General features: G+C 68.1%; 45 protein-coding genes and 4 pseudogenes (2 of these 49 cut by a window edge). 30 read left to right on the top strand and 19 right to left on the bottom strand.

The genetic code is table 11. From position 1 onward, the window contains the following. The 4 genes in view from gap to secG are tightly spaced (at most 30 nt apart) and all read left to right on the top strand, a layout consistent with a single transcriptional unit that may run on beyond the window. Nucleotides 1-740, top strand: partial view of a type I glyceraldehyde-3-phosphate dehydrogenase gene (gene gap / locus A5744_RS17015; RefSeq protein ID WP_076062963.1) — the 3' portion only. Its footprint begins 280 nt before the window's first position; the window shows 740 of its 1,020 coding nt (coding positions 281-1,020); its start codon lies off the left edge, out of view; the stop codon is at nt 738-740. A 3-nt stretch (nt 741-743) separates the two neighbouring features. Then, nucleotides 744-1,979 carry a phosphoglycerate kinase gene (locus A5744_RS17010; protein ID WP_076062960.1) on the top strand — a complete coding sequence of 412 codons (1,236 nt, stop codon included), beginning with the start codon at nt 744-746 and terminating at the stop codon, nt 1,977-1,979. Further along, nucleotides 1,976-2,761 (top strand): triose-phosphate isomerase, encoded by a 786-nt coding sequence (gene tpiA, locus A5744_RS17005; RefSeq protein ID WP_076062958.1) that lies wholly within the window; start codon nt 1,976-1,978, stop codon nt 2,759-2,761. The genes A5744_RS17010 and tpiA overlap by 4 nt, the downstream gene beginning before the upstream one ends. 30 nt (nt 2,762-2,791) lie before the next feature. Next, nucleotides 2,792-3,025, top strand: coding sequence for a preprotein translocase subunit SecG (gene secG, locus A5744_RS17000; protein ID WP_076062956.1), 234 nt, complete (start codon nt 2,792-2,794; stop codon nt 3,023-3,025). Between the two features lie 5 nt (nt 3,026-3,030). On the opposite strand, the gene A5744_RS16995 is transcribed toward secG, so the two are convergent. Continuing rightward, nucleotides 3,031-3,345, bottom strand: coding sequence for a DUF732 domain-containing protein (locus A5744_RS16995; RefSeq protein ID WP_240563080.1), 315 nt, complete (start codon nt 3,343-3,345; stop codon nt 3,031-3,033). Between the two features lie 194 nt (nt 3,346-3,539). On the opposite strand from A5744_RS16995, the gene ppc reads away from it, so the two are divergent. Both ppc and A5744_RS16985 read left to right on the top strand, forming a co-directional pair. Further along, entirely contained in the window at nt 3,540-6,347 is a 2,808-nt protein-coding gene (gene ppc / locus A5744_RS16990; RefSeq protein WP_076062951.1) for a phosphoenolpyruvate carboxylase, read from the top strand. Between the two features lie 62 nt (nt 6,348-6,409). After that, nucleotides 6,410-7,186, top strand: a complete 777-nt coding sequence (locus A5744_RS16985; protein ID WP_076062949.1) for a DUF4239 domain-containing protein — start codon at nt 6,410-6,412, stop codon at nt 7,184-7,186. On the opposite strand, the gene A5744_RS16980 is transcribed toward A5744_RS16985, so the two are convergent. The 6 genes from A5744_RS16980 to tkt are packed head-to-tail and all read right to left on the bottom strand — an operon-like array spanning nt 7,183 to nt 14,005. Continuing rightward, a complete protein-coding gene (locus A5744_RS16980; RefSeq protein ID WP_076062946.1) occupies nt 7,183-7,581 on the bottom strand; it encodes an ATPase in 399 nt (132 codons plus the stop codon). The two genes, A5744_RS16985 and A5744_RS16980, sit on opposite strands and share 4 nt — an antisense overlap. A gap of 13 nt (nt 7,582-7,594) precedes the next feature. Beyond that, nucleotides 7,595-8,332: a 6-phosphogluconolactonase gene (gene pgl / locus A5744_RS16975; RefSeq protein WP_076062944.1), complete on the bottom strand. Its 738-nt coding sequence runs from the start codon at nt 8,330-8,332 to the stop codon at nt 7,595-7,597. Beyond that, a complete protein-coding gene (gene opcA, locus A5744_RS16970) occupies nt 8,329-9,240 on the bottom strand; it encodes a glucose-6-phosphate dehydrogenase assembly protein OpcA (RefSeq protein WP_076063046.1) in 912 nt (303 codons plus the stop codon). Before opcA ends, pgl begins: the two co-directional genes overlap by 4 nt. Next, entirely contained in the window at nt 9,237-10,781 is a 1,545-nt protein-coding gene (gene zwf / locus A5744_RS16965; RefSeq protein ID WP_076062941.1) for a glucose-6-phosphate dehydrogenase, read from the bottom strand. Before zwf ends, opcA begins: the two co-directional genes overlap by 4 nt. Then, nucleotides 10,778-11,899 carry a transaldolase gene (gene tal, locus A5744_RS16960; protein ID WP_076062939.1) on the bottom strand — a complete coding sequence of 374 codons (1,122 nt, stop codon included), beginning with the start codon at nt 11,897-11,899 and terminating at the stop codon, nt 10,778-10,780. Before tal ends, zwf begins: the two co-directional genes overlap by 4 nt. 15 nt (nt 11,900-11,914) lie before the next feature. After that, nucleotides 11,915-14,005: a transketolase gene (tkt, locus tag A5744_RS16955; protein ID WP_076062937.1), complete on the bottom strand. Its 2,091-nt coding sequence runs from the start codon at nt 14,003-14,005 to the stop codon at nt 11,915-11,917. Between the two features lie 254 nt (nt 14,006-14,259). Between tkt and A5744_RS16950 the strand changes: the two genes are divergently transcribed. Beyond that, nucleotides 14,260-15,174, top strand: a complete 915-nt coding sequence (locus tag A5744_RS16950; RefSeq protein ID WP_076062935.1) for a heme o synthase — start codon at nt 14,260-14,262, stop codon at nt 15,172-15,174. A 4-nt stretch (nt 15,175-15,178) separates the two neighbouring features. Here A5744_RS16950 and A5744_RS16945 read toward each other — a convergent pair whose 3' ends face one another. Further along, nucleotides 15,179-16,153 carry a quinone oxidoreductase gene (locus tag A5744_RS16945; protein WP_076062932.1) on the bottom strand — a complete coding sequence of 325 codons (975 nt, stop codon included), beginning with the start codon at nt 16,151-16,153 and terminating at the stop codon, nt 15,179-15,181. 19 nt (nt 16,154-16,172) lie between these two features. On the opposite strand from A5744_RS16945, the pseudogene A5744_RS25100 reads away from it, so the two are divergent. Further along, nucleotides 16,173-16,819 (top strand): annotated as a pseudogene (locus A5744_RS25100) (hypothetical protein). A 7-nt stretch (nt 16,820-16,826) separates the two neighbouring features. Here A5744_RS25100 and A5744_RS25240 read toward each other — a convergent pair. The 5 genes and pseudogenes from A5744_RS25240 to mptB all read right to left on the bottom strand — a co-directional run. Continuing rightward, nucleotides 16,827-25,172: pseudogene (locus tag A5744_RS25240) on the bottom strand (amino acid adenylation domain-containing protein); the annotation flags it as partial. A gap of 474 nt (nt 25,173-25,646) precedes the next feature. Continuing rightward, nucleotides 25,647-26,576, bottom strand: coding sequence for a heme A synthase (locus A5744_RS16925; RefSeq protein WP_240563078.1), 930 nt, complete (start codon nt 26,574-26,576; stop codon nt 25,647-25,649). An 84-nt stretch (nt 26,577-26,660) separates the two neighbouring features. Then, complete coding sequence (locus tag A5744_RS16920; RefSeq protein WP_076062926.1) at nt 26,661-27,440, bottom strand: ABC transporter permease; 780 nt, start codon at nt 27,438-27,440, stop codon at nt 26,661-26,663. Further along, entirely contained in the window at nt 27,437-28,372 is a 936-nt protein-coding gene (locus A5744_RS16915) for an ABC transporter ATP-binding protein (RefSeq protein ID WP_076062925.1), read from the bottom strand. The genes A5744_RS16920 and A5744_RS16915 overlap by 4 nt, the downstream gene beginning before the upstream one ends. Further along, entirely contained in the window at nt 28,369-30,081 is a 1,713-nt protein-coding gene (gene mptB, locus A5744_RS16910) for a polyprenol phosphomannose-dependent alpha 1,6 mannosyltransferase MptB (RefSeq protein WP_076062923.1), read from the bottom strand. The genes A5744_RS16915 and mptB overlap by 4 nt, the downstream gene beginning before the upstream one ends. On the opposite strand from mptB, the gene A5744_RS16905 reads away from it, so the two are divergent. The 7 genes from A5744_RS16905 to A5744_RS16875 are packed head-to-tail and all read left to right on the top strand — an operon-like array spanning nt 30,075 to nt 36,390. Further along, nucleotides 30,075-30,938: a metalloregulator ArsR/SmtB family transcription factor gene (locus tag A5744_RS16905; RefSeq protein ID WP_170874514.1), complete on the top strand. Its 864-nt coding sequence runs from the start codon at nt 30,075-30,077 to the stop codon at nt 30,936-30,938. The two genes, mptB and A5744_RS16905, sit on opposite strands and share 7 nt — an antisense overlap. Beyond that, a complete protein-coding gene (gene sufB, locus A5744_RS16900; protein WP_076062918.1) occupies nt 30,935-32,383 on the top strand; it encodes a Fe-S cluster assembly protein SufB in 1,449 nt (482 codons plus the stop codon). Before A5744_RS16905 ends, sufB begins: the two co-directional genes overlap by 4 nt. Next, nucleotides 32,380-33,537, top strand: coding sequence for a Fe-S cluster assembly protein SufD (gene sufD / locus A5744_RS16895; RefSeq protein ID WP_076062917.1), 1,158 nt, complete (start codon nt 32,380-32,382; stop codon nt 33,535-33,537). Before sufB ends, sufD begins: the two co-directional genes overlap by 4 nt. Further along, entirely contained in the window at nt 33,534-34,316 is a 783-nt protein-coding gene (gene sufC, locus A5744_RS16890) for a Fe-S cluster assembly ATPase SufC (RefSeq protein WP_076062915.1), read from the top strand. Before sufD ends, sufC begins: the two co-directional genes overlap by 4 nt. A gap of 13 nt (nt 34,317-34,329) precedes the next feature. Then, nucleotides 34,330-35,583 (top strand): cysteine desulfurase, encoded by a 1,254-nt coding sequence (locus tag A5744_RS16885; protein WP_076062913.1) that lies wholly within the window; start codon nt 34,330-34,332, stop codon nt 35,581-35,583. Beyond that, the gene (gene sufU / locus A5744_RS16880; RefSeq protein ID WP_139329510.1) at nt 35,580-36,068 is read left to right on the top strand and encodes a Fe-S cluster assembly sulfur transfer protein SufU; all 489 of its coding nucleotides are present in this window, start codon (nt 35,580-35,582) and stop codon (nt 36,066-36,068) included. The genes A5744_RS16885 and sufU overlap by 4 nt, the downstream gene beginning before the upstream one ends. After that, a complete protein-coding gene (locus tag A5744_RS16875) occupies nt 36,043-36,390 on the top strand; it encodes a metal-sulfur cluster assembly factor (protein WP_076062910.1) in 348 nt (115 codons plus the stop codon). The genes sufU and A5744_RS16875 overlap by 26 nt, the downstream gene beginning before the upstream one ends. 24 nt (nt 36,391-36,414) lie before the next feature. On the opposite strand, the gene A5744_RS16870 is transcribed toward A5744_RS16875, so the two are convergent. The 3 genes from A5744_RS16870 to A5744_RS16855 all read right to left on the bottom strand — a co-directional run bounded on the left by A5744_RS16870 (nt 36,415) and on the right by A5744_RS16855 (nt 39,931). Further along, nucleotides 36,415-37,167, bottom strand: a complete 753-nt coding sequence (locus tag A5744_RS16870; RefSeq protein WP_076062908.1) for a DUF5666 domain-containing protein — start codon at nt 37,165-37,167, stop codon at nt 36,415-36,417. Nucleotides 37,168-37,258: 91 nt separating this feature from the next. Then, on the bottom strand, nt 37,259-38,023 hold the full coding sequence (locus A5744_RS16865; RefSeq protein WP_240563072.1) for a DUF5666 domain-containing protein: 765 nt from the start codon (nt 38,021-38,023) through the stop codon (nt 37,259-37,261). Between the two features lie 78 nt (nt 38,024-38,101). Next, nucleotides 38,102-39,931, bottom strand: a complete 1,830-nt coding sequence (locus A5744_RS16855) for an acyl-CoA dehydrogenase (protein WP_076062906.1) — start codon at nt 39,929-39,931, stop codon at nt 38,102-38,104. A 139-nt stretch (nt 39,932-40,070) separates the two neighbouring features. Here A5744_RS16855 and trxA point away from each other — a divergent pair, with 139 nt between their 5' ends. The 4 genes and pseudogenes from trxA to A5744_RS16835 all read left to right on the top strand — a co-directional run bounded on the left by trxA (nt 40,071) and on the right by A5744_RS16835 (nt 43,216). After that, a complete protein-coding gene (trxA, locus tag A5744_RS16850; protein WP_076062904.1) occupies nt 40,071-40,421 on the top strand; it encodes a thioredoxin in 351 nt (116 codons plus the stop codon). Nucleotides 40,422-40,446: 25 nt separating this feature from the next. Next, nucleotides 40,447-41,268 (top strand): annotated as a pseudogene (locus tag A5744_RS16845) (enoyl-CoA hydratase); the annotation flags it as partial. Nucleotides 41,269-41,291: 23 nt separating this feature from the next. Beyond that, nucleotides 41,292-42,920: an ABC-F family ATP-binding cassette domain-containing protein gene (locus tag A5744_RS16840; protein ID WP_076062900.1), complete on the top strand. Its 1,629-nt coding sequence runs from the start codon at nt 41,292-41,294 to the stop codon at nt 42,918-42,920. Nucleotides 42,921-43,024: 104 nt separating this feature from the next. Then, complete coding sequence (locus tag A5744_RS16835; RefSeq protein ID WP_076062898.1) at nt 43,025-43,216, top strand: helix-turn-helix domain-containing protein; 192 nt, start codon at nt 43,025-43,027, stop codon at nt 43,214-43,216. Nucleotides 43,217-43,282: 66 nt separating this feature from the next. Here the strand turns inward: A5744_RS16835 and A5744_RS16830 are convergent, their stop codons facing one another. Beyond that, nucleotides 43,283-43,864 carry a TetR/AcrR family transcriptional regulator gene (locus A5744_RS16830; protein WP_076062895.1) on the bottom strand — a complete coding sequence of 194 codons (582 nt, stop codon included), beginning with the start codon at nt 43,862-43,864 and terminating at the stop codon, nt 43,283-43,285. A 14-nt stretch (nt 43,865-43,878) separates the two neighbouring features. After that, the gene (locus A5744_RS16825; protein ID WP_076062894.1) at nt 43,879-46,692 is read right to left on the bottom strand and encodes an aconitate hydratase; all 2,814 of its coding nucleotides are present in this window, start codon (nt 46,690-46,692) and stop codon (nt 43,879-43,881) included. Nucleotides 46,693-46,888: 196 nt separating this feature from the next. On the opposite strand from A5744_RS16825, the gene A5744_RS16820 reads away from it, so the two are divergent. The 9 genes and pseudogenes from A5744_RS16820 to A5744_RS16780 all read left to right on the top strand — a co-directional run bounded on the left by A5744_RS16820 (nt 46,889) and on the right by A5744_RS16780 (nt 55,883). Further along, entirely contained in the window at nt 46,889-47,437 is a 549-nt protein-coding gene (locus tag A5744_RS16820) for a DUF6676 family protein (RefSeq protein ID WP_076062892.1), read from the top strand. Nucleotides 47,438-47,676: 239 nt separating this feature from the next. Beyond that, the gene (gene ripA / locus A5744_RS16815) at nt 47,677-49,113 is read left to right on the top strand and encodes an NlpC/P60 family peptidoglycan endopeptidase RipA (protein ID WP_076062889.1); all 1,437 of its coding nucleotides are present in this window, start codon (nt 47,677-47,679) and stop codon (nt 49,111-49,113) included. Between the two features lie 9 nt (nt 49,114-49,122). Next, a complete protein-coding gene (ripB, locus tag A5744_RS16810; RefSeq protein WP_076062888.1) occupies nt 49,123-49,869 on the top strand; it encodes an NlpC/P60 family peptidoglycan endopeptidase RipB in 747 nt (248 codons plus the stop codon). Nucleotides 49,870-49,990: 121 nt separating this feature from the next. Next, nucleotides 49,991-51,124: a MoxR family ATPase gene (locus A5744_RS16805; protein ID WP_076062885.1), complete on the top strand. Its 1,134-nt coding sequence runs from the start codon at nt 49,991-49,993 to the stop codon at nt 51,122-51,124. After that, nucleotides 51,121-52,077 (top strand): DUF58 domain-containing protein, encoded by a 957-nt coding sequence (locus A5744_RS16800; protein WP_076062884.1) that lies wholly within the window; start codon nt 51,121-51,123, stop codon nt 52,075-52,077. The genes A5744_RS16805 and A5744_RS16800 overlap by 4 nt, the downstream gene beginning before the upstream one ends. Further along, entirely contained in the window at nt 52,074-53,081 is a 1,008-nt protein-coding gene (locus A5744_RS16795) for a VWA domain-containing protein (protein ID WP_076062882.1), read from the top strand. Before A5744_RS16800 ends, A5744_RS16795 begins: the two co-directional genes overlap by 4 nt. A 142-nt stretch (nt 53,082-53,223) precedes the next feature. Beyond that, complete coding sequence (locus tag A5744_RS16790; protein ID WP_076062881.1) at nt 53,224-53,991, top strand: beta-ketoacyl-ACP reductase; 768 nt, start codon at nt 53,224-53,226, stop codon at nt 53,989-53,991. Between the two features lie 22 nt (nt 53,992-54,013). Then, a complete protein-coding gene (gene inhA, locus A5744_RS16785) occupies nt 54,014-54,823 on the top strand; it encodes an NADH-dependent enoyl-ACP reductase InhA (protein WP_076062879.1) in 810 nt (269 codons plus the stop codon). 6 nt (nt 54,824-54,829) lie between these two features. Further along, nucleotides 54,830-55,883 (top strand): annotated as a pseudogene (locus A5744_RS16780) (ferrochelatase). On the opposite strand, the gene A5744_RS16775 reads toward A5744_RS16780, so the two are convergent. Further along, nucleotides 55,849-56,754, bottom strand: coding sequence for a hypothetical protein (locus A5744_RS16775; protein WP_076062875.1), 906 nt, complete (start codon nt 56,752-56,754; stop codon nt 55,849-55,851). The pseudogene A5744_RS16780 and the gene A5744_RS16775 overlap by 35 nt on opposite strands. Before the next feature lie 57 nt (nt 56,755-56,811). Here A5744_RS16775 and A5744_RS16770 point away from each other — a divergent pair, with 57 nt between their 5' ends. Both A5744_RS16770 and A5744_RS16765 read left to right on the top strand, forming a co-directional pair. Continuing rightward, nucleotides 56,812-57,246: an NfeD family protein gene (locus A5744_RS16770; protein ID WP_076062873.1), complete on the top strand. Its 435-nt coding sequence runs from the start codon at nt 56,812-56,814 to the stop codon at nt 57,244-57,246. 49 nt (nt 57,247-57,295) lie between these two features. Next, nucleotides 57,296-57,671 carry the beginning of an SPFH domain-containing protein gene (locus A5744_RS16765; protein WP_139329508.1) on the top strand. Its footprint extends 773 nt past the window's final position, so the window shows 376 of its 1,149 coding nt (coding positions 1-376); its start codon is at nt 57,296-57,298; its stop codon lies off the right edge, out of view.

Raw genomic sequence — 57,671 nt, 5'->3', positions numbered from 1 at the left:
ACCTCGGCGTCGACGTCGTCGTGGAATCCACCGGGCTGTTCACCAACGCGGCCAAGGCCAAGGGCCACCTGGACGCCGGCGCGAAGAAAGTGATCATCTCCGCGCCCGCGACCGACGAGGACATCACCATCGTTCTCGGGGTCAACGACGACAAGTACGACGGCAGCCAGAACATCATCTCCAACGCGTCGTGCACCACGAACTGCCTTGCGCCGCTTGCCAAAGTGCTCGACGACGAATTCGGCATCGACCGGGGCCTGATGACCACCATCCACGCCTACACGCAGGATCAGAACCTGCAGGACGGCCCGCACAAGGACCTGCGTCGCGCCCGCGCCGCGGCACTGAACATCGTGCCCACCTCCACCGGCGCGGCCAAGGCCATCGGCCTGGTGATGCCCAACCTGAAGGGCAAGCTCGACGGGTACGCGCTGCGCGTGCCGATTCCCACCGGCTCGGTGACCGACCTGACCGCCGACCTGTCCAAGTCCGCGAGCGTCGAGGAGATCAACGCGGCGTTCAAGGCCGCCGCCGAGGGCCGGCTCAAGGGCATCCTGAAGTACTACGACGCGCCGATCGTCTCCAGCGACATCGTCACCGACCCGCACAGCTCGATCTTCGACTCCGGCCTGACCAAGGTGATCGCCAACCAGGCCAAGGTGGTGTCGTGGTACGACAACGAGTGGGGTTACTCGAACCGCCTGGTCGACCTGGTCGCACTGGTTGGCAAGTCGCTGTAGACCGTGTCCGTTCCCAGCCTCGAAGACCTTCTGGCGGAAGGTGTTTCAGGTCGCGCCGTGCTGGTGCGCTCCGACCTGAACGTGCCGCTCGACGCGGGGGCCATCACCGACCCGGGCCGCATCACCGCGTCCGTCCCGACGTTGCGGGCGCTGGCCGAGGCCGGCGCCAAGGTGGTGATCGCCGCGCACCTGGGCCGCCCCAAGGGCGGACCCGACCCCGCGCTGTCGCTGGCGCCGGTGGCCGCCGCGCTCGGCGAACAGCTGGGCCGGCACGTGCAATTGGCCGGCGACGTGGTGGGCGGCGACGCGCTGGCCCGCGCCGAGGGGTTGACCGACGGCGACGTCCTGTTGCTGGAGAACGTCCGGTTCGACCCGCGGGAGACCAGCAAGGACGACGGCGAGCGACTCGCCCTGGCCAAGCTGCTGGCCGAACTGGTCTCGCCGGGGGGCGCTTTCGTCTCCGACGGCTTCGGGGTGGTGCACCGCAAGCAAGCCTCCGTGTACGACGTCGCCACCCTGCTGCCGCACTACGCCGGCACGCTGGTCGCCGAGGAAATCCGGGTGCTCGAGCAGCTGACGGCCTCGACCAAGCGCCCGTACGCGGTGGTGCTCGGCGGGTCGAAGGTGTCCGACAAGCTCGGCGTCATCGAGTCGCTGGCGACCAAGGCCGACAGCATCGTGATCGGCGGCGGCATGTGCTTCACTTTCCTTGCCGCGCAGGGCCTTTCGGTTGGCACATCCCTGCTCGAGACCGACATGGTCGACACGTGCCGCAGGCTAAGTGAGACCTACGCCGACGTGCTGCGCCTTCCGGTGGACATCGTGGTGGCGGAGCGCTTCGCCGCCGACTCGTCGCCGGAGACCGTGGCCGCGGACCGGATTCCGGACGACAAGATGGGCCTGGACGTCGGACCCGAGTCGGTGCGGCGGTTCGCGGCGCTGCTGTCCAACGCCGAGACCGTCTTCTGGAACGGCCCGATGGGCGTGTTCGAGTTCCCCGCGTTCGCGGCGGGCACCAAGGGCGTGGCCGAGGCGATCGTCGCCGCGACGGGCAAGGGTGCGTTCAGCGTGGTCGGCGGCGGCGACTCCGCGGCCGCCGTGCGCGCGCTCGGCATCCACGAGGGTGAGTTCTCGCACATATCCACCGGCGGTGGCGCATCGCTGGAATACCTGGAGGGCAAGACGCTGCCCGGCATCGAGGTACTGGGCCGGCCGCAGCCAAGTGGAGGAGCCTCGTGAGCCGCAAGCCCCTGATCGCCGGCAACTGGAAGATGAACCTCAATCACTTCGAGGCGATCGCGCTGGTGCAGAAGATCGCCTTCGCGCTGCCGGACAAGTACTACGACAAGGTCGACGTCACCGTGCTCCCGCCGTTCACCGACCTGCGCAGCGTGCAGACCCTCGTCGACGGCGACAAGCTGCGGCTGACCTACGGCGCCCAGGACCTGTCCCAGCACGACTCGGGCGCCTACACCGGAGACATCAGCGGCGCCTTCCTGTCGAAGCTGGGCTGCTCGTTCGTCGTCGTCGGGCACTCCGAGCGGCGCACCTACCACAACGAGGACGACGACCTGGTGGCCGCCAAGGCGACCGCCGCCCTGAAGAACGAACTGACGCCGATCGTCTGCATCGGCGAACACCTGGAGGTCCGGGAGGCCGGCGAGCACGTCAGCCACTGCGAGAAGCAGCTGCGCGGCTCGCTGGCCGGCCTTTCGGCCGAGCAGATCGGCCGGGTCGTCATCGCCTACGAGCCGGTCTGGGCGATCGGCACCGGCCGGGTGGCCAGCGCGGGCGACGCCCAGGAGGTGTGCGCGGCGATCCGCGCGGAGCTGGGCGCGCTGGCATCACCGCAGATCGCCGAGGGCGTCCGGGTCCTCTACGGCGGCTCGGTGAACGCGAAGAACATCGGCGACATCGTCGCCCAGAACGACGTCGACGGCGGCCTCGTCGGGGGCGCGTCGCTGGACGGCGAGCAGTTCGCGACGCTGGCGGCCATCGCCGCCGGCGGGCCGCTGCCGTGATGCCGCCGCGAAGCCGGTAGGCTGCACGTCATGCAATTGGCCCTGCAGATCACCCTGGTCGTCACCAGCATCCTGGTGGTGTTGCTGGTGCTGCTGCACCGCGCCAAGGGCGGCGGCCTGTCGACGCTGTTCGGCGGGGGCGTGCAGTCGAGCCTGTCAGGGTCGACCGTGGTCGAGAAGAACCTGGACCGGTTGACGCTGTTCATCACCGGCATCTGGCTGGTGTGCATCATCGGCATGGCCCTGCAGATCAAGTACCGCTGACGCGGTCAGGTGCACAGGCTGGGGGCGTCGCACACGTTGCCCGGGCAATAGGTCGAGTGCGCGGCGTTGACCATGGTCCCGATGTCCAACAACGTCACACCCCTCTTGTCCAAGTGAGCGTGGATGTCGTCGGCGATCTGTTGTGGCGTCCAACCCCACGTGAGGTCGTAGCAGATGAGGTGCGCCTCCCCGATGAGCGCTTCTTCGGTCTGGGGTGGCCAGGTGAGGCCGACGGCGCGCAGCTGCGCGAGGTACGCGTCATCGGCGGGAGTGGCGATCGCGGTCGCCGCGCTACCCAGCAGGGCAGCGCCGGCGATCATCGGAATGGCCAACGCGGCCAGCCAGCGAGGTGAGGGCATTTCGGTTCCCGTCTTTCGTGTTGCCTTAGCTCACCGCGGCGAGTGTGAATTTCACGACGGGACACGCCGGCAATGCGTCGTGAAGTTCACTTTCGGCCGCGGCCGCCTGAGCCCTCGCCGGGCGGAGCGCGCCATCCGCGCCGATACTGGGACGCATGGTTGAGGCTCCCGACGCCGCGCTCGAACCGATCGGTGCGGTCCAGCGGACCGCGACCGGGCGCGAGGCGACCGAGCCGATGCGCGCCGACATCAGGCTGCTCGGTGCGATCCTCGGCGACACCGTGCGTGAGCAGAACGGTGACGAGGTGTTCGACCTCGTGGAGCGCGCCCGGGTGGAATCGTTCCGGGTTCGGCGCTCCGAGATCGACCGCGCCGACCTGGCGCGCATGTTCGAGGGGATCGACATCCACCTCGCGATCCCGATCATCCGGGCATTCAGCCATTTTGCGCTGCTGGCCAACGTCGCCGAAGACATCCACCGCGAACGCCGCCGCGCCGTTCACATCGACGCGGGCGAGCCGCCCCAAGACAGCAGCCTCGCCGCCACCTACGCGAAACTCGATCTCGCGGAACTGAATTCGGCCACGGTGGCCGATGCACTGAAGGGCGCCTTGGTCTCCCCGGTCATCACCGCCCATCCCACCGAGACCCGCCGGCGCACCGTCTTCGTCACCCAGCACCGGATCACCGGGCTGATGCGACTGCACGCCGAGGGTCACACCCAGACCGACGACGGCCGCGACATCGAACTCGAGCTGCGCCGCCAGGTCCTCACACTGTGGCAGACCGCGCTGATCCGGCTCTCGAGGCTGCAGATCACCGACGAGATCGACGTCGGGCTGCGCTATTACCCGGCCGCATTGTTCGAGGTGATCCCGCAAGTGAACAGCGAGGTTCGCGACGCGCTGCGCGCTCGGTGGCCGGACGCCGAGCTGCTCGCCAGCCCGATCCTGCAGCCGGGCTCCTGGATCGGCGGTGACCGCGACGGAAACCCGAACGTCACCGGAGAGGTGGTGCGGCGGGCCACCGGCAGCGCCGCGTTCACCGCGGTGGCGCACTACCTGGCCGAGCTCACCGACCTCGAGCAGGAACTGTCGCTGTCGGCGCGACTGGTCGGCGTCACCCCCGAACTGGCCGAGCTGTCCGACGCGTGCCCGGAGAACGCCCGGGCCGACGAGCCGTACCGGCGTGCAGTGCGGGTGATCCGCGGCCGGCTCACCGCGACCGCCGCCGAGATCCTGGACCGGCGACCGCAGCACGAGCTCGACCTGGGCCTGACCCGGTATGTCACGCCCGCCGAATTGCGCACCGACCTCGACACCGTCGACGCTTCGCTGCGCGCCCACGGCAGCGCGCTACTGGCCGACGACCGGCTGGCGTTGTTGCGAGAAGGCGTGGGCGTCTTCGGGTTTCACCTGTGCGGCCTCGACATGCGGCAAAACTCCGACGTACACCAAGAGGTGGTCGGCGAGCTGCTGGCGTGGGCGGGTGTGCACCCGGACTACGGCTCGCTGGCGGAAGACGAGCGGGTCGAGCTGCTGGCCGCCGAACTGAGCACCCGCCGACCGCTGCTCGGCGAGCGCGCGGAATTGTCCGACCTGGCGCGCGGCGAGCTGGGTGTGATGGCCGCCGCCGCCCACGCAGTCCGGCGCTACGGGCCCGCCGCGGTGCCCAACTACGTGATCTCGATGTGCCAGTCGGTGTCGGACGTGCTGGAGGCGGCGATCCTGCTGAAAGAGGCCGGCCTGCTGGACGCCTCGGGGCCGGAACCCTACTGCCCGGTTGGCATTTCGCCGTTGTTCGAGACGATCGACGATCTGCACAACGGCGCGGCGATTCTGCACGCGATGCTGGAACTGCCCGTCTATCGGGCGCTCGTCTCCGCGCGCGGCGACTCGCAAGAGGTGATGCTGGGCTACTCCGACTCCAACAAGGACGGCGGTTACCTCGCCTCCAGCTGGGCGGTGTACCGGGCGGAGCTGTCCCTGGTCGACGTGGCCCGCAAGACCGGAATTCGGTTGCGGCTCTTCCACGGTCGCGGCGGCACCGTCGGGCGCGGCGGCGGGCCGAGCTACCAGGCGATCCTGGCGCAACCGCCGGGAGCGGTGAACGGATCGCTGCGCCTCACCGAGCAGGGTGAGGTGATCGCCGCCAAGTACGCCGAACCCCAGTTGGCGCGCCGCAATCTGGAGAGCCTGGTGGCGGCGACGTTGGAGTCCACGCTGCTGGACGTCGAGGGTCTCGGCGAGGCAGCCGAACCGGCGTACGCGGTGCTCGACGAGGTGGCGACCCTGGCGCGGCGCGCCTACGCCGAGTTGGTGCACGACACACCGGGATTCGTCGAATACTTCAAGGCATCGACACCGGTCAGCGAGATCGGATCGCTGAACATCGGCAGCCGACCCGCTTCGCGCAAGCCCACCGAGTCGATCGCGGACCTGCGCGCCATCCCGTGGGTGCTGGCGTGGAGCCAGTCGCGGGTCATGCTGCCCGGTTGGTACGGAACCGGATCGGCGTTCGAACAGTGGATCGCGGCGGGTCCGGACGGCGAAGCCGACCGGGTGGCGACGCTGCACGAGCTGTACGAGCGGTGGCCGTTCTTCGCCAGCGTGCTGTCGAACATGGCGCAGGTGCTGGCCAAGAGCGACCTGGGCCTGGCGGCCCGCTACGCCGAGCTGGTGCCCGACGAATCGTTGCGGCGCAGGGTATTCGACAAGATCGTCGACGAACATCGGCGCACCATCGCCATGCACAAGCTCATCACCGGTCACGACGACCTCCTTGCCGACAACCCGGCGCTCGCACGTTCGGTGTTCAATCGGTTCCCGTACCTGGAGCCGCTGAACCACCTTCAGGTGGAACTGCTGCGCCGCTACCGCTCGGGCGACGACCACGAATTGGTGCAGCGCGGCATCCTACTGACCATGAACGGCCTCTCCAGCGCGCTGCGCAACAGCGGGTAAATGGCCGACATGCGCGCGCCGATGGCCGACACCGCCGCCGACGCGCAGTATGGTCTCGGGCGATGGGTGCGCCGTCTCTTTGGTTGATTCTTGTCAGCGTGGTCGCCACCGCGATCGTGCTCGCGGTGGTCAGCGTATGGTTCGGCAATCGTGTCCTGGCCGGCGAAGGAAAACTGCACGATTCGGCCATGTCGCCGTTCGTCGCGATCGTCGGGCTTGTCTACGGCGCCCTGCTTGGGTTCACCGTGGTCGTCACCTGGCAACAGTTTTCCGCCACCCAGGTCATCGTCGCCAACGAGGCGTCGGCACTGACGACGCTGTACCGGCAGACCGTCGCCATGCCGGAACCGGAGCGGCCCCAGCTTCAACAACTGCTGCGCCAGTACACGACGGCGGTGGCGGGTTCCGATTCGACCAAGCCGGCCGGCGACGGCGCCCGCGACAGCGCACGCGCCGCGATCACGCAGATGTACCGCATCGCCGGCAGTCAGTCGCCGGGTGCCGCGTTGAGCGCCATCAATTCCCAGTTCCTCAGCGAGTTGAGCGTGCTGTCGTCCGATCGCACCCAGCGCATGATCGCGACCAAGCCGCGGATACCGGCGCTGCTGTGGTTGGGACTGATCTTCGGCGGGGTTGTCCTGGTAGGCCTTACCGGATTCCTGCGCCTGGGCAGCACCCTCGGCCAGGCACTCCTGTCCAGCGCGGTCGCCGTCCTCCTGGGCCTGCTGCTGTGCATCGACTACTCGCTCGACCATCGCTCCGAGACCGACCACGCGATCACATCGGAGCCGTTCGGACACGCGCTGGAAGTTTTCGACGCGGTCGACCGCGGAACCTAGTGCACCGTACGGTTGCGCAGCCGGTCCAGCACGCCGCGCACCGCGTGCTCGGTGACCGACAAGGGGGACATCACCGTTTCGCCCACCCCGACCATGTAGTCGATGCGCTGGACGATCGCCTCCACCGGCTCGACGAGCGCGATGAGCCGCTGGGCGAGATTGTCCAGGCTGTGCAGCACGCCCTCCAGATGATCCAGGCCGCCCTCCAGGCGTTCCACCGTCGCGTTGAGGGCCGATAGCGAGCTGTTCAGCTCGACCATCGTCCTGCCGAGGCCGTCGAGGACGTCTTCGACCTGTTCGACGGTCTTGTCGGCGTTGAGCGCCGCCTGGGTGAGGGTCTTGATCCGGCTTCGCTCGGGCCCGTTGCGCACGGTTTTGTCTGCCATGAACGTCATTATGCGCCCAGCGTCAGCTGGGAAGCTGGGCCGCGGCCTCCTCGTCGAGCAGCCAGAGCGTGGTCTCCAGGCCGATGGCCCCGGCGGCCGGCACCGTGACCGGTTGCGCGCCACCGATGGCGGCGGCGGCCGCGTCGGCCTTCCCGGCGCCCGACACCATCAGCCAGACCTCGCGGGAACGCTGAATCGCGGGCAGTGTCAAGGTGATTCGTTGCGGCGGCGGTTTGGGGGAGTCGTCGACCGCGACGACCATGCGGGTGGTCTCGAGGACGGCGGGGGTGTCGGGGAACAGGGAGTTGATGTGGCCCTCGGGACCCATGCCCAGCAGGTGGACGTCGAAGGTCGGCGCCGGCTCACCGGGAGCGGCGTTGGCGGCCAGCAGCTGTTCGTAGGCAAGGGCCGCCGCGGCCAGATCGTTGCCGAATTCGCCGTCACTGGCGGCCATCGGATGCACCTGGCTGGACGGAATGTCGACGTGATCGAGCAACGCCTCGCGCGCCTGCTTCTCGTTGCGCTCGTCGTCGTCCTCGGGAACGTAGCGCTCGTCACCCCAGAACAAATGCACCTTCGACCAGTCCACCCGCTGCGTGCGGAGATACTTCAGCAGCCCGATGCCGTTGCCGCCGCCGGTCAGCACGATCAGGGCGCGCCCCCGGGCCGCCACGGCGGCCTCGATGGTAGCGACCAGCCGGGAGCCGGCGGCCCGGACCAGGGCGTCGCCGTCGGGGACGATGTCGATCACGCGGCTCATGCGTACTGCACCTTGTCGATGCCCTCCAGCGCGGCGAAGTAGATCTCGTCGGGGTCCAGCCGCCGCATGTCTTCGGCCAGGCACTCTCGGGTTTCCCTGCGCGCCAATGGAACCAGGGCATCGGGGCGGCCCGTCCGGCTCAGGGTGGCCGTCGTGCCCTCCTGGGGCCGGCTCAGGGTGATGGTTTCGGACTTGCGCTCCAGCTCGACTTTGAGGTCGCCGACCACCCGGCGCACCGGCCCGTCGATCCGGCTGGCCAGCCAGCCCGCCAGCACGTCGAGCGCGGGCTCGGTTCGCAAACCGGACACCAGCGCCGACTCGATCTCCTCGTGCGGCTTCTGGTCCACCGCGGAGGTGAGCAGCGCCCGCCAGTAGGTGATGCGCGCCCAGGCTAAATCCGTGTCGCCGGCTGTATAACCCTGCAGCCGGCCCCGGATCGAAGACAGCGGATCGTCACTGTTGGTCGCGTCGGTGATGCGTCGAATCGCCAACTGGCCCAACGGGTCTTGGGCGGGTACCGCCGGGGCGACGTCGGGCCACCACGCCACCACCGGGATGTCGGGCAGCAGGAACGGAATGACGACGCTCTCGGCGTGATCGGCCAGCGGTCCCGACAGCCTCAGCACCACGACCTCCCCGGCGCCGGCGTCACCCCCGACGCGAACCTGGGCGTCCAACCGCGCCTCGGTGGCGTCGGCGTTGCCGGCGGTCACCACCAGGACCCGGCTCGGGTGCTCGTGGCTGGCGGCGTTGGCGGCCTCGATCGATTCCTCGACCATCGTGTCGTTGTCGGACTTGATGATCAGCGTCCCCACGCGGCCCATCGTGACGACGCCGGCCTGTTCGCGTAGCTCGTCGAGCTTCTTGTTGACCGCGGTGGTGCTGGTGTCCAGCAGATCGATAATCACGGGCGCCGCCATTCCCGCCCGGTGCGGCGCAACATCTCGAACGCCGACGCGGGCCCCCAGGTACCGGACTCATAGGAGTCGGGCTTGCCGTGTGTCGCCCAATAGTCGAGGACGGGATCGAGTATCTCCCAAGCCAATTCGACCTCCTCGTTCACCGGGAACAGCGACGGCTCGCCGAGCAGCACGTCCAGGATCAGCCGCTCGTACGCCTCGGGGGAATCCTCCACGAATGCCGAGCCGTAGGAGAAATCCATGTTGACGTCGCGGACTTCCATCGTGCTGCCCGGGACCTTGGAACCGAACCGCAAGGTGATGCCCTCGTCGGGCTGCACCCGGATGACGATGGCGTTGGTGCCGAGCTCGTCGGTCATGGTGGCGTCGAACGGCAGATGTGGCGCGCGTTTGAACACCAGGGCGATCTCGGTCACCCTGCGGCCCAACCGCTTTCCGGTTCGCAGGTAGAACGGGACACCGGCCCAGCGGCGGGTGTCGACCTCGAGCGTGATGGCGGCGAAGGTCTCGGTGGTGGAGTCCTGCGCGAAGCCCTCCTCGTCGAGCAGGCCGACCACTTTCTCGCCGCCCTGCCAGCCCGCGGCGTATTGGCCCCGGCTGCTGGTCTCGTCGAGCGGCTGCGCGAGCTGAGTGGCCGAGAGCACCTTGATCTTCTCCGCCTGCAAGGCATGCGGATTGAAGCTGACCGGCTCTTCCATCGCGGTCAGGGCCAGCAGCTGCATCAGGTGGTTCTGGATGACGTCGCGGGCGGCGCCGATGCCGTCGTAGTAGCCGGCCCGGCCACCCAGCCCGATGTCTTCGGCCATGGTGATCTGCACGTGGTCGACGTAGTGCGCGTTCCAGATCGGGTCCCATAGTTGATTGGCGAAGCGCAACGCCAGGATATTCTGCACCGTCTCCTTGCCCAGGTAGTGGTCGATGCGGAACACCGACTCCTCCGGGAACACCGAGTTGACCACGTGGTTGAGTTCGCGGGCGCTCTGCAGGTCGTGGCCGAACGGTTTCTCGATGACGACCCGGCTCCACCGGTCGTCCTGCGGTCGGGCCAGTCCGGAGGAGTGCAGCTGTTCGCACACCACCGGAAACGATTTGGGCGGGATCGCCAGGTAGAAGGCGTGATTGCCGCCGATGCCGCGCTCGGCATCGAGTTTCTCCAGCGTCTCGGCCAGCCGCCCGAACGCGGCCTCGTCGTCGAACTCGCCGCGCACGAACCGCAATCCGTCCGCCAGCCGCTCCCAGATCGCCTGGCGGAACGGGGTACGGCAGTGCTGCTTGACGTCGTCGAGGATCACCTGGGCAAAGGCGTCGTGATCCCAGTCGCGGCGGCCGAAGCCGACCAGCGAGAAGGTGGGCGGCAGCAGACCGCGGTTGGCCAGGTCATAGATGGCCGGCACCACTTTCTTGTGGGCCAGATCGCCGGTGACGCCGAAGAGCACCATGGCACACGGGCCGGCGATCCTGGGCAGGCGCTTGTCTTCTTTGTCCCGCAGCGGATTACGCCACTGCGTGGCAGCCGCGGCCCGGCTCATTGAGCGGTGGAACCCAGTTGCTTCTGCGTTTCCTCCAGCAGCTCGGTCCAGGAATCCACGAACTTCTCCACGCCCTCGTTCTCCAGGACCACGAACACGTCGGTCACGTCGACCCCGACCGCCGCCAGCTTGTCGAATACCGCCTGAGCTGCCTGCGCGGTGCCCGTGACGGTGTCGCCGTTGATGACGCCATGGTCGGCGACCGCGTCAATCGTCTTCTCCGGCATGGTGTTCACCGTGTGCGGCGCGACCAGCTCGGTCACGTAGAGGGTGTCGGAGTAGTCCGGATTCTTGACCCCGGTCGAGGCCCACAGCGGACGCTGAACCCGCGCGCCGTCGGCCTTGAGCGCCTGGTAGCGTTCGCCATTCTCGAAGACCTCCTGATAGGCGGCGTAGGCCAGCCGCGCGTTGGCGACACCGGCCTGGCCGCGCAGCGCGAGCGCGTCCGGGGTGGCGAGCTTCTCCAGCCGCTTGTCCACCTCGGTGTCCACCCGTGACACGAAAAACGATGCCACCGAATGGATTTTGGACAGGTCGTGCCCGGCTTCGCGTGCCTTCTCCATCCCGGTCAGGTAGGCGTCCATCACCTCGCGGTGCCGCTCGACGGAGAAGATGAGGGTGACGTTGACCGAAATCCCTTCCGCGAGAACGGCGGTGATGGCCGGCAGGCCGGCCTTGGTGGCCGGGATCTTGATGAACAGGTTCGGCCGGTCGACGATCTTCCACAGCTCGACGGCCTGCGCGATGGTCTTGTCCGTTTCGCTGGCCAGCCGCGGGTCGACCTCGATGGAAACCCGGCCGTCGACACCGTCGGAGGCCTCCCACTCGCGCGTCAGCACGTCGCAGGCGCTGCGCACGTCGTCGGTGGTGACGGTGCGGATGGTGGCATCGACATCGGCGCCGCGCTCGGCCAGCTCGGCGATCTGTTTGTCGTAGGCGTGGCCTTCGGCGAACGCCTTTTGGAAGATGGACGGATTGGTGGTCACGCCGACGACACTCTTGGTGTCGATCAGCTCCTGCAGGTTGCCGGATTGCAGCCGGTCCCGCGACAAGTCATCCAGCCAAACGGACACCCCCGCGGCGCTCAGCGCGGCCAGGTTGGGATTCTGACCGGTCATCTGAATCTCCCTCTCTCAGTTGTCAACTACCTGTTCCGCGGCGGCAGCGACGGCTTCGGCGGTGAAGCCATATTCACGGAACAAAGTCTTGTAGTCGGCGGATTCCCCGTAGTGCTCGATCGAGACGATCTTGCCGGTATCGCCGACCAGCTTGTGCCAGGACTGCGCGACGCCCGCCTCGACGGCCACCCGGGCCGACACCGACGGCGGCAGCACGCTGTCGCGGTATTCCTCGGGCTGCGACTCGAACCACTCCACGCACGGCATCGAGACCACCCGCGCCACAATGTCGCGGTCCGCCAACAGTTTCTGGGCCTCGACCGCGAGCTGCACCTCCGAGCCGGTGCCGATCAGGACGACGTCGGGCTCGTCACCGCCGTCGTCACCGAGGATGTAGCCGCCCCGTCCGACGCCCTCGAAGTTGGTGCCCTCCAGCACGGGCACTCCCTGCCGCGTCAGGATCAGGCCGACCGGGCCGCTGCCGTTGCCGCGGGCCAGGATTGTGCGCCACGCGTACGCGGTCTCGTTGGCGTCGGCGGGTCGCACCACCGACAGATGGGGGATCGCACGGAGCGCCGACAGGTGTTCGATCGGTTGGTGGGTGGGGCCGTCCTCGCCGAGCCCGATCGAGTCGTGCGTCCACACGTAGATGGTGTCGATGTTCATCAGCGACGCGAGCCGCACCGCCGGGCGCATGTAGTCGGAGAACTGCAGGAAGGTGCCGCCGTAGGCCCGGGTCGGCCCGTGCAGCACGATGCCGGACAGGATGGCGCCCATCGCGTGTTCGCGCACACCGAAGTGCAGCGTGCGACCGTACCAGTCGGCGGTGTAGTCCTTCGTCGAAATAGACGGGGGCCCAAACGATTTAACGTTGTCCATGGTGGTGTTGTTGCTGCCCGCCAGGTCGGCCGAGCCGCCCCACAGCTCCGGCAGTTTCGGGCCGACCGCGTTCAGCACCTTGCCGGACGCCGCACGGGTGGCCAGCGGCTTGTCTTCCGGTGTCCAAGTCGGGATGTCCGCGTCCCAGCCGTCGGGCAACTTCTCCGCCGTCAACCGGTCCAGCAGCGCCTTGCGCTCGGGTTCGCGCTGCGCCCACGCCTCGAACTCGGGTTGCCATTTCTCGTGCGCCTCTTTGCCCCGGTCGACCAGCTTGCGGGTGTGGGCGATGACGTCGTCGCGGACCTCGAACTTCTTGTCGGGATCGAAGCCGAGGATCTTCTTGACGGCCGCGACCTCGTCGTCGCCCAGCGCCGCGCCGTGCGCCTTGCCGGTGTTCATCAGGTTGGGCGCGGGGTAGCCGATGATGGTGCGCAGCGAGATGAACGACGGCCGGTCCGTGACGGACCGCGCGTTGGCGATGGCCTCCTCGATCGCGACGACGTTTTCGCCGCCCTCCACCTCCTGTACGTGCCAGCCGTACGCGCGGTAGCGGGCGGCGGTGTCCTCGCACAGCGCGATGTTGGTGTCGTCCTCGATGGAGATCTGGTTGTGGTCGTAGAACACGATCAGGTTGCCCAGCTGCTGCACGGCCGCCAGCGACGACGCCTCCGAGGTCACACCCTCCTCGATGTCGCCGTCGGAGGCGATCACGTAGATGTGGTGGTCGAACGGGCTTTCCCCGTGGGCGGCGTCCGGGTCGAACAAGCCGCGCTCGTAGCGCGATGCCATCGCCATCCCGACCGCCGACGCCAGGCCTTGGCCGAGCGGGCCGGTGGTGATCTCGACGCCCTTGGTGTGCCGGAACTCCGGATGCCCCGGAGTTTTGGATCCCCAGGTGCGCAGCGACTCGATGTCGGACAGCTCCAGGCCGAAGCCGCCAAGGTAGAGCTGCAGGTACAGGGTCAGGCTGCTGTGCCCGGCCGACAGCACGAACCGGTCGCGGCCCAACCAGTGCGGATCGCTGGGATCGTGCCGCATCGTGCGCTGAAACAGCGTGTACGCGAGCGGGGCCAGGCTCATCGCCGTCCCGGGATGCCCGTTGCCGACCTTTTGGACGGCGTCGGCGGCCAGCACCCGGATGGTGTCGACCGCCGCCGAGTCGATGTCGGCCCAGTCGTCGGGAAGGTGCTGTTGGGTCAGCGTGGAGATCTCTTCGAGTGTGGTCACAGACTCAATCCTTGGGTCATCAAGCTGATCAATCTCACCCTAGTGCGGGAGCCCCGGCGTTTGCAGTGCAGGATTTGGGGTAAGCGGGCCGGCCGGTGTGAAATTACGCGCAGGCCGATCACGCTTTGCATTCAGTCCCGCAAACGGGAAAATCTCGGAGTGAACAGACCCTGCGGGCGGGACGCCGCAGGCACGCGGTCTACCATCGTGCGTAGTAGATGCTGCGCGCCGCTGCGACCCCGAGGAGTTATTGCGTGAGCGTTCGCGGGCGCGTCGCGCCGAGCCGAATACGCCCCACCGTGCTGGCGTACCTGGCGCTGACCAAGCCGCGGGTCATCGAGCTGCTCTTGGTCACCGCGATCCCGGCGATGCTGCTTGCCGACCGCGGCCACGTGAACCCGCTGCTGATCCTCGACACGTTGATCGGCGGAATGCTGGCCGCCGGGGGCGCCAACACGCTCAACTGCGTGGCCGACGCCGACATCGACAAGATGATGCAGCGGACCGCCCGCCGGCCGCTGGCGCGCGCCGCGGTGCCGACGCGCAACGCGCTGGTGCTCGGGCTGGTGCTCAGCATCGGATCGTTCTTCTGGCTGTGGTGGACGACGAACCTGCTCTCGGGGCTGCTGGCCATCGCCACCATCGCGTTCTATGTGTTCGTCTACACGCTGCTGCTCAAGCGCCGCACGTCGCAGAACGTCGTGTGGGGCGGCGCGGCCGGGTGCATGCCGGTGATGATCGGATGGTCGGCCGTCACCGGCACCATCGGCTGGCCGGCGCTGGTGATGTTCGCGATCATCTTCTTCTGGACGCCACCGCACACCTGGGCGCTGGCGATGCGGTACAAGGACGACTACCGAGCGGCAGGCGTCCCGATGCTGCCGGCCGTGGCGACCGAGCGTCAGGTCACCAAGCAGATCCTGATCTACACCTGGTTGACGGTGCTGGCGACGCTGGCGCTGGCGCTGGCCACTGGCTGGCTCTACGCGGCGGTCGCGCTGCTGGCCGGGGTGTGGTTCCTGGCGATGGCCCACCAGCTCTACGCCGGAGTCCGCGCCGGCGAGCCGATCAAGCCGCTGCGGCTGTTCCTGCAGTCGAACAACTACCTCGCCGTGGTGTTCTGCGCGCTGGCGCTCGACTCGGTGATCGCGCTGCCGACGCTGCTCTAGCGGGTTACGGCAGCAGCACCACCGAGCCGGTCGTCTTGCGGCCCTGCAGGTCTTCGTGCGCGCGGGCCGCTTCGGCCAGCGGGTAGCGCCCGCCCACCTCGATCCGGATGGCCCCGCCGCCGACCGCGTCGAACAATTCCTCCGCGCGCCAGCTGAATTCCTGGGCGGTGCGCATGAAATGCACCAGCGAGGGCCGGGTCAGAAACACCGACCCGGCGGCATTGAGGCGCTGCGGATCGAACGGTGGAACGGGCCCGCTGGCGCCGCCGAACAGCGCCAGCGTCCCCCGGACGGCCAGGCTGGCCAGGCTGGCGTCGAAGGTGCTGGCGCCGACGCCGTCGTACACGGCCGCCACGCCGGCGCCGTCGGTCAGCGCGCGAATCCGCTCGCCGAACTGCGCTGCGTCGTCGGGGTAGGAGAGCACCTCGTCGGCTCCGGCGTCCTTCGAGATCCGCGCCTTCTCCGGTGTCGAGACCGTGGTGATCACCCGGGCGCCGAGCAGATGCGCCCATTGGGTGAGGATCAGCCCGACGCCGCCGGCGCCGGCGTGCACCAGCACCGCGTCGCCGCTTTGCACGGGATACACCGACTTGAGCAGGTAGTGCGCGGTCAGGCCCTTCAGCAGCACCGACGCCGCCACATCGGAGCCCACACCGTCGGGCACCTTTGCCGTCAAAAAGGCTGGGGCGGTTGCGAATTCGGCGTAGGCACCGGAGGCCGCCGCGGACGCCACCCGGTCCCCGACGTCGAGCCCGTCGACCCCGTCGCCCGTGGCGACGACGGTGCCGCAGCTCTCCTGGCCGAGGATGAAGGGCAGCTCACGCGGGTAATGGCCCGAGCGGAAGTAGGTGTCGATGAAGTTGACGCCGATCGCCTCGGCCTTGATCAATACCTGGCCGGGGCCGGGCGTGGGCTGCGCCGTCTCCACGTAGCGCAGGACTTCGGGACCACCGGTTTCGCTGATTTCGATTGCGTGCATGCGGATATCATGCCCGGGCATGAAGCTGGCCCGACCGGACGTCTTCCATCCGCGGATCGTGCTCGCGGGCGGCCCGCGCCACGCGGACGACGCCGGGCTGGTGCGGGTGCTGCGGGCGCGCGGCCTGCACGCTCGTTGGCTGCCCTGGGACGACCCGGAGACGCTGCGCGCTGACGTGGTGATCCTGCGCGCCGCCCCCGACGCACTCCGGCGCGACGAATTCCTCGCCTGGACCCGCCGCGTGCGCCACCTGCTCAACCCGCCCGACGCCGTCGCCTGGAACCTCGGCGAGCGATACCTGCGTGACCTGGAGAGCGACGGGGTGCCCACGATGTCGGGCGGGACGGCACGGTCGGCGTTGATCTTTCTCGGCGGGAAGCAGTCGCACGCCTGGCCGGGCGAGCCGGAGTTCGAGGTCTGGGATGTGGGTCACGCGGCCCTCGCGTCGGCCGCCGAGCGCGCCGGGATCGGCGTCGGCGAGCTGCTCTACGCGCGCGTCGACGTGGCTGGAGACCGGCGGGTGGGCTGGACGTCATCGCGCCCTCGCTCGGTTGGTCGCATCTTGATGTCGGCACCCGCGACCGGGCCCAGCGCCGGTTCGCGCTGGCCGTGGAGTCAGCGTGCGAGCGGCTCGGGCTCGGCCCGCTGTCGCATCGACGGCCATAGCCCCTGCCTAGGCCAGTGCCGCAGCGAGCTGATCGCCGAACAGTTTCAGCGATCGGGCGCTCAGCATCTCCTCGTGCTCGCAGTCGACGGGGTGCTCGGTGATTCGGCCGGCGACGTAGGGGCGCCAGCTTTGTTGGAGCGCCGAGCGGCCGCCCGTCGGTCGTGCCGAGAAGATGGTCATGTCGCCGTCGAATATGGCCGGCGAATGTTGTGCGCGCAGAAGCAAATTGGTGTTCGCGTTCTTGGCCATGGTCTCGACGAGTTGCCTCGATGGGAGTGCGAATTCCAGCGACTCGCGCTGCTGGATGCATGCCTCCACCTGCCCATGGGTGAGCGGTTGGGACTGCTCGGGAATATCGACGCCCGCGGCTATCAAAAGGGACTGCAGGACATCGCTTTCGGTCACCGAAGGTACGTCGTGAACATCTGACATGAGGAGTGAGTCGAGGGCGAGCAGGCGTGGGACGGCGCATCCTCGCCGGCGCAGCTCCACGGCGATCTCATGCGCGACGATGCCGCCGAAAGACCAGCCGAGTAGGTGATATGGGCCGTTCGGGTGAAGCGCCTGGATGGTATCGGCGTAGTTCTTGGCCAGGTCGCGCAGTGATCCGGGGCCGGATTGCCCGTCGTGCGGGGGCTGTTGAATGCCGATGATCGGGCAGTCCAGGTAGGCCAGCAGGCTTCGGTAGACCCAGCTGATTCCCGCGCCGGGGTGCAGACAGAAGAGCGGAATGCCGTCGCCCTCGGCGAGCACCTCCACCGGGACGACCTCGATCGAACTGTCCGGTGCGTGCAGCCGCTGGCTCAAGGCGGCGATGGTGGGCGCGTCAAATAGCGTGCGCACCGTGACCTGTGCTTCCAGGGCAGGGTTGAGGGCGGCGACGGCCCGCATGGCCAGCAGGGAGTTGCCACCCAGCTCGAAGAAGGAGTCGTCGATGCCGACGCGTTCGACGCCCAGCACGCGGGCGTAGATGTCCGCGAGGATCCGTTCGACGTCGGTGCTGGGGGCGCGATAGTTGTCGATGTCGCCGTAGTGCGGGGCGGGCAAGGCCCGGGTGTCGAGTTTGCCGTTGACGTTGCGCGGCAGCTGGGGCAGGACCACGAACGCGGCGGGCAGCATGTAGTGGGGCAGGCGGTCAGCCAACGCGGTGCGTGCGGCGGCGGGGTCGAGGGCGCCGGCGTAGTAGGCCACGAGGCGTTTGTCGCCGGGGCGGTCTTCGCGGGCGATGACCGCGGCGTGGTCGACGCCGTCGAGTTCGGTTAGGGCGGTGGCGATTTCGGCGGGTTCGACGCGGTGTCCGCGGATTTTGAGTTGTTCGTCGGCGCGTCCGAGGCAGTGGAGTTGGCCGTCGGCGTCCCAGCGCGCCAGGTCTCCGGTGCGATACATCCGTGTCGCGGTGGTGCCGAAGGGGCAGGCGACAAAGCGGGCCGCGGTCAGGCCCGGGCGCCGCCAGTAGCCGGTGCCGACCTGGGGGCCGGCGACATACAGTTCCCCGATCACCCCGGCCGGCACCGGGCGCAGCCATGGATCGAGGACGAACAAGGCCGCGCCGGCCACGGGTGTTCCGATGGGGGCGGGCCGCGTGTCGGGGGTCAGCGGCGCGCTGGTGGAGACCCAGACCGTGGTTTCGGTGGGGCCGTAGGCGTTGATCATGGTTCGTCCGGGCGCCCAGCGCTGGACGAGTTCGTCGGTGCAGGCCTCGCCGAGCAGTATCAGCGTGGTCGAGTCCAAGCCTTCCGGCGACAAGACCGCCGCCGCGGACGGGGTTTGGGTGAGCATGCTGACCTGATGGTCGACCAGCAGGGCGTGAAAGTCGTTGGGGGAGCGGGTGATTTGCTCCGGGACGACGAGCAGTGTGGCGCCGTGCAGTAGCGCGCCGAAGATTTCGTAGACCGAGAAGTCAAAGCCGTAGGAATGGCAGTGAGTGACGGTGTGGCCGGCGGTGCGGGTGAACGGGTCGAGTGTGGTGAGGAGTTGGGTGATGTTGTGGTGGGTGATGGCAACGCCTTTGGGCGTCCCGGTGGTGCCCGAGGTGTAGAGGAAGTAGGCGATGTCCGCGGGTGCGGGGGCGGGCAGCGGGGTGGCCGGCTGCCCGGCGTGCGTCGGGTCGTTGATGTCGATGACCGGCACGGGGTACTGGTCGAGTAGGCCGGCCAGCTCGTCGGTGGCGAGGGCGGCGACCGGTGCGGTGTCCTCGAGCATGAAGGTGACCCGCGCTGACGGGTGGGCGGGGTCGATCGGCAGATAGGCCGCTCCAGTCTTGAGCACAGCCAGCATCGCGATCACGGCTTGCGCGGAACGCTCAAACGCGAGCGCGACCACATCGCCGGGGCCCACCCCGCGACCAACCAGCGCATGGGCGAGTTTGTTGGTGGCGGTGTCGAGTTCGCGATACGTCCAGGAGTTGTCGCCGCAGACCAGCGCGACCGCTTCGGGTACGCGGGCGGCCTGGGCGCTGAACAATTCCGGAACCGACACCGCCGACACCGGCCGCGTCAGTGCGGCGCGGTTGCCCCACGCGTCCAACCGGGTGTGGTCGGTCCCGTCGAACAGGTCCACCGACGACAGCGGCCGCTCGGGCTGGGTCGTCATCACCCGCAGCAGCCGGTGCAAGCGCCGCGTCAGTGCCTCGATGCCGTCCGCGTCGAAGACATCGGTGGCGTACTCGAAGCGAAATCCCAGCTGGGTTCCCGGTTCGACGATCAATGTCAGGGCGTAGTGGGTGAATTCGCGGCTCGTGACGTCGGTGACCGTCAGTTGGTGCGCGACTTGGTGTTGCGCGCTGACTGGGTAGTTTTCGTAGATGAACAGGGTGTCGAACAGTGCTTCGTGACCGGTCAGCCGGTGGATGTCAGTGAGCGCGAGGTGCTGGTGTTCGAGGGTGTCGTTGTGTACATGGCGGAGTTGGTTGATCAGTTGTGACGTGTTGGTGTCCGCTGTGATGTTGGCGCGCACGGGAATGGTGTTGATCAACAGGCCCACCATCGATTGAGTGCCGGCCAGATCGGCGGTCCGTCCCGAGACCGTGGTGCCGAACGCGATGTCGGTGGCACCGGTCAATCCGGCTAGCAGTTGCGACCAGGCGGCCTGCAGCACGATGTTGACGGTGGTGTGGTGGGAACGGGCCAATCGCGTCAGCGCTTCGGTGGTTTCGGTGGGTAGTTGGCACGATTTCACCGCGCGTTGGGCGAGCCGTCGTGTGGGGCCGAGCAAGGTGGGCGTTTGGAAGCCGGAAAACAGGGTGCGCCAAGCTGTTTGGGCGTCGCTGTGATCTTGGCCGGCCAGCCATGTGACAAAGTTGCGGTAGGGGGTGGGCGCGGGCAGCGGCCGGTGGTCGTAGCTGGCGAAGATCTCGCTGAGCAGGATCGCCAGTGACCAGCCGTCGCACACGATGTGGTGGTTGGTGAGCACCAGGGTGTGTTCGTCGGATGCGGTGCGGATCAGGGCGGCCCGGAATGGACTGCAGTGGCTGATATCTCCGATGGCGGCTCGTTCGGCGGCGCGCACGGGCTCGATGTCGGGTTGCGGGCTCTCGGTGAGATCGACATAGCGCCACGGCACCGCGGGATCATCGACGATGACCTGCACCGGCTGGTCGAGATGCTGGTAGGCGAAGCGGGCGGCCAGGTTGGGGTGGCGGGCTACGACGGTTTGCACGGCGTCGTGCAGGCGGTGGCCCTCGAGTTGGCCCTTGAGGCCGATCTCAACTTGCACCAGGTAGGCCTGCGTGGCGTCCTGCTGGTCGACGCTGTGAAAAAGCAATCCCTGCTGTAATGGCGTCAGCGGCAGGAGATCTCGGACCCGGTGGGTCTGCTCCAGGCGCTCGATTTGGTGTTGGGTCAACCGGAGGGGAACCAGATCGGACGGCGTGTACCCGCCTCCGCCCTTGGTGACGTGAGCGCAGATGCCGGTCAGCGCCTCAAACCACAGCCGGCCCAGCCGGGTGATCTGGGTGTCGTCGAATTCCGAGGATGCCCAGGTCCAGCTGGCCTGTAGTTGGGGGCCGCTGTCGGTGTCGACGGTGACCGCGTTGAGTTCTACCATGTGCGCCAGGGGCGAACCGGCGCGCGCGGCATCGGTGGACAGCAGGTCCGAATCGGTGATGCGCCAGAGGGCTTCATCGGTCTGCGCCGCTGGCGAAACACCAAGGCGCCCCAAGTAGTTGAAACCGATTGTGGGGTCGGCACCGATCAGCTCGGCGTCGGCGTTGAGGTAGCGCAGCAGGCCGTAGGTCAGGCCGTCCGGTATCGCGCGAAGCTGCTCTTTGAGGCGCTTGACCGCCGCTCCCACCGCCGTCGCCCCGGCGAGCACCTGGGGCCACGGCACCCGGTCGACGGTCAAGCCCACCGGATATTTGGTCGTGAACCAGCCCACCGTGCGGGACAGGTCAATTCCGGGGGCCACGCCCTCGTCGCGGCCGTGGCCCTCGACGTCGATGCTGATCGAATCGTCCCCGCGGTCCAGGAACTGTGCCCAGGCAAACGCGAAAGCGATCAGCAGGATCTCGTGCACTCCGGTGTGAAAGGCCGCGGGCGCCGCACCGAGCAGCAGGCGCGTGGTCGCTGCGTCCAGCCATGCCGAGTGATGCCGGCTGGTGACGGTGTCGGGCGCGGGCAGCGCGGGTGGGATCGCCGCGATCTGGCGCCATGCCGCCAGCTGATCGGTCACGGCCGGGCGGGAGGCGTACTCGGCCAGCACTTCGGACCAACGGCGAAACGAGGTGCCCCCGCCGGCGAGCATCACTTGCCGGCCGTCGCGGTGCTGGTCCCACCCGGTGTTGATGTCGTCGAGCAGGATGCGCCAGGACACCCCGTCGACGCTGAGATGATGAATGGCCAACACCAACTGGGTGGTGGAAGCCACCCAAACGGCACTGAGCATCACCCCGGCCGCGGGGTCTAACCGAGACCATGCCGCGCGCAGCGCCGCTTCCGACAGCACGGCCACCTGTTGCACACAGTCGCGTGCATCCACGCAGCCCGGCGGGCCCGCCACCAGTGACCACTGCCCCCCGGCGGCCGCGTCGGTGTGCAGCCGCAACCGCAACATCGGGTGGCGATCCAGCAATGCCTGCACCAACAGCACCGCGTCTTCCCCGCCGACGCCGCTGGGGGCCTGCAACAGCGCGGTCTGATGGAACCGCCCGGCCAGCGTGTCCACGCTGTGCAGCCACCGAATGATCGGAGTCGGGGTGACGTCGCCGAGACCGTCATCGGCCACCTCCCCGGCGGGGCCGTCGTCACCCTCCCCGATCATGCGCGCGACCCGGGCCAGCCCGGCGACGGTGTGCTCGGTGAAAAGGTCGCGGGGCGAGCAGAGGGCTCCCGCGGCGCGGGCCCGTGCGGCAACCTGGATGGCGAGAATGCTGTCGCCGCCCAGGTCGAAAAATGATTCATCGATGCCGACGCGCTCGATCCCCAGCACCTCGGCGTAGATGGCGGCGAGGATTTCTTCCAGCTCGGTGCCGGGCGCGCGGTAGCCGTCAGCCTGGCCGTAGTGGGGTGCGGGCAGGGCGCCGGTGTCGAGTTTGCCGTTGACGGTGCGTGGCAGTTGGGGCAGGACCACCACCGCGGCGGGCAGCATATGCGGGGGTAACCGGTGCGCGAGTGCGGCGCGCGCGGCGGTGGGGTCCAGGGTGCCGGTGCAGTACGCGACGAGGCGCTTGTCGCCGGGGCGGTCCTCGCGCGCGATCACGACGGCGTGGTCGATTCCGTCGAGTTCGGTTAGGGCGCTGGCGATTTCGGCGGGTTCGACGCGATGCCCGCGGATCTTGACCTGTTGGTCCGCGCGGCCCACGTACTGTAGTTGGCCATCGGCGCCCCAGCGCACCAGATCCCCGGTGCGATACATCCGCGCCCCCGCGCCGCCGAAGGGGCAGGCGACGAACCGGGACGCGGTCAGGGCTGCGCGGTGCCAATACCCGCATCCCACGCCCTCGCCGGCGACGTACAGCTCTCCAGCCACTCCGGGCGGGACGGCCCGCAGCCACGGATCCAGAACGAAAAACGCCGCGCCCGCCGCCGGTACTCCGATCGCCGCCGGCCTAGAACCCGGCGTCAGCGGCGCACTCATCGATGTGTACATGGTGGTTTCGGTGGGGCCGTAGGCGTTGACCATGACCCGCCCCGGCGCCCAGCGATCCACCAACTCGTCCGGACAAGCCTCACCGCCGACCATCAGCGCGGTCGACTCCAGGCCATGGCTGGGCAATACCGCTGCCGCGGAAGGGGTTTGGGTGAGCACCGTGACCCGTTCCGCTACCAGCAGGGCGTGAAAGTCGTCGGGGCAACGGGTGGCCGATTCCGGCACCACGATCAGTCGCCCGCCGTCCAACAACGCGCCCCAGATCTCGAAGGCCGAGAAGTCGAAGCTATAGGAATGGCACTGCGTCCAGACCCGCTGCGCCGCAGCGGGAAACGGGGTGGGCGAGCTGATCAGCTGGGTGATGCTGTGGTGGGTGATGGCAACGCCTTTGGGGGTCCCGGTGGTGCCCGAGGTGTAGAGCAGGTACGCGATATCGTCGGCCGCGGGTGTCGGCAACGTGGTGCCCGGCCGGCCGGCCAGCGTCTCGTCGTTCACATCGATGACCGGCGGCCCATGGCCGGCGAGCCGGCCCGTCAGCTCGCTCGTGCTCAATATCGCCGCGGGTGTGGCGTCCTCGAACATGAAGGCGATGCGGGCATCGGGGTGCGCGGGGTCGATGGGCAGGTAGGCCGCCCCCGTCTTCAAAACCGCCAGCATCGCGACGATGGCCCGCGCTGAGCGCTCGAACACCAGCGCGACCACGTCGCCGGTGCCCACCCCCCGCTCGACCAGCACATGGGCCAGTTGATTGGCGGCGGCATCGAGCTCGCGGTAGGTCCATGAGGCACCCGCGTCGATGAGTGCCACCGCCTCGGGGGTGCGGGTCACCTGTGTGGCAAACAATTCCGGAACCGAGACCGCGGCCCGCGGCGCCGTCAGCGCGGCGCGGTTGCCCCACGCATCCAGCCGGGAGTGTTCGGTCTCGGTCAGCAGATCCACCGTTGACGGCCGCCGCTGCGGATGAACGGTCAACTCTGCCAACAGTTTCTGTAGTCGGTGGACCAGGGTGCCGATGGTGGCGGCATCGAAGACGTCGGTGCGGTATTCCACGTCGCCGTCGATACCGGCGGGCTCTCCGGTGGGGGTGAAGCGTTCGGTGAGGGAGAACGCGAAGTCCATGCGGGCGCTATGCGTGTGTGCCGGCACGGTGGTGATGTCGAGATCGGCCAGCACGGGCCGGATGGTGTGTTGCGGGGCGAGCATCACCTGGATCAGGGGGTGATGGGTCAGCGATCGGGTGGGGTTGAGCCGTTCGACGAGGACCTCGAAGGGCACGTCGGGATGCTCGAGGGCCTCCAGGGTGCGGTCGCGCACCTGGGCGAGCAGCTCGGTGAAGCTGGGATCGCCGGTCAGGTCGATGCGCAGGACCACGGTGTTGACGAACATGCCGACCAGCTCGTCGACGGAGGGGTGATCGCGCCCGGCCACGGGGAACCCGATCGCCACCTCTTGGCTACCGCTCAGCGCCGACAGCAGCGCGGCGAGGGCGGCCTGAATCACCATGAAACTGCTCGCGTGGTGCGCGTGGGCCAGGCGGGTCACCCGCTGGTGCAACTGCGCTGGCCAGTCCACACTCAGGCTGGCGCCGCGCTGATCGGCCACCGGGGGGTAGGGCCGGTCGGTCGGCAGCTGCAAGCGTTCGGGCATGCCGGCCAGGGTTTGTTCCCAATAGGCCAGCTGAGAGGCGATGGCGCTGCCCGGGTCGGCCAGATCACCCAACTGCTCACGCTGCCACAGGGTGTAGTCGACGTACGGCAGCGCTAACGGGGTCCAGTCGGGGGCTTCTCCGGCGCGCCGGCTGGCATAGGCCACGGCGAGATCGTTGAGCAACGGGGCCCAGGACAAACCGTCCGCGGCGATGTGGTGAACCACGATCACCAGCACGTGGTGGTGCTCGTCAACCTTGAAAAGCTGTGCCCGAAAAGGGATTTCGGCGGCTAGATCAAAACTATGGCCCGCCTGGGTGTCGATGGCCTGCTGCAGCCGCGCGGCCGGCCAGCTAGTCGCGTCGAGGATCTGCCAGTCCAGCCGGGCGTGCTCGGCGGGCAGGATCCGCTGTTGGGGGATTCCGTTGTACGCCCGAAATAGCGTGCGCAACGGTTCGTGGCGGGCCACCACATCGGCTAATGCCGCACCCAGGGCGTCGGGATCCAGGGGGCCTTGCAGTCGCAGGGCGCGGGCAATGTTGTAGACCGGGCCGGGTCCCTGGAGCTGGTCGAGCAGCCAGAGCCGGTTTTGGGCGTACGACAACGGGATCACCGCGGGTCGGTCAGCGGCCGCCGACGGGGTGCGTCGCGGTGATCTGGTCCTCACCCGCCCCTTTTGCTGTGAAGGCGTCGAGTGCGCCCGCGTCGGTGGTAGCGCCTCGAGCGTCATGCGGTCACCGCCCGCCGGAATTTGGACCGGATATCGGTCCAGCTCTGCTCGACATGGTGCCGGGATGTGGCACGCGAGGCCGCGCCGTAAGCCGCTCGCCGGCCTGGCGGAACCTGAGTGGGGCTGGGCTGGCGGCTTTGCTGCTCCCCGTCTTGGTATAGGCCGGGCACCGTGCAATTTTCGCCGTCTAAAGGATTGTGGCTCACCGATTTTCCTGACCGTCGGGCTAGATATTGGTAGCTGATGCACCCATCTTGGCCACCGGGTCGGTTGGCGTCTATCCGCCGCTTGGAGACAATCCGTGTCCCCCGATGGGAGGTTCGGAGGGTCCCCCGATGCGTGTCGCCGTGAGATCCGCTATGCGGATCAGGGTACGGCAGCCTCGGGTTCGGCGCGTTCCCGCATCGAGGCCCATAGCGCCGCCGTCGCCGCCGTGCATGCCGCGGCACCCGCCACGTGGACGGCGACCAGGGCGGCGGGCACCCCGGTGAAGTACTGAGTGGTACCGACGGCGGCTTGCGCGCATACCAGTGCGAGCAGCACGCCGAGCCGCAGCACGACGGCCCGGGCGGCGCCGACCGCCAGCAGCCCGAAGGCGAGCCCGGCCAACAGCGCGAGGTAGGCGATCAGCAGCGAGGAATGCGCGTGCACCAGGGTGGTGATCTCGACCTTGAGCCGCGGCACGGTCCGGCTGGGACTGCGGTCACCGGCGTGCGGCCCCGCGGCGGTCACCAGGGTGCCCGTCACCAGCACGGCGGCCAGATTCACCGCGGTCAGCGCCGTGAGCACGCGCAGCGGCCTGGCCACCCGCTCGGAGACCACCCCGTCGTCGGGCTCGCCGACCTTGACGTAGAGCAGCACCGACAGCCAGACCATGGTCATCGAGACGAGCAAATGGATCGCGACCGTCCACCAGAGCAGCCCGGTGCGCACGGTGATGCCGCCGATTACCGCCTGCACCACCGTCGACACCGGCATCAGCCACGCGTAGGTCAGCACCTCGGCACGCCGCCGCGCCCGGGTCACGGCCAGCACGGCCAGCGCCGCGGTGATCACCACCCCGATGCTGAACAGCCGGTTGCCGAATTCAATGGCCTGGTGCACCCGCGGCACCTCGGTCACCGTGACCGGGACGAAGCTGCCCGGGAAACACCGCGGCCAGGTCGGACAACCCAGCCCCGACGCGGTGACGCGGACGATCGCGCCCGTGACGGCGATGCCGCCCTGGGTGAGGATCACCGTCGCGGCGATGACCCGCTGGACACGCAGACTGGGGTAGGGGAGCAGGTCCACCAACCGCAACAACGCCCGTCTCAGCACCGCCCGATCGTAAGGCAACAAAAACTACGGCCTGTAGTACGGGCCACCCGCGCCAATGCCTCAGGTGAAGCGGAACCAGCGCAGTGCGGCCAGCGCCGCCGCCGCGCCCCATACCGCCAGGACGACGACGCCGAACCAGTCCGCGGACAACATCATGGCCCGTGACAGCGCCTCGGTGAGCGCGCCGGACGGGGTCAGCCGGGCGGCCCACTTGAACCCGGCCGGGATCAGGTTGGTCTCCACGGTCAGCGCGCCGAGGCCGGCGAAGACGAACCACATCAGGTTGGCCACCGCCAGCACGATCTCGGCGCGCAGCGTCCCGCCCAGCAACAGCCCCAGGGCCGCAAAACAGGCGGTGCCGAGCGCGATCACCGCCGCACCCACCAGCAACGCCGCCGGGGCCGGCCGCCAGCCGAGCCCAAAACCGATGGCCCCCAACAGGATTGCCTGTAGGAACACCACCGTGACCACGGCCAGCGACTTGCCGGCGATGATGCCCCAGACCGGCAGCGGAGTGGCACCCAGCCGTTTGAGCGCGCCGTAGCGGCGGTCGAACGCGACCGCGATCGCCTGTCCGGTGAACGCGGTCGAGATCACCGCCAGGGCCATGATGACCGGGACGAACGTCGCGGCGCGGTTGTGGCCGAACGAACCGAGCGGCAGCAGCGTGAGCCCGACCAGCAGCGTGATCGGGATGAACATGGTCAGCAGCAACTGTTCGCCGTTGCGCAGCAACAGCTTTAACTCCAGGCCGAACTGCGCGGCGAGCATCCGCGGCACGGCGTTGGGCCGGGGGTCGGGGGTAAACGTGCCCGCGGGGAAGACGTCCGATTGAGTCACTGCCGTAGCTTTCTGCCGGTGAGGTCCAGGAACACGTCCTCGAGGCTGCGCTGCTCGACGCGCATGTCGGTGGCCAGCACGTCGATCTGCGCGCACCACGCCGTGACGGTGGCCAGCACCTGCGGGTCGACCGGCCCCTCGACGAGGTACTCGCCCGGCGTCACCTCGCTGGCCTTGTAGTCCTCGGGCAGAGCCGCGGCCAGCAGGGACAGATTCAGCCGCGGCGGCGCGGTGAAACGCAACTGGTCCTTGGCGCCGGCGCGCATCAGCTCGGTCGGAGTCCCCGACGCCACCGTCACGCCGTGGTCGATGATCACCAGCCGATCGGCGAGCTCCTCGGCCTCCTTGAGCTGGTGGGTGGTCAGCAGCACCGTCACCCTGTCGCGGCGCAGCGCGTCGATGAGTTCCCAGACCAGCAGGCGGGCGTGGGCGTCCATGCCCGCGGTGGGTTCGTCGAGGAACACCAGTTCCGGACGCCCGACCAGCGCGCAGGCCAGCGCGAGCCGCTGCTGCTGCCCGCCGGACAGCCGTCGATAGGTGGTCCGTGCCGCGTCGGTCAGCCCGAGGGTGTCCAGCAGCCACGCCGGGTCCAGCGGGTCGGCGGCGTAGGAGGCGACCAGGTTGAGCATTTCCCCGGCCCGCGCCGCGGGGTAGCCACCCCCGCCCTGCAGCATCACCCCGATGCGGGCGCGCAGGCGGGCGTTGTCGGCGATCGGGTCGAGCCCGAGCACTTCGATGGTGCCGGCGTCCGGGCGCACGAAGCCTTCGCACATCTCCACGGTCGTCGTCTTGCCGGCGCCGTTGGGCCCGAGTAGCGCCAGCACCTCCGCGGCGTGCACGTCCAGATCGAGGTCGCGCACGGCCTTGGTCGAGCCGTAGTGCTTGCATACCCCGCGCAGTCGGACGACGGGGGCTTGTGGGGCCGAGCTCACGTGGAATCAGCGTAGGCGTCGGGCGCCGCCTTGGAGCTGGGGGAGGCGCTCGGGGTGTTCGACGTCGGGGGCGCGGACAGCTCAATGGCCTTCTCGCCGTTGGCTTCTGGGCTCTTCGGCTGCAGCGGTCGCCACGGCAAGCGGGTGTACGTCAGCGCGATGAGGATCGCCACGATGACGGTGCTGGCCACGGTGGCGTCCACGATCTGAAATAGCGCGAATCGGTCGCCGTTGGCCGTCGGCCCGAAGATGCCGACGACGAGGGTGATGACGATGACGGCCACCCGGAAGCCGGTGCGGGTGGCCCATGCGGCCAGCGGAATGATGGCCCACAACAGATACCAGGGCTGCACGACGGGAAAGAGCAGCACCGTGATGCCCAGGGCGACGCCCAGGCCGCCGATCGGGTGCAGTCGTCCGCGGAAAACGGCGACCAACAGCCACAGCACCATCACCATGATGATCAGCACACCAATGCCACGGGTCAGCGCCAGCACGGCGGTGGTGTGATCGCCGAGGCCGAGCAGGATGCCCACCTGCCCGGTGCCGAGCGCCAGCAGCGTCGGCGGCGACATCCAGCTGCGCACCACGTTGGCGGTGCCCAGCGTGTAGATCCAGCCGAATCCGAGCCCGCTGGCCCAGCCGACCAGCGCCATCACCGACAGCGACAGCGCCGCCATTCCGCCGCCCGTGAGCAGCAGCGCGCGCAGGTTGCCCCCGCAGCGATACGCCAACGCCATCGTCACGAATCCGAGCGCCAGCAGCGACGGCAGCTTCACCTGCGACGACAGCGTGATCAGGACAGCGCCGGCCAGCAGCATGCCCAACGGTTCCCAGTCCGGGCCGAACCGCCACGAGCGGGGCAGTAGCCGCGGGGAGTCGATACCGCGCAGCGCGAATTCGGCGCCGGCCAGCATCAGGCCAAGCATCAGCGCCTCGTTGTGGATGCCGGCGACCAGATGCATGATCAGCAGCGGATTCGCGGCACCCAGCCACAGCGCGCTGACCTCGGCGACGCCGCAACGCCGCGCCAGCCGCGGTGTCGCCCATACGATCAGGCCCACCCCAAGCAGCACCACCAGCCGGTGACAGAGCACCGCGGCGACGATATTTTCGCCGGTCAGAGCCGAGATTCCGCGCCCAATCCATAGGAACAGCGGGCCGTAGGGCGCCGGCGTCTCGCGCCACAGGCTGGGCACGGACAGGGTGAACACGTGGGACAGGCCCAGGCCGGACGCCGGGCCGACCCGGTAGGGATCGAGTCCGTCCAGCGAGATCTGGCTCTGGGCGAGGTAGGAGTAGACGTCCTTGCTGTACATCGGCGGCGCGATCAGCAGCGGCAGGGTCCACAGCAGCAGGGTGCGGTCCAGGTCGCCCCGCGACATCCGCCGGCTGCCCAGCGCGAACCGGCCGAGCATCAGCCAGGCCAGGGCCATCATCACCGCGCCGGTCGTCGTCATCGTCAGCGACACCGTCTGGATCCGCGACGGCAGGTTGAGCAGCCGGACCCCGAACGTGGGGTCCTGGACGACGGGCCGGGCCCCGGCGCCTAATGCACCGATCGCCATCAGGACGGTGCCGGTGGCCCCGAACAGGCGGGTGCGCTGCAGAGCGGTGAGCTCGGTATCGTTCAGCGGCGTGCCCACGGCCTGCTCATCGCCGTGCAAACTGGCGATCGAGGAGCTCAGCGTGTGGTGGCGGGCTGCCATCAGAGCAGCGTAGCCGGTGTGACCAGCGCAACCGTCCACGCAGGGCACCCTTGCTGGACCGATTTCCGGAATTGCGTCACACTGGTGTTGTGAAAATCCGCACCAGCTACCCGGACGCCGCTGTGCCCGCAGCGGGGGCGGCGGCGTTGGATGGCCAGACGCAGACTCGCCGGGCCATCGTGCGCTTACTGCTGGAATCCGGATCGATCACCGCCGGCGAGATCGGCGACCGGCTGGGCCTGGCCGCCGCCGGTGTGCGGCGTCACCTCGACGCGCTGATCGACGCGGGCGATGCCGAGTCCGTGCCCGCCGCACCGTGGCAGCAGGCCGGGCGTGGCAGGCCGGCGAAGCGGTTTCGGCTGACCGCCGCGGGCCGGGCCAAGCTCGAGCACTCCTACGACGACCTGGCGGCCGCGGCGATGCGGCAGCTACGCGAGATCGGCGGGGAGGACGCGGTGCAGACGTTCGCCCGCCAGCGCATCGACGCGATCCTGGCCGGCGTGCCGGGCGCCGAGAGCGCCGCGGACGACGACGTCGAGGCGGCCGCCGAGCGAGTCGCCGGTGCGCTGACCAACGCCGGCTATGTCGCCACCACGACGCGGGTCGGTGGGCCGATCCACGGCGTGCAGATCTGCCAGCATCACTGCCCGGTATCGCACGTCGCCGAGGAATTCCCGGAGCTGTGCGAGGCCGAGCAGCAGGCGATGGCCGAGGTGCTGGGAACCCACGTGCAGCGGTTGGCGACCATCGTCAACGGCGACTGCGCCTGCACCACGCACGTACCTCTTACTGTTCCTCTCTCTAAGGCGCCCAGCCCGCGCCGCGACACCACGAGCATCAAAGGAGCGTCCGCATGACACTCACCCCGGAGGCCAGCAAGGCCCCCACCCAGCCGCTGACCCAGGCGGAGGCCATCGCGTCGCTGAGCCGGTACGGCTACGGGTGGGTGGACTCCGACACCGCGGGTGCCAGCGCCCAGCGCGGGCTCTCCGAGGCGGTCGTTCGCGACATCTCGGCGAAGAAGAACGAGCCGGAGTGGATGCTGCAATCGCGGCTGAAGGCGCTGCGCATCTTCGAGCGCAAGCCGATGCCGAACTGGGGTTCGAACCTGGGCGGCATCGACTTCGACAACATCAAGTACTTCGTGCGCTCCACCGAGAAGCAGGCCGCCACGTGGGACGACCTGCCCGAGGACATCCGCAACACCTACGACCGGCTGGGCATCCCCGAGGCCGAGAAGCAGCGCCTGGTCGCCGGCGTCGCGGCCCAGTACGAGTCCGAGGTGGTCTACCACCAGATCCGGGAAGACCTTGAGACTCAAGGCGTTATCTTCCTCGACACCGACACAGGTCTGCGGGAACACCCCGAGATCTTCCAGGAGTACTTCGGCACCGTGATCCCGGCGGGGGACAACAAGTTCTCCGCGCTGAACACCGCGGTGTGGAGCGGTGGATCGTTCATCTACGTGCCGCCGGGCGTGCACGTCGACATCCCGCTGCAGGCCTACTTCCGGATCAACACCGAGAACATGGGCCAGTTCGAGCGGACGCTGATCATCGCCGACGAGGGTTCGTACGTGCACTACGTCGAGGGCTGCACCGCGCCGATCTACAAGTCGGATTCGCTGCACTCGGCCGTGGTCGAGATCGTCGTGAAACCGCATGCGCGCGTTCGCTACACGACGATCCAGAACTGGTCCGGCAACGTCTACAACCTGGTCACCAAGCGGGCCCGCGCCGAGGCCGGCGCCACCATGGAGTGGATCGACGGCAACATCGGCTCGAAGGTGACCATGAAGTACCCGGCGGTCTGGATGACCGGCGAGCACGCGAAGGGCGAGGTGCTGTCGGTGGCGTTCGCCGGCGAGGACCAGCACCAGGACACCGGCGCCAAGATGCTGCACCTGGCGCCGAACACGTCGAGCAACATCGTGTCCAAGTCGGTGGCGCGCGGCGGGGGCCGCACCTCGTACCGCGGCCTGGTGCAGGTGAACAAGGGTGCGCACGGATCACGCTCGAGCGTGAAATGTGATGCGCTGCTGGTCGATACGATCAGCCGCAGCGACACCTACCCGTACGTCGACATCCGCGAGGACGACGTCACGATGGGTCACGAGGCCACCGTGTCGAAGGTCAGCGAGAACCAGCTGTTCTACCTGATGAGCCGCGGGCTGACCGAGGACGAGGCGATGGCCATGGTGGTGCGCGGCTTCGTGGAGCCGATCGCCAAGGAGCTTCCGATGGAGTACGCGCTGGAGCTCAACCGGCTGATCGAGCTGCAGATGGAGGGCGCGGTCGGATGACCGCCGCTCTGAATAAAGGAGAGCTGTTCGCCTCCTTTGACGTTGACGCGTTCGAGGTTCCGCACGGCCGCGACGAACTCTGGCGGTTCACCCCGCTGCGACGCCTGCGCGGCCTGCACGACGGCTCGGCGCGCGCCTCCGGCAAGGCGCAGATCAGTATCGGCGAACACCCGGGCGTGCACGTCGAGACGGTGCGCCGGGGCGACGAGCGACTCGGCCAGGGCGGCGTTCCCGCCGACCGCGTTGCGGCCCAGGCTTTTTCGTCGTTCAACTCGGCGACGCTGGTCACCGTCGGGCGGGACACGCAGATCGCCGACCCGGTGAACATCACCGTCACCGGCCCCGGCGAAGGTGCCGTGGCCTACGGGCATCTGCAGATCAGGGTCGAGGAGCTCGGCGAGGCGGTCGTGGTGATCGACCACCGCGGCGCTGGGACCTATGCCGACAACGTCGAGTTCGTCGTCGACGACGCCGCTCGGCTCACGGTCGTGTGGATCGCCGACTGGGCCGACGACATGGTGCACGTGAGCGCGCACCACGCGCGGCTGGGCAAGGACGCGGTACTGCGCCACGTCACCGTCACGCTGGGCGGCGAGGTGGTGCGGATGTCGGCCAACGTGCGCTACACGGGGCCCGGCGGGGACGCGGAGCTGCTCGGGTTGTACTTCGCCGACGACGGTCAGCACCTCGAGTCGCGGCTGCTGGTCGACCACGCCTATCCCGACTGCAAGTCGAATGTGCTGTACAAGGGTGCGCTGCAAGGGGATCCGGACTCGGCGCTGCCCGACGCCCACACCGTCTGGGTGGGCGACGTGTTGATCCGCGCCGAAGCCACCGGCACCGACACCTTCGAAGTCAACCGCAATCTGGTGCTCACCGACGCGGCGCGCGCGGACTCGGTGCCCAACCTGGAGATCGAGACCGGGGAGATCGTCGGCGCCGGACACGCCAGCGCCACGGGGCGTTTCGACGACGAGCAGCTCTTCTACCTACGCTCCCGGGGCATCCCGGAGGACCAAGCCCGCCGGCTGGTGATCCGCGGCTTCTTCGCCGAGATCATCTCCAAGATCGCCGTTCCCGACGTACGGGAACGCCTGACCGCGGCCATCGAACACGAACTGGCCCTTACCGAATCGAAGGCAACAGCTTCATGACGACCCTGGAAATCAAAGACCTGCACGTCAGCGTCGAGAACCCGAACGCCGCCGACGGCGAACGGGAGATCGGAATCCTCAACGGCGTCAACCTGACCGTGAAATCCGGTGAGACGCACGCATTGATGGGCCCGAACGGCTCCGGCAAGTCGACGCTGTCCTATGCCATCGCCGGTCACCCGAAGTACCGGGTCACCTCCGGATCGATCACGCTCGACGGCGCGGACGTGCTGGCGATGAGCGTCGACGAGCGGGCGCGGGCCGGGATATTTCTGGCCATGCAATATCCGGTCGAGGTGCCCGGCGTCTCGGTGTCGAACTTCCTGCGCTCGGCGGCCACCGCCGTGCGCGGCGAGGCCCCCAAGCTGCGGCACTGGGTCAAGGAGGTCAAGGGGGCGATGACGTCACTGGAAATCGACCCCGCCTTCGCCGAGCGCAGCGTCAACGAGGGCTTCTCCGGTGGCGAGAAGAAGCGGCACGAAATCCTGCAGCTCGAGTTGCTGAAGCCGAAGATCGCCATCCTGGACGAGACCGACTCGGGGCTGGACGTCGACGCGCTGCGGGTGGTCAGCGACGGCGTGAACCGCTACGCCGAGACCGAGCACGGCGGCATCCTGTTGATCACGCACTACACCCGCATCTTGCGCTACATCCATCCGGAGTACGTGCACGTCTTCGTCGGCGGGCGCATCGCCGAATCCGGCGGCTCGGAGCTGGCGGACGAACTCGAGCAAAACGGCTACGTGCGCTTCCAACAAGCGGCGGCTGAGAAGGTCTAGGGGGAGCGTAACCATGTCGGCATCGGTGACCCCGCTGGACGTCGCGGCGATCCGTGCGGACTTTCCGATCCTCAAGCGCATCATGCGCGGCGGAAATCAGTTGGCGTACCTGGATTCCGGCGCCACGTCGCAACGCCCGCTGCAGGTGCTCGACGCCGAGCGCGAATTTCTGGTCACCTCCAACGGCGCCGTGCATCGCGGTGCGCACCAGCTGATGGAAGAGGCCACCGACGCCTACGAACAGGGGCGTGCCGACATCGCGGCGTTCGTCGGCGCCGACACCGACGAGCTGGTCTTCACCAAGAACGCCACCGAGGCGCTCAACCTGGTGTCCTATGTGCTGGGCGACAATCGGTTCGAGCACGCGGTGGCCGAGGGCGACGTCATCGTCACCACCGAGCTCGAGCACCACGCCAACCTGGTCCCGTGGCAGGAGCTGGCACGGCGCACCGGGGCCACGTTGCGCTGGTACGGCGTGACGGACGACGGGCGCATCGACCTGGACTCGCTGCACCTCGACGAGCGGGTCAAAGTCGTTGCGTTCAGCCACCATTCCAACGTCACCGGCGCATTGGGCCCGGTGGCCGAGCTGGTCGCCCGCGCCAAGAAAGTGGGCGCGCTCACCGTGCTGGACGCGTGCCAGTCGGTGCCGCACGAGCCGGTCGACTTCCACGCGCTCGGCGTCGACTTCGGCGCGTTCTCGGGGCATAAAATGCTGGGCCCCAACGGGATCGGCGTGCTGTACGCTCGCCGCGAGTTGCTGGAGGCGATGCCGCCATTCCTCACCGGCGGTTCGATGATCGAGACGGTGGCGATGGAAGCCTCCACCTACGACGCGCCGCCGCAGCGCTTCGAGGCCGGCACCCCGATGACGTCCCAGGTGGTCGGGCTGGCTGCTGCCGCCCGCTATCTCGGCGACGTCGGCATGGCGGCCGTCGAAGCCCACGAGCGCGAGCTGGTCGCCGCGACCATCGACGGTCTCTCGGGGATCGGCGCCGTGCGCATCCTTGGACCGGCGTCGATGGAAAACCGCGGCTCGCCGGTGTCTTTCGTCGTCGACGGCGTGCACGCGCACGACGTCGGCCAGGTGCTCGACGACGCGGGCGTCGCGGTGCGGGTCGGACATCACTGCGCGTTGCCGCTGCACCGCAGGTTCGGCCTGGCCGCCACCGCGCGGGCGTCGTTCGCGCTGTACAACACCGCCGACGAGGTCGACCGATTGGTGGCCGGGGTGCGCCGGGCCGTGGACTTCTTCGGGAGAGACTGACCGTGCGTCTCGAGCAGATCTATCAGGACGTGATCCTCGATCACTACAAGCACCCGCAACACCGCGGACTGCGGGAGCCGTTCGGCGCGCAGGTCTTTCACGTCAACCCGGTCTGCGGCGACGAGGTCACCCTGCGGGTGACGCTGTCCGACGACGGTGAGACCGTCGCGGACGTCTCCTACGACGGGCAGGGTTGTTCGATCAGCCAGGCGGCCACCTCGGTGCTCACCCAGCAGGTGATCGGCCAGAGCGTCGGCGAGGCACTCAAGACCGTCACCGCGTTCACCGAAATGGTCTCCTCGCGGGGAACCGTCGAGGGTGACGAGGACGTCCTGGGTGACGGCGTCGCGTTCGCCGGAGTGGCCAAATACCCGGCGCGGGTGAAATGCGCGCTGTTGGGCTGGATGGCTTTCAAAGACGCACTGGCGCAAGCTGTTACAGACCCCAAGGAGGGTAGGGATGAGCGAAACCACCGCGCAGGATGACGAACTGCTCGCCGACGTCGAGGAGGCGATGCGCGATGTCGTCGATCCCGAACTGGGGATCAACGTCGTCGATCTGGGGCTGGTGTACGGCCTGAACGTCGAGGAGGGCGACCAAGGAACCGTCGCGCTGATCGACATGACGTTGACGTCGGCGGCCTGTCCGCTGACCGACGTCATCGAGGATCAGTCACGCAGCGCGCTGGTCGGCGCCGGCCTGGTCGACGACCTGCGGATCAACTGGGTGTGGAACCCGCCGTGGGGCCCGGACAAGATCACCGACGACGGCCGCGAACAGCTGCGCGCTCTCGGCTTCACCGTCTGAGTTCGTTCCTCCCTTTAGATCCCTTTAGAAGTGCAAGGGGAGATGCGGTAGGTGCGGTAGGTGATGGTGCGGGCGCCCCATCGGCGGGCAGGCCTCGAGGCTGATCATGATGGCATGCAGCACGCCGCCGTCCTGGGTTCCCTGCGCGCCCAAGCACTTTCCGTTCGTTATCGCTTGGGTGTCGGAAGGCGTCTGCCTCTTGTATGACGTCGAGTCGGTCACCGTCACATTGGTGGGCGTCGGTTGGGGACCCAAGCCGCTGACGGCGATGGTGTTACCCGAGACCGAACTGACCGTGCCGTAGAACCCCGCGGGCGGTGGGCACTTGCCGTCGACGGCGGCGGTGATGATCACCGACTGCGCGGTGATCGCGCCCGGCGCGGGCGCGCTTTGCGGGGTGGCGCGCACGTTGACACAACTACCGGGGGTCACGTCGGTCAGCTTGGCCGGGGTGACGTCGACGACCCGGGTCGACGGGGTGAAGTCCACCGTCGCCGACCCGGTGCGGGTCCTCAGGCCGATCGTGCCGCCCGACACCGACTCGACCAGGCCTTCGACGTAGTCCTTGGCCGCCGGGGGCGGTGCCGGTGCCGGTGCCGGGGCGGGTGCGGCGCTCGGAGCCGAGCTCGGCGGGAGCGCGGTGACGGTCGGCTTTCCGGGACTGCTCGTGTTCGACGTGTTCGAGGGGCCGCACATGGCGACGCCCACCACGATGGCGACGAGGACCGCGACGACTCCGAATTGCGCCAGCCGGCGTTTGCTCGAGATGGTAGGCATCGACGTTTTCTCCGATCGCCCGTTTAGCCTGGGCACTCGGATACCCGCCGGAGCCCGCTTTCAGCTATGCCCGCGACCGATGTGAGGGCAATCACCCGCCGTGCGGGGGTGTGCCCTTGCTCGGGCATTTGCCGTCGTTGGCGCCTCGCAGCTTGATCGAGGTCGCCTGCAGCGTACCGCCGCTGTCCAGGGTGCCGCGCGCGCTGACGCATTTGCCCTGGGCAATCGCGTCGGGTGTGGCGGTGGTCAGCTTGGAGTATTTGGTGTTGTCGTCGACGGTGACGGTCGTCTGGGTGGTGTTCCCGCTGGCGTCGGCGCCCGCAACGGTGATGCTGTTACCCGTCACCGAGGCGACCGAGCCGCGCAGCGGCTTGGGCTTGGCGGGGGCCGGCGCACCGGGCGGCGGCGTGGTGGTGGTGGAACCCTGCGACGACTCCTTGCCGGGCGGGCAGGTGCCGTTGACCGACGGGCTCACTCGGACGGACGCCGCGGTCACCGGCTGGTTGCCCTGGATCTCCTGGGCGGGCCGCACGCTGATGCAGCTGCCCGAGGTGACGTCGCTCAGTGTGGCCGGGGCGACCTCGGTGACCTTGGTCGTCGAGGTGAAGTTGACGGCGGCCTTGGTGTTGTCGTCCCTGGTGACCTGGATCGAGTTACCGGCCACCGAGGCGATCAGGCCGTTGACCGAGGCCTCGCCCTGGGCGGGTGCCGGCGAGGTGCTCGTCGACGTCACCGTCGACGTCGAGGTGGACGTCGACGCCGGAGTCGAGTTGTTCGACGAGCCGCACGCCGCGACGGACAGCGCGGCCGCGCCCGTGGCGGCGAGGATGGCGAACCGGGTAAGCGGGACAGGCATCAAGGTTTCTCCCCTCGTGGTTGGACCACGAAAAGGTGTACCCGTTCAAGCTGTGCCCGACCCGTGCGTGTTGCGCCGCTAGAACGCGTCCTCTGGCAGGCGCATGATCTCGTCGTCGATCGTCTCGATGACGTGGCGCAGCGACGTCAGCCGCGGAAGCATGTTCCTGGCGAAGAACGCCGCGGTCGCGACCTTGCCCTGATAGAACGCCTCGTCCTCCTTCGCCGGCCCGTTGGCCAGCGCGGTGTGGGCGATACCGGCCTGAGCCAGCAGGCGCCAGCCGATGAGCAGGTCGCCGATGGCGAGCAGGTATCGCACCGATCCCAGCCCGACCTTGTAGATGTCGGTGGGGTTCTCCGCGGCGGACATCAAATATCCGGTGAGGGCCCCCGTCATCGCCGTGGCATCGTCCAGCGCGGTTTGGAGCAACTCGGCCAGTGGTTTCAGCGCCTCGTCGCAGGTATCGATGGTTCGGCTGATCTGAGCCGTCACGAACTGCAGGGCCTCGCCGCGGTCACGGACTATCTTGCGGAAGAACAGATCCAGCGCCTGGATGGCGGTGGTGCCCTCGTAGAGCGAATCGATTTTGGAATCGCGGATGTATTGCTCCAGCGGATAGTCGACCAGGAAGCCCGAGCCGCCCAGCGTTTGCAGCGACTCCGTCAGGAGCTCGTAAGCCCGTTCGGAGCTCACCCCCTTGACGATCGGCAGCAGCAGGTCGTCCACGCGGTGCGCCATGTCGTGATCCGCGCCCGAAACCCGTTGCGCGACAGCATCATCCTGATGCGCGGCCGCGTACAGGTACAGCGCCCGCAGCCCCTCGGCGTACGCCTTCTGGGTCATCAGGCTGCGGCGCACATCGGGATGGTGCATGATCGTGACCCGCGGCGCGGTCTTGTCGGCCATCTGGGTGAGATCCGCGCCCTGCACCCGTTCCTTCGCGAAGGCCAGCGCGTTGAGGTAGCCCGTCGACAAGGTGCCGGCGGCCTTGACGCCGATCGTCATGCGGGCGTGCTCGATGACGGTGAACATCTGCGCGATCCCGTTGTGCACGCCGCCCACCAGATAGCCGACGGCGGGGACATCGGTTGCGCCGAAAGTCATTTCGCACGTCGGAGAGGACTTGATGCCCATCTTGTGCTCCAGCCCGGTGGCGAAAACGCCGTTGCGGGGACCGAGTTCGAACGTGTCGGGATCGAAAAGGTAGTTGGGCACGTAGAACAGGCTCAACCCCTTGGTGCCCGGGCCGGCACCCTCGGGCCGGGCCAGCACGAGGTGGAAGATGTTCTCGGCGGTGTTACCGACGTCGCCGCCCGAGATGAACCGTTTGACGCCCTCGATGTGCCAGGTGCCGTCCGGTTGTTCGACGGCCTTGGTGCGGCCGGCCCCGACATCGGAGCCCGCGTCGGGTTCGGTGAGCACCATGGTGGATTGCCAGCCGCGCTCGACGCCGGCCGCCGCCCAGCGCCGCTGCTGCTCGTCGCCCTCGATGTAGAGCGCCTGAGCCAGCACGGGACCCAGGTTGTAGAAGTTCGCGGAGGGATTGGCGCAGATGATCATCTCGTTGACGGCCCACGCCAGGGGCGCGGGCGCGGGCATGCCACCGATCTCCTCGGCCAGACCCAGGCGCCACCAGCCCGCCTCCTTGATGGCTTGCACCGTCTTGGCTAACTCGGGCGCCACGCTGATGGTGTGGCCCTTGGGATCGAATTCCGGCGGGTTGCGGTCGGCAAAGGCGAAGGATTCGGCGACCGGGCCCTCGGCGAGGCGAGCCGCCTCGGCCAATATCGTGCGGACCGTGTCGGCGTCGAGGTCGGCATAGCTGCCGGTGCCGAGTACGGCGCCGACGTCAAGGACCTCGAACAGGTTGAACTCCAGGTCGCGCACGTTAGCGATGTAGTGGCCCAAGGCAATTCCCTCGCTGGTCGGATAGCAGGCGGATGGTCCGCCGTAAGTGTGTCCGACGTGGGAAAACGTACGCAACCGTAACCTTGCGGCGCGGGAACGGTGCGGGAACATAGGGGCCGCTCCGGGCGTTAGGCGGTTTGTGACAACACGCGATCTCACCGCCGAGGTGTTCAACGAGACCATCGAGGGCAACGACATCGTCCTCGTCGACTTCTGGGCTTCGTGGTGCGGACCATGTCGCCAGTTCGGGCCGACGTTCCAGGCATCGTCGGAGAAACACCCCGACATCGTGCACGCCAAGGTGGACACCGAAGCCGAGCAGCAGCTGGCCGCGGCCGCCCAGATCCGCTCCATCCCGACGCTGATGGCGTTTAAGAAGGGCAAGCTGCTCTTCAACCAGGCGGGGGCCCTGCCGCCCGCGGCCCTGGAGGACCTGGTGCAGCAGATCAAGGCCTTCGACGTCGACGCGGCCGAAGCCGAGCAAGGCTGATACCCCGGTTTTTCCGGGTGCGCGCTACCGTTCACGGGTGAGTTTGGTACTCGTTGAACAGCCGCGCCCCGGCGTGGCCTTGATCACCCTCAACCGCCCCGAGCGCATGAATTCCATGGCCTTCGACGTCATGGTGCCGCTCAAAGAGGCCCTGGACAAGGTCACCTACGACAATTCCGTGCGCGTGGTCGTGCTGACCGGGGCGGGCCGTGGGTTTTCCTCGGGCGCCGATCACAAATCCGCCGGCACCGTGCCGAACGTCGACGGCTTGACCCGCCCGACCTACGCGCTGCGCTCCATGGAAGTGCTCGACGACGTCATTCTGTCGCTGCGGCGGTTACACCAACCCGTGATCGCGGCGGTCAACGGGCCGGCGATCGGCGGTGGCCTGTGCCTGGCGCTGGCCGCCGACATCCGGGTGGCGTCGACCAACGCCTACTTCCGCGCCGCCGGCATCAACAACGGGCTGACCGCCAGCGAACTCGGGCTGAGCTACCTCTTGCCCAGGGCGATCGGATCGTCGCGCGCGTTCGAGATCATGCTGACCGGCCGCGACGTCTCGGCCGAGGAAGCCGAGCGCATCGGGCTGGTGTCGTGCCAGGTGCCGGAAGACCAGCTGCTGGACACCTGCTATGCGATCGCGGCCCGGATCGCGGCGTTCTCGCGGCCCGGAACCGAGTTGACCAAGCGCACACTCTGGAGTGGACTGGACGCCGGTAGCCTGGAAGGGCACATGCAAGCCGAGGGCTTGGGACAGCTTTTCGTCCGTCTGCTCACCGCCAACTTCGAAGAAGCGGTTGCCGCACGCGCCGAACGCCGCCCGCCGGTCTTCACCGACGACAAATAATCTTTCATGTCAGGAGAGCGATCGTGATCACGGCCACGGACCTCGAGGTCCGCGCCGGCGCGCGCATCTTGCTCTCACCCGACGGCCCGGACCTGCGGGTGCAGCCCGGCGACCGCATCGGGCTGGTCGGACGCAACGGCGCGGGCAAGACGACCACCCTGCGCATTCTGGCGGGCGAGAGCGAACCGTACGCCGGATCGGTCAGCCGGATCGGCGAAATCGGTTACCTGCCACAGGATCCCAAAGAGGGCGATCTCGACGTGCTGGCCCGCGACCGGGTGCTGTCGGCTCGCGGTTTGGACGTATTGCTCACCGACCTGGAAAAGCAGCAAGCGTTGATGGCCGAGGTCGCCGACGACGACGCGCGCGACCGTGCGATCCGCCGCTACGGTCAGCTCGAGGAGCGGTTCGTGGCGCTGGGCGGCTACGGGGCCGAAAGCGAAGCCGGGCGCATCTGCGCGAGTCTCGGCCTGCCGGAACGGGTGCTGACGCAGCAACTGCGCACGCTGTCCGGCGGGCAGCGCCGGCGCGTCGAACTGGCGCGCATCCTGTTCGCCGCGTCGGACAGCGGCGCGGGCTCGTCCACTACCCTGCTGCTGGACGAGCCGACCAACCACCTCGACGCGGATTCGCTTGGCTGGCTGCGGGATTTCCTGCGCGCACACACCGGCGGGCTGGTGGTCATCAGCCACAACGTCGAATTGATCGCCGACGTCGTCAACCGGGTGTGGTTTCTGGATGCCGTGCGCGGCGAGGTCGACGTCTACAACATGGGCTGGCAGAAATACCTCGACGCCCGCGCCACCGACGAACAGCGTCGCCGCCGCGAACGCGCCAACGCCGAACGCAAGGCCGCCGCGCTGCGCACGCAGGCCGCCAAACTGGGCGCCAAGGCCACCAAAGCCGTTGCGGCGCAAAACATGTTGCGCCGCGCCGACCGGATGATGGCCGCACTCGACGAGGAGCGGGTCGCCGAGAAGGTGGCCCGCATCAAATTTCCCACCCCGGCCGCCTGTGGCCGCACGCCGCTGGTGGCCACCGGGTTGGGCAAGTCCTACGGGTCGCTGGAAGTGTTCACCGGTGTCGATCTGGCGATCGACCGCGGCTCGCGGGTTGTCGTGCTGGGGCTCAACGGCGCCGGCAAGACCACGCTGCTGCGGTTGCTGGCAGGCGTCGAGGATCCCGACACCGGCGGGCTCGAGCCGGGACACGGTTTGCGGATCGGATATTTCGCGCAGGAGCACGACACCCTCGACGACGACGCGACGGTGTGGGAGAACATCCGGCATGCCGCACCGGATTCCGGTGAACAGGACCTGCGCGGCCTGCTGGGGGCTTTCATGTTCAGCGGTGCGCAGCTCGAGCAAGCCGCCGGCACCCTGTCCGGCGGGGAGAAGACCCGCCTCGCGCTGGCCGGGCTGGTGGCGTCCACGGCGAACGTGCTGTTGCTCGACGAGCCCACCAACAATCTCGACCCCGCGTCGCGCGAGCAGGTGCTCGACGCGCTGCGCAGCTATCGCGGCGCGGTGGTGCTGGTGACGCACGACCCCGGGGCGGCCGAGGCGCTCGATCCGCAACGCGTCGTGTTGTTGCCCGACGGCACCGAGGACTACTGGTCGGACGAGTATCGGGATCTGATCGAACTGGCTTGATCTTGATGTGGCCGCTGCGGATTCGGCGAAACCGCCCACGCGGCCGACGGTGGGTTCTTACCCTGTGTGCTTGGGATCGTGTTTCAAGCCTGGAGGGGCCCCAAGTGAGAAAGTCGAAAAAGACGCGCGACCAGATGCTGCACGAGCTACGCAACGCCTATGAAGGCGGCGCGAGTATCCGAAATCTGGTTGCCACTACCGGCAGGTCGTACGGCTCGATTCACAGCATGCTGCTGGAGTCGGGCACCACGATGCGCAGCCGGGGCGGGCCCAACCACACCTCGCGTTCCCGATAGACCCGCTGAGCGGGGCGAAGCGACGTAACGTCACTGCGATATTTCCTCCCCTCAGTCGCAGTGCCGTTACGCTCGCGGCCCAGAATCGTTGCGGCGCACCGAATTCTCGACCAGGTCGAGGACCGCGGCCAGCCGCCGGGGATCCTCCCCGGACGCCAACCGCGCGACCAGTCCGTCGAGAACCAGTTCCAGGTAGCACTGCAACACGTCGCAGGGCACGTCGTCGCGCACCCGGTGCGCTTCCTTCTGCCGGCGCAGCCGATCGGTCGTCGCCGCCGCCAGTTCCGCGGAGCGCTCCGCCCAGCCGCGGCTGAACGCCGGGTCGTTGCGCAGCTTGCGCGCGATCTCCAGCCGGGTGGCCAGCCAGTCGTACTGGTCGGGCGCGGCAAGCATGTCGCGCATCACCTGGATCAGACCCTCGCGGGAAGCGACGTCGGCCATCCGCTCGGCGTCCTCGTGCGCCAGCGCGAAAAACAGGGCGTCCTTGTCCCGGAAGTGGTGGAAGATCGCGCCGCGCGACATCCCGATCGCCTGTTCCAGCCGCCGCACGGTGGCGCGGTCGTAGCCGTGTTCGGCAAAGCAACGGCGAGCGCCGTCGAGGATCTGACGGCGGCGAGCCGCCAGATGGTCCTCGCTGACTTTTGGCACGGGCCGGTCCGGGCTCAGCCGGACTTGAGCATGTTGCGCAGCACGAATTGCAGGATGCCGCCGTTGCGGTAGTAGTCGGCCTCGCCGGGCGTGTCGATGCGCACCACCGCATCGAACTCGATTGGGTCGCCGCCGTCCTTGCTGGCCTTGACGTGCACCGTCTTGGGCGTCTTGCCGTCGTTGAGCGCCTCGATGCCGGTGATGTCGAAGACCTCGGTGCCGTCCAGCCCCAAGTCCTCCGCCGACTTGCCTTCGGGGAACTGCAGCGGGATGACTCCCATGCCGATCAGGTTGGAGCGGTGGATGCGCTCGAACGACTCGGCGATCACCGCCCGCACGCCCAGCAGCAGCGTGCCCTTGGCCGCCCAGTCCCGCGACGAGCCGGAGCCGTACTCCTTGCCGCCCAGCACGACCAGCGGAATATCTTGTGCCGCATAGTTTTGCGCCGCGTCGTAGATGAACGCCTGGGGGGCGCCGTCCTGGGTGAAGTCGCGGGTGTAGCCGCCGGCCACATCGTCGAGCAGTTGATTGCGCAGCCGGATGTTGGCGAACGTGCCGCGGATCATCACCTCGTGGTTGCCGCGCCGCGAGCCGAAGGAGTTGTAGTCCTTGCGGTCCACGCCGTGCTCGTCGAGGTACTGCGCGGCCGGGGTGCCCGGCTTGATGCTGCCGGCGGGGGAGATGTGGTCGGTGGTCACCGAGTCACCCAGCAGCGCCAGCACCCGCGCGCCGCTGATGTCCTTGACCGGCTCGGGGTCGGCCGACATGCCCTCGAAGTAGGGGGGCTTGCGCACGTAGGTCGAATCCTGGTCCCACTCAAAGGTATTGCCGCTCGGCGTGGGCAGGTTGCGCCACCGCTCGTCGCCCTTGAACACGTCGGCGTAGTTCTTGGTGAACATCTCGGAGTTGATCGCGGAGGCGATTGTGTCCGACACGTCCTTCTGCGATGGCCAGATGTCCTTGAGGAAGACGTCGTTGCCGTCCTTGTCCTGGCCCAGGGGCTCGGATTCGAAATCGAAGTCCATGGTCCCGGCCAGTGCGTAGGCGACCACCAGCGGCGGCGACGCGAGGTAGTTCATCTTCACGTCGGGGTTGATGCGCCCCTCGAAGTTGCGGTTGCCCGACAGCACGGCCGCCACCGAGAGGTCGTTGTCGTTGATCGCCTTCGAGATCTCGTCGGGCAGCGGACCCGAGTTGCCGATGCAGGTGGTGCAGCCGTACCCGACCAGATAGAAGCCGAGCTTCTCCAAATACGGCCACAGGCCGGCCTTTTCGTAGTAGTCGCTGACCACCTGCGAGCCCGGCGCCATCGAGGTCTTCACCCACGGCTTGGCGGCCAGTCCCTTCTCGACGGCGTTGCGGGCCAGCAGCGCCGCGCCCAGCATCACCTCGGGGTTGGAGGTGTTGGTGCACGACGTGACCGCGGCGATCACCACCGCGCCGTGGTCGATCACGAACTCGCCGAGTTCCTCGGAGCGCACCGTCACCGGGGTGCTCACCCGTCCCTTGGCGTGCTTGGCGGCCGACTCCACCGGCTTGTGGTCGTCGGCGTGGCCGTTGTTCAGGGCGCCCGGGTCGCTGGCCGGGAACGTCTCGTCGACCATTTCGTCCAGCTTCGAGTAGTCCTTCTTGTCGGGGTCGTCGCCGACGTAGTCGCAAATCTGCTCGCGGAACGTGGATTTGGCGTCGGACAACGCGATTCGGTCCTGGGGGCGCTTGGGCCCGGCGATCGACGGCACCACGTCACCCAGGTTGAGCTCCAGGTATTCCGAGAACTCGGGCTCGTGCTTGGGGTCGTGCCACATGCCCTGCTCTTTGGCGTACGCCTCGACCAGCGCCAGCTGCTCGGGCTTGCGGCCGGTGAACTTCAGGTAGTCGATGGTTTCCTGGTCGATCGGGAATATCGCTGCGGTGGAACCGAATTCGGGGCTCATGTTGCCCAGGGTGGCGCGGTTGGCCAGCGGCACCTCGGCCACGCCCTCGCCGTAGAACTCGACGAACTTGCCGACCACGCCGTGGTTGCGCAGCATCTCGGTGACGGTCAGCACCACGTCGGTGGCCGTGACGCCGGCCTGAATCTCACCGGTCAGCTTGAAGCCGACGACGCGGGGGATCAGCATCGACACCGGCTGACCGAGCATCGCGGCCTCGGCCTCGATGCCACCCACGCCCCAGCCCAGGACGCCAAGGCCGTTGACCATCGTGGTGTGCGAGTCGGTGCCCACGACGGTGTCGGGGTAGGCCACCCCGTCGCGTTCCATCACCACACTCGCCAGGTATTCGATGTTGACCTGGTGCACGATGCCGGTGCCCGGCGGCACGACCTTGAAGTCGTCGAACGCGCCCTGGCCCCAGCGCAGGAACTGGTAACGCTCGCCGTTGCGCTCGTACTCGATCTCGACGTTGCGCTCGAACGCGTCGGCCCGGCCGAACAGGTCGGCGATCACCGAGTGGTCGATCACGAGATCGGCCGGCGCCAGCGGGTTGACCTTGTTCGCATCGCCGCCGAGGTCGCCGATCGCCTCGCGCATGGTGGCCAGGTCGACGATGCAGGGCACACCGGTGAAGTCCTGCATCACGACGCGCGCCGGCGTGTACTGGATCTCAATGCTGGGCTCCGCCTTGGGATCCCAGTTCGCGATGGCCTCGATGTGGTCCTTGGTGATGTTGCTGCCGTCCTCGTTGCGCAGCAGGTTCTCGGCGAGGACTTTGAGGCTGTAGGGGAGTTTCTCCGTGTTGGGGACGGCGTCGAGGCGATAGATCTGGTAACTCTTGTCGCCGACCTTGAGGGTGTCGCGGGCTTCGAATGAGTTCACAGAATCAGTCACTTCAACTCCCAAGATTTAGTTCTTCCGCCGACGGGCCGTGTCGGCGGTGCGGTGCCACTTTAACAGTACGCTTGTCCTGTATTAGAGCGGGCCCCGTATTTCCAGTCTTGTCGCGAGCGGCGCGCGTTTAAACCCCCTGAGGCCAAGTCGCGTACGGTGCCTGTAGCACTGGGCGAGCGGCGGCAGGAGGGGCGCGATGGGCGGGCACGATTCCTTGGTTCTGCCGCTTTATATCCCGCAGGACGTCGACATGGCGGCGGTCAAGGCTCAGGTCGCGGCGACGGGGGTCAGCGCGCCACCGGATGCGGTACCGGCACTGCTGGGCATCGTCAACCAGGCGCACTCCGAGGGCATCAACCTCAAGATCGTCCTGCTCGACCACAACCCTCCCAACGACACGCCGCTGCGCGACATCTCCACCGTGGTCGGCGCCGACTACCACGACGTCACGGTCCTCACGCTCAGCCCGAGCTACGTCGGCAGCTACAGCACGCACTTCCCCCGGGTGACGCTGGAGGCGGGCGAGGATATCGCCAAGACCGGCAATCCCACGGTCTCGGCGCAACATTTTTTGAATGAGCTGCACGGCCCCGAATTCCCCTGGACCGGCTTGACGATCGCCTTGCTGATCGGGGTGCTGGCCGCGGCCGTCGGCACCCGGTTGCTGCAGCGGCGCGCGAAGCGCTCAGCAACGTCGCCCCAAGCGGACGATCCTCACCCGGAAGAGCCCAGTCAGGGCGCTTAACCCGCGTTTCCGGCTCGGCCCGGAATTCATGAGCGCGGCCTGCGCGTCTACGCGGCAAACACGGCAGGTCACCGTTCGGTCACAGTAAACGCACTTCCCGAGTGCAGTTTGTTGCTTGCGTTTCCATAGCGTGCGGTGTGACGTACGGTGCAAATGATGCTCTTGTTGTCTTTGGCGCTTTCCGAGAAGTCTGTGATTTGCGTCGCCTGTCCGCGCTAAGCCATAGGAGACCGAGTCGAATGACACGCACCCCCCGTGGCTTCTCCGTGCGATCACTCGCCAGGCTGCTCCGGCCGGTCGTCCCGTCGGTCGTCTGTGTCGCGCTGTTGGTCTGCACCCCGGGTCTGGCAAACGGCGATCCCAACGCCGACAAATTGGCCGCGCTGATCGCGAACGTCGCCAAGGCCAACCAGCGCATGCAAGACCTCAGCGCCGAAATCCAGACCGCGCAGGAAAGCGTCAACAAGGCTCTGGTCGACGTGGAGACGGCGCGGGATAACGAGACCGCCGCCCAACACGACCTCGACGCCAGTCAGCAGGGGGTCAAAGACGCCAATGCGGCGATCGCTGCGGCGCAGCACCGCTTCAATACCTTCGCGGCGGCCACCTATATGAATGGGCCGTCGGGCGCCTACCTGACCGCGACCAGCCCCGAAGACATCATCTCCACCGAAACGGCGGCGAGGACCCTGACCGCGAGCTCGCAAGCGGTGATGGACAACCTGCAGCGGACCAGGACCGATCAGGTCAACAAGGAGTCGGCGGCGCGGCTGGCCAAACAGAAGGCGGACAAGGCCGCGGCCGATGCGAAGGCCAGCCAGGACGCCGCGGTGGCCGCGCTCACCGACTCGAAGCGCAAGTTCGACGAACAGCGCGGGGAGGCCAGTCGACTGGCGGCCGAGCGCGATGAGGCGCAGGCCAAACTCCAGCAGGCCAGGCTCGAGGCCGCTCATTGGTCGGCAGGGGCGGGCGGGCCCGGAGTCCCGGCGTCCGGCGACCGATGGGACCCCGGTGCACCGGGCGGTGCGCCGCCCGTCGGCGGACGGCAGTGGGACGGCTGGGATCCGACGCTGCCGATGATCCCCAGCGCCAACGTCCCCGGCGACCCGATCGCGGTCATCAACCAGGTTCTCGGCATCTCGGCGACCTCGACGCAGGTCACCGCCGGCATGGGGCGCAGCTTCCTGCAGCAGCTGGGCATCCTCAAGCCCGACGACACCGGCATCACCAACGCCACCCCGAACGGCACCAGCCGCATCCCGCGGGTGTATGGGCGGCAGGCCACCGAGTACGTGATCCGCCGCGGCATGTCGCAGATCGGCGTGCCCTATTCCTGGGGTGGTGGCAACGCCGCCGGGCCCAGCAAGGGAATCGACTCCGGCGCCGGGATCACCGGCTTCGACTGTTCGGGTTTGGTCTTGTATTCGTTCGCCGGCGTCGGCATCAAGCTGCCGCACTACTCGGGTTCGCAGTACAACCTGGGCCGCAAAATCCCGTCGTCACAGATGCGCCGCGGCGACGTCATCTTCTACGGCCCCGGCGGCAGCCAGCACGTGACGATCTATCTCGGCGACGGCCAGATGCTCGAGGCGCCCGACATCGGCCTGAAGGTACGCGTCGCGCCCGTGCGCACCAGCGGCATGACGCCCTATGTGGTCCGCTACATCGATTGGTGACGAGGAGCTATGCGGCATAAGCGTTTTCGCGCAATCAACTTGGCTTCCATGCTGGGGGTGCTCCCCGCGGTGGTGACCGGGCTGATGTTGTCTGTCGCCGCGCCCGCTCCCTTGGCTAGCGCCGATCCCGGCCAGTGGGACCCCACCCTGCCCGCCACCATCAGTGCCGGCGCTCCGGGAGATCCGCTCGCCGTCGCCAACCAGTCGCTGGCGGCCACGGCGCAGGCTACCCAGACCACGCTGGATCTGGGCAAGCAATTTCTCGGCACGCTGGGGATCAACCTTGGCGGCGATCCCGCTCCGTCCGCCGCGCCCCCCACCAACCCCGGCGGCAAGATCCCGCGGGTCTATGGCCGGCAGGCCATCGAGTACGTGATCAAGCGCATGGGCTCGCAGATGGGCGTGCCCTATTCCTGGGGCGGCGGTTCGCTGGACGGCCCCAGCAAGGGCGTGGGCGACGGCGCCAACATCAACGGCTTCGACTGCTCGGGCCTGATGCGTTACGGCTTCGCCGGGGTCGGCGTGCTGATCCCGCGGTTCTCGGGTGACCAGTACAACGCCGGACGCCACATTCCGCCCAGCGAGGCCAGGCGCGGCGACCTGATCTTCTACGGCCCCGGCGGCGGCCAGCACGTCACGATGTACCTGGGCAACGGCCAGATGCTCGAGGCTTCCAGCCTCGCCGGCAAAGTGACGGTCAGCCCGGTTCGTACCCCCGGGATGACGCCGTTCCTGACTAGGATCATCGAGTACTGATCGCGGGGCCAGCGAGCCATCGGCTGGGCGAGCGTCGACGGGAACCGGCAGGCCTGGAATAGTTGGACGAGGGCACGTCGCTGCCCGGCAGTCGTGTCCGATTGAACGTGGAGGGTTCTTGATGACATCAGCAGGTGGGCCGCCCCCGGGCGCCAGCGGTTACTCGGGCCAGGGCGGGCAATCCGGCTCACCGGCCCATCAGGCGCCCTCGAGCGGCGGCGCCGACGGACTGGCCGCCGAGGTACACACGCTCGAACGCGCCATCTTCGAGGTCAAGCGGATCATCGTCGGCCAGGACCAGCTGGTGGAGCGAATGCTGGTCGGCCTGCTGTCCAAGGGGCATGTGCTGCTCGAGGGTGTTCCCGGCGTGGCCAAGACGCTGGCCGTGGAGACCTTCGCGCGCGTGGTCGGCGGGACGTTCGCCCGCATTCAGTTCACGCCCGACCTGGTGCCCACCGACATCATCGGTACCCGCATCTACCGGCAGGGCAAGGAGGAGTTCGACACCGAGCTCGGCCCGGTGGTGGTCAACTTCCTGCTCGCCGACGAGATCAACCGCGCGCCGGCGAAGGTGCAGTCGGCGCTGCTGGAGGTCATGCAGGAACGCCACGTGTCGATCGGCGGCAAGACCTTCCCGCTGCCCAACCCGTTCCTGGTGATGGCCACGCAGAACCCGATCGAGCACGAGGGCGTCTATCCGTTGCCCGAGGCGCAGCGGGACCGCTTCCTGTTCAAGATCAACGTCGGCTACCCGTCAGCCGAAGAGGAGCGGGAGATCATCTACCGGATGGGGGTGAGCCCGCCGCAGCCCAAGCAGATCCTGAATACGGGCGACCTGGTGCGGCTGCAGGAGATCGCGGCCAACGTCTTCGTCCATCACGCGCTGGTCGACTATGTGGTGCGCGTCGTGATGGCCACCCGTTACCCCGAGCAGCTGGGGATGAACGACGTGAAGACCTGGGTCGCTTTCGGGGCGTCCCCGCGTGCGTCGCTGGGCATCATCGCCGGCGCGCGCTCGCTGGCGCTGGTGCGCGGCCGCGACTACGTGATCCCGCAGGACGTCGTCGAGGTCATTCCCGACGTGCTGCGGCACCGGTTGGTGCTGACCTACGATGCGCTCGCCGACGAGATCTCGCCGGAGATCGTGATCAACCGCGTCCTGCAGACCGTCGCCCTGCCGCAGGTGAATGCCGTTCCCCAGCAAGGTCATTCGGTGCCTCCGGTGATGCAGACTGTGGCGGCTAGCGGTCGGTGACCGATCCCAAACCGACGCGCGCGGTCGTCCACCCGCCGTCATTCGAGCGCGGGCAGATAGACGACCCGAAGCTGGCGGCGGCGCTGCGCAACCTCGAGCTGACCGTCAAGCGCAAGCTCGACGGTGTTCTGCACGGCGACCATCTCGGCCTGATTCCTGGACCGGGGTCGGAGCCGGGGGAGTCGCGGGAGTACCAGCCCGGCGACGACGTCCGGCGGATGGACTGGGCCGTCACGGCCCGCACCACGCACCCGCACGTCCGCCAGATGATCGCCGACCGCGAACTGGAGACCTGGTTGGTGATCGACATGTCGGCCAGCCTGGACTTCGGCACCACGGTCTGCGAAAAACGTGACCTGGCGGTGGCGGCCGCGGCGGCCATCACGTTCCTCAACAGCGGCGGCGGCAACCGGATCGGTGCGATCGTCGCCACCGGCGCGACCATCACCCGGGTCCCGGCCCGCTCGGGACGCCAGCACGAGCAGACGCTGTTGCGGACCATCGCGACGACGCCGAAGGCGCCGGTCGGCGTCCGGGGGGATCTGGCGACCGCGATCGACGCGCTGCGCCGGCCGGAACGCCGTCGTGGAATGGCGGTGATCATCAGCGACTTCCTCGGCCCGATCAACTGGATGCGCCCGCTGCGGGCGATCGCGGCCCGCCACGAGGTGCTCGCGATCGAGGTGCTCGATCCCCGCGATGTCGAACTGCCCGACGTCGGTGATGTCGTGCTGCAGGACGCCGAAACCGGGGTCACCCGCGAATTCACGATCGACGCCCAGCTGCGCGACGACTTCGCCAAGGCGGCCGCGGCGCATCGCACCGAGGTGTCTCGCACGATTCGTGGTTGCGGCGCACCGGTTTTGACGCTGCGCACCGACCGGGACTGGATCGCCGACATCGTTCGCTTCGTCGAGTCCCGCCGGCGCGGGGCGATGGCGGGCCGCCAGTGACGCTGCCGTTGTTCGGCCCGATGTCGTTGTCCGGCTTCGAACACGCGTGGTTTTTCCTGTTCTTTTTCGTGGTCTTCGGCCTGGCCGCGCTGTATGTCCTGATGCAGTTGGCGCGGCAGCGCCGCATGCTGCGGTTCGCCAACATGGAGCTGCTGGAAAGCGTCGCCCCCAAGCGGCCCGCCAAGTGGCGGCATGTGCCGGCGATCCTGCTGGTGGCGTCGCTGGTGCTGTTCACCATCGCGATGGCGGGGCCGACGAACGACGTCCGGATCCCGCGCAACCGCGCGGTGGTGATGCTGGTCATCGACGTGTCGCAGTCGATGCGGGCCACCGACGTGCAGCCCAACCGGATGGCGGCCGCGCAGGAGGCGGCCAAGCAGTTCGCCGACGAGCTGACGCCGGGGATCAACCTGGGGCTGATCGAATATGCCGGGACCGCGACGGTGTTGGTGCAACCGACGACCAACCGGGAGGCGACGAAGATCGGGCTGGACAAGCTGCAGTTCGCCGACCGCACCGCCACGGGAGAGGGCATCTTCACCGCGCTGCAGGCCATCGCGACGGTCGGCGCGGTGATCGGCGGCGGGGACAAACCGCCGCCGGCGCGCATCGTGCTGTTCTCCGACGGCAAGGAGACGATGCCGACCAACCCGGACAATCCGAAGGGCGCCTTCACCGCCGCGCGCACCGCCAAGGATCAGGGCGTGCCGATCTCGACGATCTCCTTCGGCACCCCGTACGGCTTCGTCGAGATCAACGACCAGCGCCAGCCGGTGCCCGTCGACGACTCCACGATGAAAAAGGTCGCCGAGCTATCCGGCGGAAGTTGGTACAACGCGGGCAGCTTGGAGGAACTGAAGTCCGTGTACGCGACGCTGCAGCAGCAGATCGGCTACGAGACGATCAAGGGCGACGCGAGCGTGGGCTGGGTGCGGCTGGGTGCGCTGGTGCTGGCATTGGCCGCGCTGGCGGCGCTGCTGATCAACCGCCGGCTGCCCACCTGACTTTGCCGCGCCGTGTGTCGCCTCGATTTCGCCGAGCGTGAAGCCACGGCGAAAATTCGGGCCGGATTTCGCCGTAGCTTCACGTTCGGCAGCCCGGCCAGCCGATTTCGGGCGTGCCGCGGTGAGACGCTAAGTTGGCCGGGTGACTGACACAGCCACTGGGAAGGCCACCGAGATCGCCGCCGAGGGCGGCAAACCCGCATTCGTATCCCGTTCCGTCCTGGTGACGGGCGGAAACCGGGGGATCGGTCTGGCCATCGCACAGCGGCTGGCCGCCGACGGCCACAAGGTGGCCGTCACGCACCGCGGATCCGGGGCGCCCGAGGGACTCTTCGGCGTCGAGTGCGACGTCACCGACAACGACGCCGTCGATCGCGCCTTCAAAGAGGTCGAGGAGCACCAGGGCGCGATCGAGGTGCTGGTGTCCAACGCCGGCATCTCCAAGGACGCGTTCCTCATCCGGATGACCGAGGAGCGGTTCGAAGAGGTCATCAACACCAACCTCACCGGGGCGTTCCGGGTGACCCAGCGCGCGGCGCGCAGCATGCAGAAAAAGCGGTTCGGCCGGATCATCTACATCGGCTCGGTGTCCGGCAGCTGGGGCATTGGCAACCAGTCCAACTACGCGGCCGCCAAGGCCGGGCTGATCGGCATGGCCCGCTCGATCTCCCGGGAGCTGTCCAAGGCCGGGGTGACCGCGAATGTGGTTGCCCCGGGCTACATCGACACCGAGATGACCCGCGCGCTGGACGAGCGGATCCAGGCGGGCGCGCTCGAGTTCATCCCCGCGAAGCGCGTCGGCACCGCCGCCGAGGTGGCCGGGGTGGTCAGCTTCCTCGCGTCCGAGGACGCGAGCTACATCGCCGGTGCGGTCATCCCGGTCGACGGCGGCATGGGCATGGGCCACTGAGGCCCCGGATATAAGGACGGACATGACAGGACTGCTCGAAGGCAAACGGGTTCTCGTCTCCGGGATCATCACCGACTCGTCGATCGCGTTCCACATCGCAAAGGCGGCACAAGAGGCGGGGGCGCAGCTGGTGCTGACCGGATTCGACCGGTTGCGGCTGATCCAGCGCATCGCCGACCGGCTTCCGGAGAAGGCCCCGCTGATCGAACTCGACGTGCAGAACCAGGAGCACCTGGACAGCCTGGCCGAACGGGTGACGGCGGAAATCGGCGAGGGCAACAAGCTCGACGGTGTCGTGCATTCGATCGGGTTCATGCCGCAGACCGGCATGGGCATCAACCCGTTCTTCGACGCGCCCTACGAGGATGTCTCCAAGGGCATCCACATCTCCGCGTACTCGTACGCGTCGCTGGCCAAGGCGCTGCTGCCGATCATGAACCCCGGCGGCTCCATCGTCGGTATGGACTTCGACCCGACCCGGGCGATGCCGGCCTATAACTGGATGACGGTCGCCAAGAGTGCGCTGGAATCGGTCAACAGGTTCGTGGCGCGTGAGGCCGGCAAGTTCGGTGTGCGGTCCAATCTCGTTGCCGCGGGCCCGATCCGGACGCTCGCGATGAGCGCGATCGTGGGCGGAGCGCTGGGCGAGGAGGCCGGCGCCCAGATGCAGCTGCTGGAAGAGGGCTGGGACCAGCGCGCCCCGATCGGCTGGAACATGAAGGATCCGACGCCCGTCGCCAAGACGGTCTGCGCGCTGCTGTCCGATTGGCTGCCGGCGACCACCGGAACCGTCATCTACGCCGACGGCGGCGCCAGCACCCAATTGCTCTAGACGGCAATGGAATTCGACGCGGTCCTGCTGCTGTCGTTCGGCGGACCGGAGGGGCCGGAGCAGGTCCGGCCATTCCTGGAGAATGTCACCCGGGGCCGGAATGTGCCGCCCGAGCGGCTGGACGACGTCGCAGAGCATTACCTGCATTTCGGTGGGGTATCGCCGATCAACGGCATCAACCGGGCGCTGATCGCGCAGCTTCAGGCCGAACAGGACCTGCCGGTCTATTTCGGCAACCGCAATTGGGAACCCTATGTCGAAGAGTCCGTTGCAACGATGCGGGACAACGGTATTCGTCGTGCGGCGGTGTTCACGACGTCGGCGTGGAGCGGTTACTCCAGTTGCACGCAGTATGTGGAGGACATTGCGCGGGCGAGGCGGGTCACCGGCCCGGAGGCGCCCGAGTTGGTGAAGCTGCGGCCGTACTTCGACCATCCCCTTTTCGTCGAGATGTTCGCCGACGCCATCGCGGCCGCCGCCGACACCCTGCCCGCCGGGCTACGCGACGACGCGCGGCTGGTGTTCACCGCACATTCGGTCCCGGTGGCCGCCGACCAGCGCTGCGGCCCGCAGCTCTACAGCCGCCAAGTCGCTTACGCCGCAAGGCTGGTCGCGGCGGCCGCCGGATACAGCGAGTACGACCTGGCGTGGCAGTCCCGATCGGGCCCGCCCGAGGTGCCGTGGCTGGAACCCGATGTCGCCGACCATCTCACGATGCTGGCCACCGCGGGTGCCGGGGCCGTCGTCGTCTGCCCGATCGGGTTCGTCTCCGATCACATCGAGGTGGTGTGGGATCTCGACCGGGAGTTGCGATCACAAGCCGAGGCGACGGGGATGGCGTTCGCCCGCGCCACGACACCGAACGCCGATCGGCGATTCGCCCGGCTGGCCGCGGGTTTGATCGACGAACTGCGGTTCGACCGTGCGCCGGCCCGGGTGAGTGGGGCCGATCCGGTGCCCGGGTGCCTCGCCAGCGTGAACGGCGAGCCGTGCCGTCCGCCGCATTGCGTTGCGGCCGAATACGGTTAGTCGTCCCAGGCCGAGTGCAGGATCGCGGTGACCGCAGCAATCCGCGCGGAACGCACCACCGTGGTCAGCGGCCGCAGCGCATCGCTTGCGATCCGGGCCTCCGACGACGACTGCGGCCCGGCGGCCCCGGGCGACCGGCTGAGCCCGGCACTGACGGCGATGATCGCGTCGACGTGCGCGGCGTTCTCCAGTACTCGCAACGCGCGTGACGGCGCATGGTCCGGAATCCGGTGTTGGCGGGTGGATTCCAGGAGCTGCTCGACAAGCCCGCGCGGATCGTCGACGTCGGCCGCGGCGGATCCCAGGCCGATGGTGCCCAGCGCATCGGCGGCCGACCGCACGGCCGACCGTAATCCGTATTCGGCGTCGCCCAGCTCGTGGTGGTCGAATACGGGTGCGCCGGGCAGCGAGTACACCGTCCAGGACAGTGCGGACAGTTCGGGGAGGGCCGGCTCACTGTCGACGGGGTCGTCCTCGGCATCGCCGTAGCGGAACTCGGGCACCAGGCCCACGGCCGTGGCGGCGTCGTCGGGGTTGCTGATGATCACTGCCTCGCGCGCGGTCAGGGCGTCGTGCTCGAACTGCGTGCCCGCGGCCAGCCCGCGCACGTCGCCGGGCACCGGCAAAACCAGGTTGATCGTTCCGCGCAACCCGCGCGGGGCAGCCGCCGACGTTGTCGGCCGGCCGACCGCGGCACGCAGCGTCTGCAACAACGAGACCGTTCCGGCGTCGTGGACCTCGGGCCAGGGCAGCCCGGTGTGGCCCGCGGCGACGGCATCATACGCGGTAACCGATTGCTTTGGTGCCCATAGGGATAACGCGTCCAAAACGTCGTCGGGCGCGGCCCTGCCCGCGAGCCAGGCGTTGGCCCACACGGACAGGGAAACACTCGGACACCACATGATCTCGCAGTGTAGTTGTTTGGCCCGGCAAAGGCCGATCACGCGTATTCTGGCCGCATGGCGGTCGCTGTGATCTGGCTAATATTCGCGCTGGTGCTGGCCGGCGCGGAGGCGCTCAGCGGCCATATGTTCTTGCTGATGCTCGGCGGCGGTGCGCTGGCCGCGTCGGGAACCAGCTGGCTGACGGATGCGCCGCTCTGGGTCGACGGGGCCGTGTTCTTGATCGTGTCCGTGCTGCTGCTGGCGCTGGTGCGGCCGGCGCTGCGGCGGCGGCTGACACCCCCGGAGACCCTGCCGACGGGCATCAAGGCGCTGGAGGGCAAGAGTGCGCTGGTGCTCGATCGGATTGCCCGCGATGCGGGCCGGGTGAAACTTGACGGCCAGGTTTGGACGGCTCGCCCGCTCAACGACGGCGATGTGTACGAACCGGGCGAGTCGGTGACCGTCACGCACATCGACGGCGCTACGGCTGTGGTTTTCCGGAACGTGTAGCAAGTCGACATAGACGCTGCGAGAAACGCTGCGAGAGAAAGGAACTCCGGTGCAAGGTGGTGCGGTAGCTGGTTTGGTGTTGCTGGCCGTCCTGGTGATCTTCGCGATCATCGTGGTGGCCAAGTCGGTGGCGTTGATACCGCAGGCCGAAGCCGCGGTGATCGAACGGCTGGGTCGGTACAGCCGCACCGTCAGCGGACAGCTGACGTTGCTGGTGCCGTTCATCGACCGCGTCCGGGCGCGCGTGGACCTGCGCGAGCGGGTGGTGTCGTTCCCGCCGCAGCCGGTGATCACCGAGGACAACCTGACATTGAACATCGACACCGTGGTCTACTTCCAGGTCACCGTCCCGCAGGCGGCGGTCTATGAGATCAGCAACTACATCGTCGGCGTCGAACAGCTCACCACGACCACGCTGCGCAACG

This window comes from Mycobacterium sp. IS-1264, assembly GCF_001954195.1.
Lineage (GTDB): Bacteria > Actinomycetota > Actinomycetes > Mycobacteriales > Mycobacteriaceae > Mycobacterium.
This window is presented reverse-complemented; position numbering and strand designations above follow the sequence as displayed.

Coding starts and splice junctions, on each gene's coding strand:
- A5744_RS16995 (WP_240563080.1), bottom strand. CDS start 3,345: ATGATCGCCGGCGCTGCCCTGCTGGGTAGCGCGGCGACCGCGATCGCC.
- sufB (WP_076062918.1), top strand. CDS start 30,935: ATGACACTCACCCCGGAGGCCAGCAAGGCCCCCACCCAGCCGCTGACC.
- A5744_RS16945 (WP_076062932.1), bottom strand. CDS start 16,153: ATGCACGCAATCGAAATCAGCGAAACCGGTGGTCCCGAAGTCCTGCGC.
- inhA (WP_076062879.1), top strand. CDS start 54,014: ATGACAGGACTGCTCGAAGGCAAACGGGTTCTCGTCTCCGGGATCATC.
- mptB (WP_076062923.1), bottom strand. CDS start 30,081: ATGGCAGCCCGCCACCACACGCTGAGCTCCTCGATCGCCAGTTTGCAC.
- A5744_RS16770 (WP_076062873.1), top strand. CDS start 56,812: ATGGCGGTCGCTGTGATCTGGCTAATATTCGCGCTGGTGCTGGCCGGC.
- ripA (WP_076062889.1), top strand. CDS start 47,677: ATGACACGCACCCCCCGTGGCTTCTCCGTGCGATCACTCGCCAGGCTG.
- A5744_RS16775 (WP_076062875.1), bottom strand. CDS start 56,754: ATGTGGTGTCCGAGTGTTTCCCTGTCCGTGTGGGCCAACGCCTGGCTC.
- A5744_RS16885 (WP_076062913.1), top strand. CDS start 34,330: ATGTCGGCATCGGTGACCCCGCTGGACGTCGCGGCGATCCGTGCGGAC.
- A5744_RS16980 (WP_076062946.1), bottom strand. CDS start 7,581: ATGACGTTCATGGCAGACAAAACCGTGCGCAACGGGCCCGAGCGAAGC.
- A5744_RS16985 (WP_076062949.1), top strand. CDS start 6,410: ATGGGTGCGCCGTCTCTTTGGTTGATTCTTGTCAGCGTGGTCGCCACC.
- A5744_RS16820 (WP_076062892.1), top strand. CDS start 46,889: ATGGGCGGGCACGATTCCTTGGTTCTGCCGCTTTATATCCCGCAGGAC.
- ppc (WP_076062951.1), top strand. CDS start 3,540: ATGGTTGAGGCTCCCGACGCCGCGCTCGAACCGATCGGTGCGGTCCAG.
- pgl (WP_076062944.1), bottom strand. CDS start 8,332: ATGAGCCGCGTGATCGACATCGTCCCCGACGGCGACGCCCTGGTCCGG.
- zwf (WP_076062941.1), bottom strand. CDS start 10,781: ATGAGCCGGGCCGCGGCTGCCACGCAGTGGCGTAATCCGCTGCGGGAC.
- A5744_RS16875 (WP_076062910.1), top strand. CDS start 36,043: ATGAGCGAAACCACCGCGCAGGATGACGAACTGCTCGCCGACGTCGAG.
- A5744_RS16865 (WP_240563072.1), bottom strand. CDS start 38,023: ATGCCTGTCCCGCTTACCCGGTTCGCCATCCTCGCCGCCACGGGCGCG.
- A5744_RS16805 (WP_076062885.1), top strand. CDS start 49,991: ATGACATCAGCAGGTGGGCCGCCCCCGGGCGCCAGCGGTTACTCGGGC.
- sufD (WP_076062917.1), top strand. CDS start 32,380: ATGACCGCCGCTCTGAATAAAGGAGAGCTGTTCGCCTCCTTTGACGTT.
- secG (WP_076062956.1), top strand. CDS start 2,792: ATGCAATTGGCCCTGCAGATCACCCTGGTCGTCACCAGCATCCTGGTG.
- sufC (WP_076062915.1), top strand. CDS start 33,534: ATGACGACCCTGGAAATCAAAGACCTGCACGTCAGCGTCGAGAACCCG.
- tal (WP_076062939.1), bottom strand. CDS start 11,899: ATGACCGGTCAGAATCCCAACCTGGCCGCGCTGAGCGCCGCGGGGGTG.
- A5744_RS16870 (WP_076062908.1), bottom strand. CDS start 37,167: ATGCCTACCATCTCGAGCAAACGCCGGCTGGCGCAATTCGGAGTCGTC.
- ripB (WP_076062888.1), top strand. CDS start 49,123: ATGCGGCATAAGCGTTTTCGCGCAATCAACTTGGCTTCCATGCTGGGG.